This window comes from Nocardioides cavernae (assembly GCF_013410035.1).
Taxonomy (GTDB): domain Bacteria; phylum Actinomycetota; class Actinomycetes; order Propionibacteriales; family Nocardioidaceae; genus Nocardioides; species Nocardioides cavernae_A.
Genome location: NZ_JACCBW010000003.1, coordinates 169,507 through 224,675, shown reverse-complemented (window position 1 = coordinate 224,675; position 55,169 = coordinate 169,507). Strand labels below are relative to the sequence as shown.

The following is a 55,169-nucleotide window of genomic DNA, read 5'->3' as shown; positions in this document are numbered from 1 at the left end:
CGGTCGACCTCGACCCCGGTCTGCTCGCGTGCCCGGAGCACGCGGTCGTGCTGACGGTCGATGTCGTCGGCCTGGCGCAGCAGCGGGCGGACCCGGGCGATGTCGGTGAGCGCACGTGTCGCGGTGCGGTGGTGCTCGGCGACGGCCCGCTCGTCGAGGGTGGGCTCGCCGAGGAGCGAGCCGAGCGCGTCGTGGGAGTCGGCGGCGCGGCGCTCCAGGGCGTCGACCTCCGCACGGGAGCGGACAGCCAGGTCGTGGAGGGGACGCACCGCACCGGCTCGCTGCGCCTCGTCCGCACGACGCCGGCGGCTCGCGTGCTCCTCCGCGCCCGCTGCGAGCTCGTCGCGGGCGCGCCGAGCCGCGGCGTACGTCGCACGGAGGCCGGCGAGCTCGGTGCCGGCGGCGCTGGCGTCGGCGGCACGGACCTCGGCCGCGACGGCGGCCTCGACGAGCACGGTCTGCTCGCTGGACGCGGTCGCAGCGGCGTCCGCCAGCCCGGTGACCCACCCGGGCAGCAGGTCGGGGTCGGAGGACCAGTCCTCGGGGGGCACGTCGCCAGCCACCTCGCTGGTCCGGCTCACCAGGTCGGCCACGGCGCCACGGTGCGACTCCGACGTCCGTCTGAGCTCGACCCGACGCTCGCGGAGCCAGCGTTCGGTGCGGTCGAAGCGACCCGTCTGGAAGACCTGCTGGAGCAGGGCGTGCCGTTCGTCGGACCGGGCACGGAGGAACGCCTGGAACCGCCCCTGCGGCAGGAGCGCGACCTGGCAGAACTGGGGGAGCGTCATCCCGACGAGCCGGGTCACGAGGTGCCCGGTCTCGTCGAGCCGGGTGCTGAGCGGGTGCCACTCGGCGGTGGGCTCGCCGGGACCCCCCGGTCGGCGCTCGGAGATGACCACCCGTGCCTGCTCGGTCGTGGTGCCGGTGCCGCGCTTCTTCGCGCGGGTCCAGGCAGGTGACCGGTCGATGCGGAACCGGCGCCCCGACAAGGTCGCCTCCAGCACGACGCGCGGGGCGACGCCGGGGGCCGCGTGGTCCGAGCGGAGCCGCTTGGCGACGGCCCGGTCGCCGGGGACGTCGCCGTAGAGCGCGAAGCACACGGCGTCGAGGATGCTCGACTTGCCAGCGCCGGTGGGCCCGCTGAGCAGGAACAACCCGGCGTCGGAGAGCGCGTCGAAATCGACGGTGACGGGGTCGGCGAAGGGGCCGAAGGCGGTGACCTCGAGCCGGTGCAGCCTCACGCCGTGGCCTCCCCGTGGTCGCCGACGCCGCCGGGACCGGCGGTGCTGCCGACGAGGACGTCCTGGTCGGGGTCGTGGCAGCAGGCGTCGATCGCTTCCCGGAGCAGCGACGACTCGGCCGCGGTGGCCGCCGAGCCGCGCACGTGGCGTACGAAGTCGAGGGAGATGGCGTGGTCGCTCGTGCCGGCGGCGGGACGGCCGGGGGTGCGGGGGTCGGCGACGGGTGTCGGGAACTGGAGGACCAGGGTGTGCGGGAAACGGCGGCGCAGCTTCTCCATCGCGCGGGCCGGGCGCCGGTCGTCGGTGAGCGTCACCTGGACCCAGTCGTCCTCCCGGTCGGCGAGGGACGGGTCGGTCAGGAGCTCGGCGAGGGTGCCGGCGAGGCGGGTGAGCCGGCGGGGGACCGGGGCGTCGATCCACGTCGCCGAGGTGAGGCCCCGGGCGCCGAGCTCCACGAGCCAGGACCCCTTGACGTGGTCGGCCTCGGAGAACGAGTAGGCCAGCGGCGAGCCGCAGTAGCGCAGACCCTCCGCCAGCACGTGGCGGCCGTGCAGGTGCCCGAGCGCGGTGTAGTCGATGCCGTCGAAGAGCCCCGTCGCCACCCGCGACACGCCCCCGACACTGATGTCGCGCTCGGACTCCGACGGTGTCGCGCCCGCGACGAACGCGTGAGCCATCACCACCGACCGGGTCGTCGCGGGGCGGGCGGCGAGGTCGGCGCGCACGCGGACCATGGCCTCGGCGAGCGCGACCTCGTGGCTGCGGCGAGCGAGCGCCCAGGGCTCGAGCAACGCCGAGGGGTCGAGGTAGGGGAGTGCGTGGATCGCCACGTCCCCGTGCTGGTCGTGCAGCACGACGGGCCTGCCCACGCTCGACGCGTCGGTGCGCACGAACACGCCGGCGGCGTCCATCAGCCGGGAGCCGAAGCCGAGGCGCTGCGCGCTGTCGTGGTTGCCGCTGCTCACCACGACCTGCGCGCGCGAGGCGGCGAGCCGGGCGAACGTCTCGTCGGCCAGCGCGACGGCGTCGACGTGGGGGAGCGCCCGGTCGTAGACGTCGCCGGAGACCACGACGACGTCGACCTCCTCCCGCGCCACCACCTCGAGCAGGTGGTCGACGAACGCACCCTGGTGGCCCAGGAGGTCCTCACGGTGGAAGGACCTCCCCAGGTGCCAGTCAGAGGTGTGGAGGATGCGCACGGGACGACCGTAGGACGTCGCACCGACAGCGTCGGGCCACCACGCCGCCGACCGCTCAGGAGTAGCGGACCGACCGCCCCGGGGAGGTGAACCCCCACAGGTCGATGCCGGCCTCGTCGGCCAGCCGGGCCGCGAGGCTCGTCGGCGCGCCGACGGCCACGATGCTCCCGATGCCGGAGGCCGCGGCCTTCTGGACCAGCTCGAACCCGACGCGTCCGCTGAGCACGAGGCACGCGGCTGCGGGCGGGTCGCCGGCGAGGACCCTCGCGCCGACCACCTTGTCGACCGCGTTGTGCCGTCCCACGTCCTCGCGGACCACGAGCATCGTGCCGTCGGCGTCGGCGAGGCCGGCCGCGTGCACGCCGCCGGTCCGGGCGAACAGCGTCTGCCGCTCGCGCAGCGACTCCGGGAGGCGGCGTACGACCTCCGGTGCGGGCCGGGAGCCGGGCCACGGCGCCGCAGCGCGCGTCGAGAGCGCGTCCGCGACGCTGTCCTTGCCGCACACCCCGCACGCCGACGACCCGGCGGACGCGGCGACGTGGCGGTGGGGGAGGTCTGCGGTGGTCCCGGCGAGGGTGACCGTGACGACGTTGAACTCCTGCTCGGGTGCGAGGTCGGTGTCGGTGCAGTAGGCGACCTGGGCGAGCGCGTCCGCCGTGGCGAGGCCCTCGTTGACGAGCCAGCCGGCCGCCAGCTCGAAGTCGTGCCCGGGGGTGCGCATCGTGACCCAGGCGCGCCGCGCCGGCAGGGCCGCGGTGCGGACACGGATCTCGAGCGGCTCCTCGGTGATCAGCCGGTCCTCGCGCTCGAGCGGGGCCGCGTCCGTGTGCTCCACCACGCGCGTACGGACCGAGGGCCCCGGGCGTCGAGCGCGCTGCGTCGTCACGTCCCGACCCTAGCCAACGACACCTGCGCGCACCGCCCTCGCGGGTGGTCGAGATCACCCCGTCGCGGATGCGGACCGGGCTGCTACCCGCACGTAACATGTAAGAGCCGCAAAGGAGTGGCAACGTCTTACACATTCGCTCACCACGTGAGGGCCACACGCCCTCGGAAGGATTGATCTCCGATGAACCCGCAGCTGCACCTCGCCCTCAGCCTCGTCGACGCGCGAGCGCGCTCGACCGAGGACCGAGCCCTCCTGCGCAACATCGAGATCGCCCGTCGTGAGGAGCGTCGCGCCCGCCGCGCTGAGCGTCGCGTCACCCGCTGACCCAGTGCGGCGCGCGTCCGACCCCACGTCGGACGTCCGCCCCGAGCCGCGCCCAGCGCGCGCCGCGGTGGTGGAGGCACCCTGTCGGATCCCCCGTCCGGCAGGGTGTTCCTGATTTGCGGGGGAGCGGTCCGGGGGACCGTCCGGCCTCTGGCATCGTGGAGGCCATGAGCGACCAGACCCCGGACCCGCAGCTGCGCAGCGTCGAGCTCACCCGCATCGGGCCCGCCCGGTTCAAGGCGACCAACGCCCGAGGCGGTGAGACGTTCTTCGGGACCGGGGGAGAGGACCCCGACTTCACGCCCGTCGAGCTGCTGCTCGCCGCGATCGCCGGGTGCAGCGCGCTCGACGTCGAGGCGATCACCCACAAGCGCACGACGAGCACGACGTTCGACGTCCACGCCGAGGGCCGCAAGGTGCGCGACGAGCACGGCAACCACGTCACCGGTTTGCGCGTGGCGTTCGACGTCGCGTTCCCCGACAGCCCTGAGGGCGACGCGGCGCGCGAGCGTCTGCAGTCGGCGATCGAGATGTCGCGCGACCGGCTGTGCTCGGTCTCGCGGACGGTCCAGCTCGGCGAGGAGGTCGTCTACGACCCGGTCAGCCGATCGTGACCTTCTCGATGGTGACGGGCTTGTTGGGTGCACCGCCACCGGCCGGGTTGCTGTTGTCGTTGCCCTCGGCCGCGATCGCGTCGATGACCTTCAGCCCGGCCTCGTCGATCGTGCCGAAGGTCGTGTAGCTCGGCGGGAACTGCGAGTCGCGGAAGACCAGGAAGAACTGCGAGCCGTTGGTGTCCGCTCCGGCGTTGGCCATCGCGAGGGTGCCGGCCGGGTAGGTCTCGTCGCCGGTCAGCTCGTCGCCGAAGGAGTAGCCCGGCCCGCCCGAGGAGGTGCCGGTCGGGTCGCCGCACTGCAGGATGCCGAAGCCGTCCTGGTCGCCGATCCGCGGGCACGGGGTGTCGTCGTAGAAGCCCTGCTCGGCGAGCGAGACGAACGAGTTCACGGTGCAGGGGGCGTCCGCGCGGTCCAGCGTCAGGCCGATGTCGCCGAAGCTGATCGTCATGGTGGCGGTCACGGTGCCCTCGGACTCGGCGTCGGCGGGCGGCGGGTCGACCTCGCGCGCGGCCTCCTGGCCGTCCTCGGGGTACTCGCAGGTCACGGTGGCCGCCGGCGAGTCGGTGGTCTCGGTGGCGTCGGAGGCCGTGTCACCCCCGTCGCTCTCGTTGCCGCACCCGGCGAGGGCGAGCACGGACAGGCAGGCGGCCACGGCGGCCAGTCGCTTCAGCATGGCGCCGAGGATAGCCAGCGCCGCCTCACATCTCCTCGTGGGTGTCCGGGTCGCCGCCGAAGAGGCGCCCGTCCGGCTCGGCGAGCCCGGAGATCGCCGCCATCTCCTGGTCGGTGAGCTCGAACCCGAAGACGTCGAGGTTCTGCGCCTGCCGCGCCGGGTCGCCCGACTTGGGGATCGGCAGTGACCCGAGCTGGACGTGCCAGCGGAGGATGACCTGGCCCGGCGTGACGCCGTACGCCTCGGCGGGCGCCGTCACGGCGTCCTCGTCGAGGGGGGCCCGGCGCTTGCCCATCGGGCTCCACGCCTCCGTACGGATCCCGAGGCGCTCGTGGACCGCGCGCAGCGCCTCCTGCGGGAAGCGGGGGTGCAGCTCGACCTGATTGACCGCTGGGGTGACCCCGGTGTCGTCGATGATCCGGGTGAGGTGCTCCTCGGTGAAGTTCGAGACGCCGATGGAGCGGACCAGGCCGTCCTTCTGCAGCTGGACCAGCGCGCGCCACGCCTCGACGTAGTGACCCTGGCTCGGGTTGGGCCAGTGAATGAGGTGGAGGTCCGTGTGCTCGAGGCCGAGACGGTCGAGGGACGCGCGCACCGACGCGATGGCGTCGTCGTAGCGGTGGTGGCGGCCGGGGATCTTGCTCGCCACGAGCACCTCGTCGCGGGGCAGGCCGGAGCGGCGGAGCGCCTCACCGACCTCGAACTCGTTCTCGTAGTTCACCGCCGTGTCCACCAGGCGGTAGCCCGCCTCGAGGGCACCGAGGATCGAGGTGGTGCCGGCCTCGCCGCGCAGGGGATAGGTGCCGAAGCCGATCGCGGGGATCGTGGTGCCGTCGTTGAGGTCGTAGGTCGGGATCTGGGCCATGGACCCAACGTAGGGCCCCCGCCAAGCACCGGGGACCGTGTCCACAGCCCGTGGTGGGCGGGGTCAGCGGTCGAGGCGCAGCTCCTGGGCGTCGATCATGGACGAGGCGCGGGCGAGGGCTCCGGTGCTGTACGCCCCGATGGCCCGCTCCTCGTGGAGGGCCTCGCGCATCAGCGAGATGAACTCACGGTGCAGGAGCAGCCGCTGCGCCTGCTGCGTCAGCGCCTCGGGGGTGCCGCCGGCGCGGTGCTCCTCGACCCGCTCGAGCCAGGCGAGCTGCTGCTCGGCCAGGTCGCGGTCGATCGGCTGCCCGTCGATGACGATCTGGTCGAGGGGGCCCAGGGCGGCTGCGGCCGTGGTGGTGATGTCGCCGAAGAGCTCGGCCACCTCGGCACGCTCGCGGTCGGGGTCGACCCCGGAGACGCCGAGCCTGCGGATCAGCAGCGGCAGCGTGCCGCCGTACACGAGGAGCGAGACGACCGCGACGACGAACGCGACGGTGACGAGCAGCGTGCGCTCCTCGACCTCGGGCGGGATCGTGAGGGCGGCCGCGAGGGTGACGACGCCCCGCATGCCCGCCCACGACAGCACGGCCCCGCCGCGGGCCGTCACCGGCTCGCTCGCCTGGTAGGCCACGTCGGCGCGACCGCGCGCCACGCGCCGCCGGAACTGCGACATCCGCTGCTGCCCGCGCGGGCTGTCGATGCGCGGACCGCCCTGGTCGGCCATCGAGTCCACGCGGTCGCTGATCTGGTCGAGCCGCCTGCGCATGGCGTCGAGCCTCGGCTGCTGACGACGCTCGCCGAGGATCTCCACGCCGACGAACCCGACGCGCAGCACCAGGAGGAGCGCGAGCACGAGGGCTGCGATGCCGAGCACCTCCTGCGGCGTGCTCGAGGAGTCGTCGAGGTCGCGCAGCAGCGACTCCAGCTGCAGGCCCATCAGGAGGAAGACGCCGTTCTCCACGAGGAACTGCAGGGTGAGCCAGTTGGTGCGCTCGGTGAGACGTTCGCGGGCGCTGAACCGCCGTGCCCCGTGGTGGCCCGCGACGAGGCCCGCGACGACGACGGCGACCACGCCGGAGGCCTCGGCCTCCTCGGCGGGGAGGAAGGCGAGGAACGGGACGATGAAGCTGACCGCCGTCGTGAGGACGGGGTCGTCGAGCCGGCTCCTCAGCCACACGGTGGCGTGCCCGACGACGTACCCGACGAGCGCCGCCAGCGCCACCGCGCGGACGAAGTCGAGGACCGCGTCGCCGAGGCTGAAGCCGGCCGTGATCGCGAGCAGGGCGGTGCGCAGCACGACGAGGGCCGACGCGTCGTTGAGCAGGCTCTCGCCCTCCAGCACGGTCATCAGCCGGTGGGGGAGTCCGAGCCGCTTGCCGATCGCGGTCGCGGCGACGGCGTCGGTGGGGCTGACGACCGCGCCCAGCGCGACTCCGGCGGCGAACGAGACCTCCGGCACGACCAGGTGCACGACCGCGCCGACGGCGAGGGCCGACACGACGACCAGCGTGACGGAGAGCCAGGTGATCATGCCGAAGCTGCGTCTCAGGTCGATGACCGGCACCTGCACCGCCGTGGCGTACAGCAGCGGTGGCAGCGCACCGAGCAGGATCCAGTCGGGCTCGAGCTCGAACTCCGGCGTGGCGGGGACCAGGCTGAAGACGATGCCGACGACGAGCAGGACCAGGGGAGTCGCGATCCCGGTCCGGCGGGACAGCACGGCGGCCACGACGATGGCCGTGAGCGCCGCGATGGCCAGGGTGAGCAGGTGCACGCCCGCAAGGGTAGGACGGCGTCAGCCGACGCGCGCCCGCCCGCCGAGCGCGTCGAGGGCCGACTGCAGCCCGGCGCGCGCGTCGTCGCACAGGCGCGCCACCGACCGCGCGGCCAGCCGGTCGGCGAGCCGGGGGAGGCGGCGGTAGCGGTACGAGGTCGTGTACTCCACGACGGTCGTGCCGCCGTGGCTGCGCAGCTCGATGAGGTCGTGGGCGGCCACCAGGTCGCTCTCACCGACCCACTCGATGACGGCGTCTGGCTCGAGCCGCGTCACCGTGTAGCGCATCGGCACGGTACGGCCGGCGAACGCCACCTCGCACTCGTAGACCGAGCCGGTGCCGCCGTCGCCCTCGACGCGCCGTGCGCCGGACGCCCGCGGGTCCCAGGCGTTGACGGAGGTGAAGTCGGCGAGGAAGGCGTACACCGCGGATGACGGCGCGTCCGCGGCGACCGTGCGTACGAAGGTCAGCATCCGGTCCGGTACCCAGGCGGCCGCGATGGCACGCGCCGCGCGCTAGTGTGAGGCGCATGCCGCGCTTCGTGCTGCATGACCACCGCAAGCCCTCGCCGCACTTCGACCTGCGCCTCGAGGAGGACGGGGTGCTGCGCAGCTGGGCGGTGCCCAAGGGCCTTCCGCAGGACTCCGCGCACGACCGGCTCGCGATCGCCGTGGCGGACCACGACCTGGAGCACGTCGACCACGAGGACGAGCACAAGACGGTCGCCGACACCGGCACGTGGGACGAGCACGACCGCGACGAGCGACGTCTGGTGTTCTCGCTGCACGGCCGCGAGGGCGTACGCCGTTATGCGTTGATCCAGACCGGCGGCACCCAGTGGTTGCTCCACCTGACCAAGGAGCAGGGGAGCACGTGAGGCAGCCCCAGCCGGGATCCGGTCATCAGATAATGACATAATGTCAGTTATCGGCGACATTCTCACGTGTGCCAGTGGGTTTGAGCCCCGCGTCGCGGCGACGTCACGAAGCCACTGAAGGACGGTGGAGTCCTGAGGTCACGACGTGGCCTCCCGGCTCCACCATCCAATTGCTACGCCGGCGCCCGCGCGTCCCGGAACGGCGTCAGCGCCAGCCCCACGGTGACCGTCGCGAACACGCCGACCGCGACGAACCACACCGCCCAGCGCACGCCGTCGGCGATGTCGGACTGCAGCCCGCGGGCCGTCAGGCCGGTTCGGGGCGGAGGCTCCTCGTGGTCGATGCGGCTGAGTGCGAACGCCGACCAGAGATAGGTGAGCGAGTCGAGCACCACGGCGAGCGGCGCCCCGACCGCACTCACCAGCAGCCCGCCCAGCGCGGGACCGGTCGTCGAGGCGACGGCGTCGGCGCCGTCGATGCGCGCGTGCGCGGGCTGCAGGTCGGACCGGGGCACGAGCCGGGGCGCCGTCGAGGGTGAGCACCACCAGCGCCTGCAGCGCGAACAACGTCACGTACGTGCCCAGGCCGGAGACCGCCGCCGCGCGCCAGTAGAGCGTGAACGAGCGCGAGATCACCCCAGGCGCCGGAGCTGGTAGGTGCCGGCCGTCGAGGCGACGACCTCGCCCTGCACGTCGGTCAGCGTGGCCTCGAGCCCGAACTCCCCCTTGCCGGTCGCCAGGGCGTCGGCGCGCACCCGCGTCACCTCGTCCGGCGACAGCGTGGTCGTCGCCCGGACGACCCCGACGGCCGGCCGGCGGAACCGGATCGTCGACTCCTTGACCAGCGGCACGTACCCCGCGAGCTCGCCCTCGAGGTCGAAGGTCCGCAGGCACAGCACGCCGCCGAGCATCTCGGCGAGGCTGAACAACGACCCGGCGTAGGTGACGCCGAAGTGGTTCACGTTGGGTTCGGGAGGGAGCTCGGCGGTGGCGAGTCCCGCCCGGACCTCCACGACTCGGATGCCCATGGCCTCCAGGATCGGGACGGATCCGAGGCCCACGGCTTCCTCCACTCTCAACGTATAGGCCATCAGGGGGCTTGCCGCAAGGCCCCCGCGCTGCCCCACACTGCACGGCGTGATGCCGCAGGACGCCCCCACAGACACCCCCACAGACACCCACCCGTTCGCCCTTCCCGACGCCCTCGCAGCCAAGGCCGCGCCCGACCTCATCGATGCCGACCGCGCCCACTTCGCGGCGATCGGCGTGAGCCTGGGCCACGCCGTCGCCGAGCTCGAGCAGGCGCTCGCCGACGCCCGGCGCACCACTGCGCGCCACGGCACGGCGGCGCTCGAGCGGGACCAGGAGGTGCACCGCCTGTCCTCGCGGCTGCGCGCACTGCGCAGGTACGACCTCGACCTCTGCCTCGGCCGGATCGTGCCCGCCGACGGCACGGAGCCGACGTACGTCGGTCGCTTCGGCCTCGCCGGCCCCGACGGCCGCCGGCTCCTCGTCGACTGGCGCTCCCCCGCCGCCGAGCCGTTCTTCGCCGCCACGCACGCCCACCCCCAGGGCCTCGTCAGCCGCCGCCGCTACCGGTGGGCGAACGGTCGTGTCGTGGACTACTGGGACGAGGCGTTCACCGACGAGGGCCTGGGCCACACGGCGGCGCTCGACGACCAGTCGGCGTTCCTCGCGACCCTGGGCGGCAGCCGTACGCCCCGCATGCGCGACGTGCTCGGCACGATCCAGGCCGACCAGGACGCCATCGTCCGTGCCGGCTCGCGCGGCGCCCTCGTCGTGGACGGCGGTCCCGGCACGGGCAAGACGGTCGTGGCGCTGCACCGCACGGCGTACCTCCTCTACGCCGACCCCCGGCTCGGGCACCGCCGGGGCGGGGTGCTGTTCGTCGGGCCCCACGAGCCCTACCTCGCCTACGTCGCCGACGTGCTCCCGAGCCTCGGCGAGGAGGGTGTCCGGACGTGCACGGTCCGCGACCTGGTGCCCGAGTCCCCCGCCGCCGTCCCCGAGCCCGACGACCGTGTCGCCGCGCTCAAGTCGGACCTGCGGATGGTCGCCGCCATCGAGCCCGCGGTGGCGCTCTACGAGGAGCCGCCGACCGAGGCGTACGTCGTCGAGACCCCGTGGGCCGACGTCCGGATCACCGCGGCGGAGTGGGCCGAGGCGTTCGACGCCGCGGATCCCGGCACGCCGCACAACCTCGCCCGCGACGACGTGTGGGACGAGGTCGTGACGATCCTCGTGGACAAGGCCGTCGACGTGCTTGAGGAGCCCACCGGCGACGAGGTCCGGCGGTTCCTGGACCGGCACGCGGGCCTGCGCGACGCGTTCGACCGCGCCTGGCCGCTGATCGAGCACACGGACCTCGTGGGCGACCTCTGGACCGTCCCCGCCTACCTCCGGCGCTGCGCTCCGTGGCTGGAGGCCGACGAGGTGCGTGCGCTGCGCCGCGACGACCCCGGCGCCTGGACGTACGCCGACCTGCCGCTGCTCGACGCCGCGCGACTGCGCCTCGGGGACCCGGAGGCCTCGCGACGCAGGAGGCAGGCAGCAGCCGCGGAGGCACGCGAGCGGGCCAGGATGGACGAGGTCGTCGACGACCTGCGGACCACGGCCCGCGAGAGCGGCGCCGACGAGTTCGGCGACGGCCTCGTCTCGATGCTCGTCCACGACGACCTCCGCACGGCGCTCGTCGACGACGGTGCGCTGCCGACGCACGACGTCGACGTGCTGGCGGGACCCTTCGCCCACGTCGTGGTCGACGAGGCGCAGGAGCTCACCGACGCCGAGTGGCAGATGCTGCTGCGCCGCTGCCCCTCCCGCAGCCTGACCGTCGTCGGCGACCGCGCGCAGGCTCGCCGCGGGTTCGCCGAGCCGTGGACCGAGCGGCTCGCCCGCATCGGCCTGCCCGACGCCACGGTGGCTCCCCTGACGATCAACTACCGCACGCCGGCGGAGGTGATGGCCGAGGCGGCGCCCGTGATCCGCGCCGCCGTGCCCGGTGCCAACGTCCCGACATCGGTCCGCGAGAGCGGGGTCCCGGTGCTCCACTCCCCCGCGACCCGGCTCGAGGAGGTCGTCGACGAGTGGCTCGCGACGCACCCCGAGGGCACCGGGGCCGTCGTCACCGCGGACGTGCGGAGGCTGCCCGGGCGCTGGCACCCCCGGGTGCGGTCGCTCACCCCGGAGCTCGCCAAGGGCCTGGAGTTCGACCTCGTCGTCCTCGTGGACCCCGACGACCTGGGCGCAGGGGTCGCCGGAGCCGTCGACCGCTACGTCGCGATGACGCGCGCCACCGAGCGGCTGGTGGTGCTCAGGTCATGACGGCCTCGTGGTCACGGCCGTGCTGCGAGGGCGTCCCGCAGAGCGCTGACGTCCTCGGGCGAGACCCGGCAGCACCCGCCGACGAGCCGGCCACCGCCCTCCACCCACGCGGCGACGTCGGCCGCGTCGAACGCCGAGCGGCCCTCCCACTCCCGCGTGACGGCGTTCCAGCCCTGACCCGAGTTGGGGTACACGACGACGGCGCCGTGCCGGCCGGCGAGCGGCACGGCGGCCCCGGCGTCGCTCGGAGTCGTGCAGTTGACGCCCACGGCCAGCACCTCGGCGACGTCGGCCGCCATGGCGAACGCGTCCTCGAGGGGCTCGCCCGCGCGCGTACGGCCGCCCGCGGCCGACAGCGAGAGCCAGGCCGGCACGCCGGTGCCGTCGAGCTCGGCGAGCACCGCCTCGACCTCGGCCAGGCAGGGCACGGTCTCGACGGCGAGCACGTCGGCGCCGTCTCCCACGGTGGAGGCCAGGACGTCGAGCCGTGGCCGGTGGAAGGCGCGCAGGCCCGCGACGTCGAGGTCGTAGTCGCCGCGGTACTCCGACCCGTCGGCCAGCACCGCGCCGTAGGGGCCCACCGAGGCGGCGACCCAGCCGCCCGGCGCGGTGTCGTCGCGCGCCTCGGCGGCGACGGCCACGCTGCGCCGCAGGAGCCGCTCGACCTCGCCCCGCTCGACCCCTTCGGACGCGAAGCCCTGGAAGGACACCTGGTAGGACGCGGTGATCGCGACCTCCGCACCTGCGGCGAAGAACTCGCGGTGCGCGGCGCCGATCGCGTCGGGGTCGTCGCGCAGCAGGCGCGCCGACCAGAGGTCGCTCGACAGGTCGTGGCCGTGTCGCTCGAGCAGGGTCGCGAGGCCGCCGTCGAGGACGACGGGACGCCGGGCGATGGTGTCGGCGAGGCTGCCGCGGAGGCTGTCACGGGTCACGGCACGAGTCTGGCACCCGAGGGGTGTGCCCGCCGCTTGGTCTCGTCGGCGACGATCGCCGCGTGCCCGAAGGCCACACCATCCACCGTCTCGCCCGCCGCCACGCCCGGCTGCTGGGCGGTGAGCGCGTGTCCGCCGACAGCCCGCAGGGACGGTTCGAGGACGGCGCCGCGCTGCTCGACGGGCGCGTCCTGACCCGCACCGACGCGTGGGGCAAGCACCTCTTCCACCAGTACGACGACCTCTGGCTGCACGTGCACCTCGGCCTCTACGGCACGTTCCGCGACGGCGCCCTGCCCGCACCGCTCCCCCGCGGCGCCCTGCGTCTGCGGCTCCAGGGCGCCGGTCACTGGCTCGAGCTGCGTGGCCCCACCGCGTGCGAGGTGATGACCGACGGGGAGCGGAAGGCGGTGCTCGCCAGGCTCGGTCCCGACCCGCTGCGTCGTCGCCCCGACCGGGAGGCGTTCGTGGCGCGCGTGCTGCGCAGCCGGGCCCCCGTCGCCACCCTCCTGATGGACCAGTCCGTCGTCGCCGGGGTCGGCAACGTCTACCGCGCCGAGGTGCTGTTCCGGCAGCGGCTCGAGCCGTACCGTCCCGGACGCGACCACGACGCCGCCGTGCTGCACGCGCTCTGGGACGACCTCGTCGTGCTGCTGCGCGCCGGCGTCCGCGCGGGTCGCATCGTCACCACGCGGCCCGAGGACCGCGAGCGCCCCGCCGGACGGCCGCGGCGCGTGGACGCCCACTACGTGTACGGCCGGGCGGGGCTGCCGTGCCGTGTCTGCGGGACGGCGGTGCTGGACACGATGATCGCCGCCCGGCGCCTGTTCTGGTGCCCGGTCTGCCAGGCCTGAGCACAGGTTCCCAGCCGGGATCGACCTCAGGCCCCGACGTAGGCAGCGAGGTGCTTGCCGGTGAGCGTCGGCTCCTGCGCGGCGACCATGTCGGCCGGGGTGCCCTCGAAGACGATGGTGCCGCCCTCGTGCCCGGCACCGGGGCCGATGTCGATGATCCAGTCCGCGTGCGCCATGACCGCCTGGTGGTGCTCGATGACGATGACGGACTTGCCCGCGTCGACGAGCCGGTCGAGCAGGCCGAGCAGGTTCTCCACGTCGGCGAGGTGGAGGCCGGTCGTCGGCTCGTCGAGGATGTAGACGTCGCCCTTCTCCCCCATCTGCACCGCGAGCTTGATGCGCTGCCGCTCGCCGCCGGACAGCGTGCTGAGCGGCTGGCCGAGCGTGATGTAGCCCAGGCCGACGTCGGCGAGGCGGTCCAGGATCTTGAGCGCTGCCGGGATCTTCGCCTCGCCCGCGCCGAAGTGCTCGCGGGCGTCGGTCACCGACATCTCGTGCACCTCGGCGATGTCCTTGCCGCCGAGGGTGTGCTCGAGCACCTCCGCCTTGAACCGGCGGCCCTCGCACTCCTCGCAGGGTGACTCGACGGTGGCCATCGGGCCGAGCTCGGTGAAGATCACCCCGGCGCCGTTGCAGGTGGGGCAGGCGCCCTCGGAGTTGGAGCTGAACAGCGCGGGCTTCACGCCGTTGGCCTTCGCGAAGGCCTTGCGGATCGGCTCGAGGAGGCCGGTGTAGGTCGCGGGGTTGCTGCGCCGCGAGCCCTTGATCGCACCCTGGTCGATCACGATGACGTCCTCGCGGCCGGCCAGCGAGCCGTGGATGAGCGAGCTCTTCCCGGAGCCCGCGACTCCGGTGACCACGGTCAGCAGGCCGAGCGGCACGTCGACGTCGACGTCCTTGAGGTTGTGCGTGCTCGCGCCGCGCACCTCCATCGTCCCGGTGGCCTCGCGCACGGCGTCCTTGAGCCGGGCGCGGTCGTCGAGGTGCGTGCCGGTGATGGTCCCGCTCGCGCGGAGGCCCTCGACGTCGCCCTCGAAGCAGATCTGCCCACCGGCGGCGCCGGCCGCGGGGCCGATGTCGACGACGTGGTCGGCGATCTCGATCGTCTCGGGCTTGTGCTCCACCACCAGGACGGTGTTGCCCTTGTCGCGCAGCTGCCGCAGGAGGTTGTTCATCCGCTCGATGTCGTGCGGGTGCAGGCCGATGGTGGGCTCGTCGAAGACGTAGGTGACGTCGGTCAGCGACGACCCGAGGTGGCGGATCATCTTCGTGCGCTGGGCCTCGCCGCCGGACAGGGTGCCCGCAGGACGGTCCAGGGAGAGGTAGCCGAGCCCGATCTCGGAGAAGGAGTCGAGCAGGTGCTGGAGCCCCTTGAGCAACGGCGCGACGGACGGCTCGTCGAGGTCGCGGACCCACTCGGCGAGGTCGCTGATCTGCATCGCGCACAGGTCGGCGATGGACTTGCCGTTGATCTTCGACCTCCGGGCCTCGGGGGTCAGCCGGGTCCCCTCGCAGTCCGGGCAGGTCTGGAAGGTCACCGCCCGGTCCACGAAGCGCCGGATGTGCGGCTGCATCGCCTCGGGGTCCTTGGACAGGATCGACTTCTGGATCTGCGGGATCATCCCGGTGAAGGTGAGGTTGACCCCCTCGACCTTGAGCTTCGTCGGCTCCGACCACAGCATCGTCTCGAGCTGCTTCTTGGTGAACGACTTGATGGGCTTGTCCATCGGCAGGCCCATGCCCTCGAACAGCCGGCCGTACCACCCGTCCATGGAGTAGCCGGGCACCGTCAGCGCACCCTCGGAGAGCGACTTCTCTTCGTCGTAGAGCGCCGTGAGGTCGATGTCGTTGACCTTGCCCATGCCCTCGCAGCGCGGGCACATGCCGCCGAGGTAGACCTCCTGCTTGGCGATGCGCCGCTCGGTGCGGCCACCCTTCTCGGTGGTCATCATCCCGCTCGCCTTGCGGGTCGGGACGTTGAAGGAGTACGCCGTGGGCGGGCCGACGTAGGGGTCCCCGAGGCGGCTGTAGAGGATCCGCAGCATCGCGTTGGCGTCGGTCGCGGTGCCGACGGTCGAGCGCGGGTTGGCGCCCATCCGCTCCTGGTCGACGATGATCGCGGTCGTCAGGCCCTCGAGGTGGTCGACGTCCGGGCGGGCGAGGGAGGGCATGAAGCCCTGCACGAAGGCGCTGTAGGTCTCGTTGATCATCCGCTGGGACTCGGCCGCGATGGTCGCGAACACCAGCGAGCTCTTGCCCGACCCCGAGACGCCGGTGAAGACCGTCAGCCGGCGCTTGGGCAGCTCGACGCTGACGTTCTTCAGGTTGTTCTCCCGGGCTCCCTCGACGCGGATCAGGGCGTGGTCGTCGGCTGGGTGTGTGGTGGTCATGCTGGGCATCTCCCCGGGTGTCCGTGCTGCCTGCTCGATCGCGGCCAATCCTGCCAGTACGACGGGCCCCGGCGCCCCGATGTGACGGCCCCGTCCCTCGGGATGGTGTGGAGGGTTTGTCCACCGTGCGACCGTCGGTGCCATGACCACACACGACGACCAGATCGCGACCGTTGCCGAGATCATGAAGGAGACGCGCATCGCCGTGCTCACCTACACGTCGCTGCAGGGCGCGCTCGTCTCGACGCCGATGGGCACCCAGGACTTCGACGAGCCCGGCACGACCTGGTTCCTCACCGAGCGGAGCTCGGACAAGGTCGCCGCGATCGAGGCGGACCCCCGGGTCAACGTCTCCTACTCAAGCAACGCCGGGTGGGTGTCGTTGTCGGGCACGGCGCGGGTGAGCGAGGACCGCGAGAAGCTGCGTGAGCTGTGGGACGCGTCGGCCGGGGCGTTCATGTCCGGCGGTCCGGACGACCCGGACAACGTGCTGCTCGAGATCGACGGGGCGACGGCCGAGTACTGGGAGTCCCCCGGCAAGGTCAAGGCCGCCATCCAGCTCGCCAAGGGGCTCGTGGGCGACAGCACCCCCGACCTCGGCGACAACGACACCGTCATCCTCTGAGCCGTGCTCGTCGAGGCCCGAGGTCCCGCGCACGCCGACGAGGTGTGGCGCCAGTTCACCGACCCCGACACCTGGTCCACGTGGGCACCGCTCATCCAGCACGTCGACGCCGACGACCCCGCGCTCGTGACGGGCACGACGGGACGCGTGCACGGCCCGGCCGGCGTGGCGGTCGACTTCCGGGTCACCGACCTCGACGCGGACCTGCGCTCGTGGACGTGGTCGGTGGGACGAGGTCCCGCCGCCGTCCGGATGGACCACCACGTGCTCCCGGCGCCGGGCGGCGGGAGCCGGGCCGTGCTGCGGGTCGCCGCTCCGGCCGCGGCCGTCCTCCAGCCCTACCGCGTCCCCGCGGCCGGCGCCCTGCGGCGGCTCGTCGGCAGGACCGGCGGCGGTGACGTCGCCCCGGACGCGGTCGAGGCCTTCGACTTCGCGTTCGCCCCGGCGTACGCCCTCCCCGCGCGCGCGTTCGGCGTCACGCCCGCGACGACCACCGTCGAGCTCGGGCCGCAGTGGCTCTACGTCCGCTACGGGCCGTGGCGGCTGGTCACCCCGCGCAGCAACATCGCCTCCACCGAGGTGACCGGCGGCTTCCGGTGGCACCGCACCGCCGGACCGCCGCACCTGTCGCTGACCGATCGTGGCGTCTCGTTCACCACCAACGGTGAGCGCGCGCTCTGCCTGACCTTCCACGAGCCCGTCCCCGCCATCGACCCGACCGGGGCGATCCGGCACCCCGGGGCGACCCTCGCGGTCGCCGATCCCGAGCGACTGGCGGAGGCCCTCGGCCTCGACGCCTCCTGACCCGCCCGCAGGGGACGCGGGGCGCGGGTCAGGCGCGCGCGACCTCGAGCCCCAGCCACGCCGCGAGCGCGTCGACCTCGGCGTCCACGCGGGCCCGCCGCGACCGCGACCAGTCGCCGTCCTCGTGCACGGCGTCCACGATCAGCACCCCGCCGTCGCGGTCCGCGGTGGCGTCGACCTTCCCGACGAGCTCGTCGCCGTCGAGGACCGGCATCGCCCAGTAGCCCCACCGGCGCGTGGCGGCCGGCTTGTACATCTCCAGCTGGTAGTCGAAGGCGAACAGGTCCTCCATCCGCTTGCGGTCGAACACCAGCCGGTCGAGGGGAGACAGCACGGCCGTGCGCCCCTCGAAGGCATCGAGGTCGGCGAGTCGGTCGGGGTCCACGCGCCACGTGCCGCGTACGCCCTCGACGCGGGCGCCCAGGCCGGTGTCGCGCACCGGGTGGCGCTCGTCCCACGCCTCCAACGCGCGCGGGCGGGCGATGCCGAGGGCGCGGAGCCGGCGCGAGGCGAGGGTGCGGTGCGCCTCGGCGACGGGCACGGCCGGGTCGCCGGGGTGGACGCGCGAGGCCAGGTCCCAGCGGCGCTCGCGACCCTCGCGGGTGGCGACGGCGACCTCGCCGCGCGACTCCAGGCACTCGAGGAGCTTCATGACGTTCTTGTTGTCGGTCCAGCCGGTCGAGCGCCACGGCACCTCGCAGGTGTCCGGAAGGTCCCGGGCGGCGGTCGGCCCCTCCGCCCGGAGCAGCGCGAGGATCTCGCGACGGCAGGCGTCGTTCGCGGCTACCCAGTCGCGCAGGTCCTCCTGCCACTCCTTCAGCGGCGGCTCACCCGGCCACAGGTCCATGTCGGCGCGGTGCAGCGCGATGTCCTCGCCCGGCAGCAGGTGGGCCCTGTGCTCGACCAGCGCCCCGTCGCCGACCAGCTCTTCGAGGTCCCCGGGGTCGTAGGCCTCCCCCAGCCGGCTCCACAGCGCGAGGTCCGGGTGCTGCGCGACGACGTTGGTCAGGTCGACCTGCAGGAAGCCGAGGTGCCGGATCGTCTCCAGCGCGTCCGCGGGCCTATGCGCGGACAGCAGCTGCGCGCGTACGGCGATGCGCCGGGCCTGCTGCGGCGTGAGTAGGAGGTCGGCGGCCATGGCCGCGATCCTAGGCCCGGTCGAGGCGGGCGGATGGCCCCATCGGGCCCGCGCGATGGGACCACGGCCATGGCCCGAACGGGTCATTCGTGCCCCAGATCGGGCAATCCTGCTCCCGTTCGCGCCATCCGGGCGCGCTCCGGTGCGACCCTCGAGAGCACCCGCAGGAGGGCTGCGGGACGCCGATCGAGTGGGGGCAACACCATGTGGGACACCGTCGAGACCAACGCGGTGCACCTGTCGCACGACCTGCCGTGCAGCGCCTGCGGCCACGGCCGGCACACCTACCTGCCGTGCTCGGACAGCTGCGACTGCGTCCACGGGCGCGACCGGGTGCTCAGCACCCTCTGAGCACCGCGCCCCCGGCAGCGCTCAGCGCTGCGTGACGGGTCCACCCGTCGTACGCCGGCGCACCCGCTGGCGGATCCGGTGCCGGGCCTTGGCGACGACGCCCTGGCGCGGCGGCGGGTCGCCGTGCTCGTCGATCTCGTAGGCCTCCACCTTCGCCAGCCGCGGACGCGCGTGGTCGTCGACCACCTCGCCGGTGACCCACCACATCCGCAGTCCCCGCCCGGCCAGCCGGAGGAAGGCCAGGTTGTTGTCGAACCACGGTCCCTCGGCGTAGGTCCACGTCAGCGGCGCGTCGGGCACCTTGGTCGAGCGGGCCGCGAGCCGTCCGACGGGCCCCGCCACGCCGTACGACAGCACCGCCGTCGCGAACCGCATGTTGCGCGAGAGCGGGTTGCGGATCGGCGAGCAGACCGCCTGCAGCACCGTCGAGGTGAGCCGCGGACCGCCCTTCGCGGGTCGCGCCTCGCTGACGTAGCTGTGGTGCACGTCGCCGGACAGGAACGTCACGGTCGACGGAGCGCGTCCGCGCTCCCCTGCCGCGACCTCCATCGCCTGGTGGGCCACCTGCTGGAAGCTGTGCTGGAACGCACCCCAGTGCTCGAGGTCCACGGTCTGGCGCAGCTTCTCGCCGAGCCGGCCCCCGCGCTCGCCCCACGCTCCGTCCGCGAGGGCCTCGCTGAAGGCCTCGAGGTGGTGGAGACCGCGCGCCAGCAGGAACGGCAGCGAGGTCCCGACCAGGAGGTGGTCGACGTCGCCGCGCAGCTGCTGGTCGAGCCACGCCGACTCGTCCGCGTCCAGCATCGCCCGGTCGTCCGGTTCGAGCCGGCGCGCCGCGCGCGAGTCGACGACCACGAGCCGGGCCTGGGTGTCGAAGTCGCGGGTGTAGCTCCAGCGGTAGGTCTCCGGCTCCTGGTCCACCCGCTCGGCGAACGCGTCGAGCAGCGGTCCGAGGTCGTGCTCCCCGCTCTCGTCGCCCGTGTGGGCGCGGACGGCGGCGTACACCTCGTCCTGCTCACGCGCGGCGGGTGAGAGGTTGCCGAGGTGCTGGTAGACCCAGTACGACGCGAGCCCTGCGACGATGCGGCCGTGCCACCACGACGTGGACTCCATCTCGCGCCGCCACTCCAGCGAGGTGTTCCAGTCGTCGCGGATGTCGTGGTCGTCGAAGATCATCGCGCTCGGGACGGTGGACAGGAGCCAGCGGTTGGCGTGGTCGGACCAGGCCAGCCAGTAGAGGTGGGCGTACTCTTCGTAGTCCTTCAGCTCGGTCCACGGCGGCTGGTCGATGTCGCGGCGCGCCTCGATGAACGCGCGCATCTCGTCGGTCGTCTCGTCGGCGTAGACCTGGTCGCCGAGGAAGAGCACCAGGTCGGGCAGCCGCCCCGGCGCGAGGTCGGGGTCGTCGAGGTCCGCGGGGTCGACCTGGTCGGCGACGCGCAGGGCCCAGGCCCGCAGCGCGTCCACCCCGTGGAGGTTGTTGCCCTTCTCGTCGTGCGACACCGACGTGCGGCACGAGCCGAACGCGAGGTGCAGCGGCCGGCCGGCCTCGAGCGTGGCGATGACGGGCGCGGGGAACGGCGAGTCGGGCTCCGGCCACACCCGCGAGCCGTCGACGTCGACCGTGTAGGCCTCGCTGCTCCCGGGCGCGAGGCCGCCGAGCTCGACGAGCGCGTAGTGGTGGCCGTGGACCAGGAACGTACGCGCGCTGGCCGAGGTCGTGCCGCGGGTGACGGTGACGGTCGCCGCGCTCTCGGTCTCGACCCAGACGGCGGCCGACGTCTCGTCGACGTAGCGCAGGAGCGGTCCGAGTCGCAGCGCGCTCACGGCTGGAGCAGGACCTTGATCGCGCGGCGCTCGTCCATCGCGCGGTAGCCCTCGGCCGACTCCGCCATCGGCAGCGTCAGGTCGAAGACCCGGCCGGGGTCGATCGCGCCGGACAGCACGCGGTCGAGCAGGTCGGGCAGGTAGCGACGCACCGGCGCCATGCCGCCGGCCAGGCCGACGTTCTTCTGGAACATCCGTCGCACCGGGAGCTCGACGCCGTGCGGCACCCCGACGAAGCCGACGGTGGCGCCGGGCCGGGCGACGGCGAACGCGGTCTTCATCGCGCCGTCGGTGCCGACGCACTCGAGCACGGAGTCGGCGCCCACCCCATCGGTGAGGTCGGCGAGGATCGCCTCGCCCTCCTTGCCACGCTCGGCCACGACGTGCGTCGCGCCGAAGGCGCGGGCGATCTCCTGGCGCGGCTCGTGACGCGACATCGCGATGACGCGCTCCGCGCCCATCTGGGCCGCGGCGAGCACGCCGCTGAGGCCGACGGCGCCGTCGCCGACCACGACGGTCGTGTGGCCGGGCTGCACGCCCGCGGCGACGGCCGCGTGCCAGCCGGTGGCCATCACGTCGGTGAGCGCCAGCAGCGAGGGGACGAGGTGGTCGTCGGGCATGCCGTCGGTCGCGACGAGGCTGCCGTCGGCCTGCGTCACGCGGGCGTACTCCCCCTGCCCGCTCTGCGTGATGCCGAGGTTGACGCACGCGGACTGCACCCCCGCGGCGCAGTGGACGCACGTGTTGTCGCAGTGGCAGAACGGGACGATGACGAAGTCGCCGACCTTGGTCGTGGAGACGGCCGAGCCGACCTCCTCGACGATGCCGACGCACTCGTGGCCGATCGTCGAGCCGGCGGTGACGTCGTTCTCCCCGCGGTAGGGCCAGAGGTCGGAGCCGCAGATGCAGCCCGCGACGACCTTGACGATCGCGTCGGTGGGCTCCTCGATCCGCGGGTCGGGGACCTCCTCGAAGCGGATGTCACCGGGGGCGTGGATGGTGGTTGCGCGCATGCTCGGATCCTGCCACGCAGCTCCGAGCCCCCCTCCCCCGTAGGGCGGGTCGGCCCGGACGCGCCGGGCGCGGCCACGACTGGCTTTATCTCATATCTGAGATACCGTGGTCGGCATGGCTGACTACAAGGGCCGCATCGGCAACCTCATCCGCGACGCGCGCAAGCACCGCGGTCTCACCCAGCACCAGCTCGCCGACCTCCTCGGCACGAGCCAGAGTGCGATCAACCGGATCGAGAAGGGCCACCAGAACCTCTCCCTCGAGATGCTGGCGCGCATCGGCGCCGCCCTCGACTCGGAGATCGTCGCGCTCGGTGCCGGGCCCACGCACCTGCGGGTCGACGGGCCGACCACGCTCTCGGGCTCCATCGACGTGAAGACCTCCAAGAACGCCGGCGTCGCGCTGCTGTGCGCCTCGCTGCTCAACAAGGGGCGTACGACGCTGCGCAAGGTCGCGCGGATCGAGGAGGTCAACCGCCTGCTCGAGGTGCTCAACTCGCTGGGCGTGGCGACCCGCTGGCTCAACGCGGACAACGACCTCGAGATCGTCCCGCCGCCGCACCTCGACCTCTCGCAGATCGACGAGGGCGCCGCCCGCCGCACCCGCTCGGTGATCATGTTCCTCGGCCCCCTGCTGCACCGGACCGAGGAGTTCGAGCTCCCCTACGCCGGCGGCTGCAACCTCGGCACCCGCACCGTCGAGCCGCACATGACCGCCCTGAGGCCCTTCGGCCTCGAGGTCAAGGCGACCGACGGCGCCTACCACGCGCGCGTCAACCGGGCGATCGAGCCCGAGCGGCCGATCGTGCTCACCGAGCGCGGCGACACCGTCACCGAGAACGCGCTCATGGCGGCCGCGCTGCACCCCGGCACCACCGTCATCCGCAACGCCTCGTCCAACTACATGGTCCAGGACCTCTGCTTCTACCTGCAGAAGCTCGGCGTCGACGTGCAGGGCATCGGCACGACCACGCTGCGGGTCACCGGCCGCTCCTCGATCGACGTCGACGTCGACTACGCGCCCGCCGAGGACCCGATCGAGGCGATGTCGCTGCTCGCCGCCGCCATCGTGACGAAGTCGTCGATCACCATCCGGCGGGTGCCGATCGAGTTCCTCGAGATCGAGCTGGCCACGCTCGAGGAGATGGGCTTCCGCTACGACCGGTCCGAGGAGTACGACGCCCTCAACGGCGAGACCCGCCTGGTCGACATCACGACGCACCCCTCCGAGCTGCACGCGCCGCTCGACAAGATCCACCCGATGCCGTTCCCGGGGCTCAACATCGACAACCTGCCGTTCTTCGCGGTCATCGCCGCCGTCGCCGACGGGCAGACCCTCCTGCACGACTGGGTCTACGAGAACCGGGCGATCTACTTCACCGAGCTCAACAAGCTCGGCGCCCAGGTCAAGCTCCTCGACCCGCACCGGGTGCTCGTCGAGGGCCCGACGCACTTCTCGGGCGCGGAGATCGTGTGCCCGCCCGCGCTGCGCCCGGCCGTCGTGCTGCTGATCGCGATGCTCGCCTCGAAGGGTCGCAGCGTGCTGCGCTCGACCTACGTCATCCACCGCGGCTACGAGGACCTCGCGGAGCGGCTCAACGAGCTCGGCGCCAACATCGAGACCTTCCGCGACATCTGAGACGCGCAGCCTCGACCGAGGCACGAGGTCGGTGCGTCGGCGCGGCCAGATCGAGTAGACCCGCGACCGAGGAACGAGGTCGCGCACGGTCATACCGAGATCTCACCTCGGCGGTAGAGCCGTCCTGGGATCGGGTCTCGATACGGCTCGCTCGCTCCTCGCTCGCCTGCTCGACCGCCCTCGGGAGACTCAGCCGAAGAGCGTCTCCACCCAGGCGCGCGACACCTTGCCGGTCGACGGCGGGGCCGTCATGTCGGCGGTGATCCGCGGCAGCGGCGCCGTGTGCTGGCCGGCGTTGCGGTGCCAGTCGTTCTCCGCCTCCACCAGCACACCGAGGTCAGCGCGCGAGAGGAACACGCCGTGTCCCTCGGGGCACTGACTGACCGTCGCCTCGCCGAGGGTCTTCTCGTCCATCTCGGCACCACATCGGGGACACGTCAGGCTCTCCATCCCACGACGGTACCGCTGGACCCCATACTTCGACCGTGACCGCGCCGAACAGCCCCAGCACGGGCTACCTCGACTCCCCGACCCCGATCGCCTTCGCCCACCGCGGCGGGGCCTACCACCCCGAGATCGAGGGCCTCGAGAACACGCTCGCGGCCTTCCGGCACGCCGTGGGACTGGGCTACACCTACCTCGAGACGGACGTGCACGTAACCAGCGACGGCGTGCTGCTGGCGTTCCACGACACGGTCCTGGACCGGGTGACCGACCGCACCGGCGACATCGCCACCTCGACGTACGCCGAGGTGCAGGGCGCGCTGATCGGTGGCAGCGAGCCGGTGCCGACCCTCGCGCAGCTGTTCGACGCCTTCCCCGACGCCCGGTTCAACATCGACCTCAAGTCCCACGGTGCCGTCGACGCCCTGGCGGCGTTCGTCGAGGAGCGCGAGGCGTGGGACCGCGTGCTGGTGGGCTCGTTCTCGCGGCGTCGGATGATCGCGTTCCGCCGGCGCACCGCAGGTCGCGTCGCGACGTCCGCCCACCCGCTCGAGGTGGTGGCCTTCGTCCTCTCCCCCTCGGCACGCCTCGCGCGGCTGCTGACCCGCGGGCGACCGGTCGCGCTGCAGGTCCCCCACCGGCAGGGGCCGGTGCTCGTCGTGTCGCGAGGGCTGGTGCGACGCGCGCGGGCGGCGGGGGTGCAGGTCCACGTGTGGACGATCGACGATCCGATCGAGATGAACACCCTCCTCGACCGTGGTGTCGACGGCATCATGACCGATCGCACGGACATACTCAGGGACGTGCTCCGCTCCCGCGGACAGTGGCACGGCCCGACCGGGTCGTCCGAGGACCCCACGAAGGGTGAGGCATGAGCGACGTGACCAGCCCGATCGCCAACCTGGCACCGTTGGACCAGGCACGCGAGCAGAAGGCCTGGTACTGGTACGACTGGGCCAACAGCGCCTACACGACGACCATCGGCACGGTCTTCTTCGGCCCCTACTTCATCAGCCTGGCGGAGAACGCCGTCGGCGGGGAGGACGGGACGTTCCGCTTCGCCGGGCTCGACCTGCCCCCGGACTCGCTGTTCTTCTGGCTCATCACCGTGTCGACGATCCTGTCGGCGCTGGTCCTCCCGCCGCTGGGGGCGTACGCCGACCGCGTCGCCAACAAGAAGGGGCTGCTCGCCGCACTGGCGTGGACCGGCGCGTTCTTCGCCGCCCTGATCTTCTTCGCCACCGGGGACAACTGGCAGCTCGCCGCCCTCGGCATCGTGCTGGGCAACCTGTTCTTCGGCGCGGCCGGTGTCGTCAACGACTCGATCCTGCCGCTCATCTCGGACGAGGAGAACCGTGACCGCGTCTCGTCGCGCGGCTGGGCGTGGGGCTACCTCGGCGGCGGCCTGCTCCTGGTGATCAACCTCGCGGTCTACCTCGGCCACGACAGCCTCGGCCTCGGGGAGGCGCTCGCCGCCCGGCTGTGCATGCTCTCGGCCGCCGTGTGGTGGGCCGGGTTCACCCTCATCCCGTTCCTGCGGCTGCGCAACCACCCGCCGGTGGACGTCGAGCAGGTGTCCGGCAACGCCGTCGCGCGGAGCTTCGGCCAGCTCGCCGCGACCCTGCGCGACATGCGCAACTACCCCATGGCGCTGACCTTCCTGGTCGCCTACCTGTTCTTCAACGACGGCATCCAGACCGTCATCGCCTCCGCGTCGGTCTACGGCTCCGAGGAGCTCGGTCACTCCCAGACGATCCTCATCGCGACGATCCTCATGGTGCAGTTCGTCGCGTTCGGCGGAGCGCTGCTGTTCGGCCGGCTCGCGGCCCGGCTGGGCGCCAAGCGCACGATCCTGGGCGGTCTGGCGATCTGGTGCGTCATCGTCACCGTCGCCCTCTTCCTGCCCGCCGGCAACGTGCCCTTCTTCCTCGTCCTCGGCGCCGCCATCGGCATCGTGCTCGGTGGCACCCAGGCGCTGGCGCGGTCGTACTTCTCGCTGCTGATCCCCCGCGGCAAGGAGGCGGAGTACTTCAGCTTCTACCACGCGATGGACCGCGGGACGTCGTGGTTCGGGACCGCCACGTTCGGCATCGTCCTGGCCCTCACCGACTCCTACCGGCCCGCGATCTTCGCCCTGATCGCCTTCTTCGTCATCGGCGGCCTGCTGCTGACCCGCGTCGACACCGAGCGCGGCATCCGCGAGGCCGGCAACGACCTCCCGAGCGTCATCTGAGGCCCGCCGCCCCGCATGTGACGAGCATCACCCCTGGGGGTGAGGTTCCTCTCGCCTGAGCGTGGCCCGCCCGGCCGCGAATCCACGGAATTGTGACGGCCCCGCTACCGTTGAAGATCAAAGGAGACGGGCCGCGTCGTCATGAGCGGCGTCACGAAACCACGTCTGGCTCGTTTCCCACTTGACCCGGTACACAACACAACGGGTGTCAGCAACCCAATGGAGGTGGGCACGGTGGCGGAGCGCACACTGCGTGGCGCGAGGCTCGGCGGCCAGAGCTTTGAGGACGAGCGCGGCATCGAGTTCGCGGCTCGTCAGCAGGTCGGATACCGATGCAAGCAGGGCCACGAGTTCGAGGTCACGATGTCGGTCGAGGCCGACATCCCGGCGGTGTGGGAGTGCCCGCGCTGCGGCGCCGAGGCGCTGAGCACGGCGGGCATCCTGCCCGAGGAGAAGGTCGAGAAGCCCGCTCGTACGCACTGGGACATGCTCCTGGAGCGTCGCTCGGAGAAGGAGCTCGAGGACATCCTCAAGGAGCGCCTCGAGCTGCTGCGCGGCGGCGAGATCGGTCCCGCGCACCTGCACCGCGCGAACAAGAAGAAGCGCGTCTCCTGACCGCTTCGACCTGAGGAGCACGACCTACGGGTCGATCACGTCGCCCCGGACCACCGGCCCATCGCCGCCCGGTCCGGGGCGACGCTCATGTCCGGGGCCGGAGCCCGGTCCGAACCCCGGTCCGAATCCGGCACCCCCGCCGAAGCCCGGGCCGAACCCGGCGCCGAACGGTCCGCCCGCCGGGGTGGCGACGAGCCGCTTCTCGACCACCGTCGTGAGCAGCCGCCGGGCGACCGGACGGGTGAACGGCAGGATCAGGAGGATGCCGAGCACGTCGAGGACGAAGCCCGGGCTGAGCATGAGGGTGCCGCCGATCAGGACGAGGGCGCCGTCGGCGATCTCGCGTGCGGGCATCCGACCGTCCTGCAGCGCCTGGCGCAGTGCTCGCCAGGCCCGGCCGCCCTCGCGCTTGATCAGCCAGGCGCCGACCATGCTGTCGAGGACGAGGAGCAGGATCGTCCACCAGGGCCCGACGAGCTGCCCGACCTGGAGGATCGCCCAGATCTCCACGAGCGGCACCACCACGAACGCGGCGGCGAGCACCGGTCGCAGCCACGGCCGGCGACGGCGCGGGGAGGGCGGAGCCGGGTGCGTCATCGGTGTCGCCGGGCCTTGAGGTGGGCGAGGCGCTCGGACAGGCCCCACCGCGTGATCAGTCGGAGGGACTCCGAAGCCACCTGGCCGCTCATCTTGGAGTCGCCGCGCTCGCGTTCGATGAACTCGATCGGCACCTCGGCGACGCGGAGCCCGCGGCTCACGGTGCGGTAGGCGAGGTCGGTCTGGAACACGTACCCAGTAGACCGCACGGCCCCAAGGTCGATGGCCTCCAGCGTGGTCCGGCGGAACAGGCGGAAGCCGGCGGTGGCGTCCTTGACCTTCATGCCGAGCAGCAGCCGGACGTAGAGGTTGCCGCCGCGGGACAGCAGGAGCCGCTGCACGGGCCAGTTCACGACCGACCCGCCGCTGACGTAGCGCGACCCGATGACCAGGTCGGCGGTGCGCAACGCGTCGAGCAGCAGGTGGAGCTGCTCGGGCTGGTGGGACCCGTCGGCGTCCATCTCGCCGATGACGTCGTAGCCCGCCGCGAGGGCGACGTCGAAGCCGTTGAGGTACGCCGCGCCGAGGCCGGCCTTCTCGGTCCGGTGGACGACGGTGACCGCGGGATCGGCGGCGGCGAGCCGGTCGGCGATGGCGCCGGTGCCGTCGGGGCTGTTGTCGTCGACGACCATCACGTCGACGCCCGGCTGGGCCGCCCGCAGACGACCCACGATCCACTCGAGGTTCTCCGACTCGTTGTAGGTCGGGATCACCATGACGCAACGCCCGAGTCCCTCGACGCTCACGTGCTCACACCCTGCTCCATGACGGCGCTGCCGGGGCGGGTGCCCCGTCGGCGACGACCATAGGCGATGAGGACCGTGAGGGTGTGCACGAGGAGGAAGACCAGGGCGAGTCGTCCCGGCCACACCCCGAGCACGACGGCAGGCGTGGTCGTGGTGCTGAGGCCCACCGTCTCGACGAGGACCTCCTGGCCGCGGGCGGGGACCGAGGCGACGACGGTGCCGTCCGGGCGCACGACGCCCGAGATGCCGTTGATCGCGGCGACGACGACCCAGCGGCCGGTCTCGAGCGCCCGGAGCCGGCTGATCTCGAACTGCTGCGCCAGCTGGCCCGTGCGGCTGAACATCGCGTTGCTGGTCTGCACGGTGACCAGCTCGGCGCCGCGCGCGACCTGACCGGCGATGCCCTCGTCGTACGCCACGTCGAAGCAGATCGCGTCGGCGACCCGGATACCGCCCACGCGCAGCGGCTCGAGGCTGGTGCCGCGCACCATGTCGCGGGGCACCTCGGTGAGCCGTCCGTAGGACGACGGCATCCAGCTGACGCCGCGGAAGGGGATGTACTCCCCGTAGGGCACGGGATGGCGCTTGGTGTAGCGGTCGCCGCTGCCGAGGCCCGGCTCGTAGACGATCCCCTGGTTGAGCACCTGCGTCTCGTCGAGCGGGTCGTTCGACATCCCACCGACGATGACCGGCACGCCGATGGCGTCCGAGGCGGAGATGATCCCGGCGTGGATCTCGGTGTCGAGGAACGGGTCGACGGCCGTGGAGTTCTCCGGCCACACGACGAAGTCCGGCTGCGGCTCGTCGCCCGCCTCGACCGCGTCCGCGAGCTCGCGGGTGAGCCGGACGTGGTTGGCGGTGACCTCACGGTGGACGGCGGGGACGTTGAGGCCGGTGCCGGGCACGTCCCCCTGCACCGCGGCGACCGTGGCCGTCCCGGACTCCTCGACGGGGACCTGGACCAGCACGGGCGCGACCGTCACGACGGCCAGCGCGGCGACGACCGCGTACGCCCGGCGCGTCGGCGTGCGGACCTGCAGCAGCAGCCACGCGAGGGTCGTGCCGGTGAGGGCGACGAGGAGGCTGGCCCCGACCATCCCGACCCAGGGGATCGCGTCGGCCCAGGGTGTGTCGGCGGTGGCGTACGCAAGGCGGCCGAACGGCATGCCGCTGAAGGGGAAGCCGCTGCGCAGCGTCTCGATCCCGACCCACCACAGGGCCGCCAGGACCGGCCAGGCGCGCGATCGCAGGCTCCAGGACAGACCGATGCCCAGCGGCACGAAGAAGGCCGCCTCGAGGGCGCACATGGCGATCCAGGCGTCGGTGCCCACCGCGCGCATCCAGACCATCACCGCGTAGACGAACGCGATGCCGAACAGCAGGCTCGGGAGCCAGGCCCGCCGCGGGGCGAGCCCGCGCACCGAGAGCACGAGCGCGGCGATCGCCGGGGGCATCAGCCACGCGATGCCGACCGGCTCGAACGCCGCCGCCAGCACGAGCCCGCCGACGAGGGCGAGGAGGCAGCGGAGCGGCACGCCCGAACGGTAGCCGACACCAGGTCGGCCGGCGGGGGCGCCTGCAGCGGAGCGGGAGGAACGCGGAGGCTTCGGACCAACGCACGACCGCCTGGCTGACGATCGCGCGGAGTTGTCTAACGCCCCGGGGTTCCTCCCGCATCCGGCCCCCGCGGAGCACTCACGACGAGTCGACCGACGGAGGGCATCGCTGGCTTCGCGTACCTCACGTCAGTCTCCCCACTGCCGATCGTGCCGACCGCGGGCTGCACAGGCGGACCACGGAACCCTCCCTCCCCCGGGGTGTGGTGTCAACACGCGCCTGACCTGCACGGACGCGGGAATTCGCAGGTCAGCGGGGTGCGCGTCCCGGGAGGAACACGGAGGATTTCTGACCCGCTGCGGCGTGTCGCGCGGGACACGCCGCAGCCGGGCGTCGCTGTTTCAGGAAGCGGGAGGTACGACAACGGTCCCGGTCGCCGTGGTGGCGACGACCGGCGGGTCGAGCACCTGCGCGGCACCGGGGGCCTCGGGGGTGGGCGCGCCCCGGCCGACGACGTGGACGGCGAAGTCCATCACCCGGCTGCGGGTGCCCTCGCGCACCAGCGTCGCGCTGATCTCGAGGACGTCGCCGGCGCGCACGGGCGCCTTGAACTGGACGTCGGAGTAGGACGCGAAGAGCCCCTCGTCACCGTCGAGGACGATGCACATCTCCGTCGCGACGTCCCCGAAGAGGCCGAGGCTGTAGGCGCCGTCCACCAGGTTGCCGGCGTAGTGGGCGTGGGAGTAGGGGACGTAGCGGCGGTGCGTGACCCTCGTGCCGACCCGGTCGGGGGTGTCGCTCATGAGGCGCTCCTGTTCGTGAGTCGGTGGACGATGAAGGACGCGACCTCGCCGGGGGTCGTGCCGCGGCTGAAGACCCGGTCGACACCGAGCTCGTCGGCCATCGTCTCGTCGAAGCGCGGTCCGCCGACGACCAGCAGCGGTCGCTTCGCTGCGGGGTACGCCTCGCGGAAGGCGGCGGACATCTCGCGGGTGTTGAGCAGGTGCGCGTCGCGCTGGGTGACGACCTGCGAGACGAGGACCGCGTCGGCCTTCTCCTCGCGGGCGGCCTCGACGAGCTGGGGCACGGAAACCTGCGCGCCGAGGTTCACGACCTTGAGCTCGCGGTAGTACTCCAGGCCCTTCTCCCCCGCGAAGCCCTTGATGTTGAGGATCGCGTCGATGCCGACGGTGTGCGCGTCGGTGCCGATGCACCCGCCGACCACCACCAGGCGGCGACGCATCGAACGCTTGATCGCCGCGTTGGCTTCCTTGGGCGTCAGCAGCGGGTAGTCGCGCTCCACGACCTCCACCGTGCTGGGGTCGACCAGGTGGTTCACCCGGCCGTAGACGACGAAGAAGGTGAACCCCTCCCCCATCGGCTTGGCGTGGACGACCAGGGCCGGGTCCATGCCCATCTTGTTGGCCAGCTGGACCGCGGCGCCCTCGGCGACCTTCGAGTGCTCGATCGGCAGGGTGAAGGACAGCTGCACCATCCCGTCGCCGGTGGTGTCGCCGTAGGGCCGGATCAGACCGGTCATCGCTGGTCTCCCTCGAGGATCTCGGTCGCGGGGTTGTAGTAGCCGGCGGCCTTCGCCGCGACGCCCTCGAGCCCCTTGCCCTTGTCGGCGGGACGCTTCATCAGGCCGAAGGTGCCGTCGGCGATCGCCGACAGCAGGGGCGGCTCGCCGGGCACGCTGCGGTCGGCCTTGATCTGCTCGAGGAGGCCGACGGCCTCGCCGAGCACCTCGCGGGCCCGGGTGGCGATGAAGCCGTCGGGCGCCGGGTGGAAGTCCTCGCGCAGGTTGCCCGCGGCGTTCATGACGTAGCGGACGTTCTGCAGCGCGAGGTCGCGGTCGGAGATCCACGGCGTCACGACGGCCTCGGTCATCATCCCGACGAGCAGGATGCCCTGCCCGGTCATCGCGCCGACGAGGTTGAAGAAGCCGTCGAGGAGGTAGCCCTTGAAGATGTCTCCGGTCATGTGGCGCGTCGGCGGCATCCACTTGAGCGGCGCGTCCGGGAACAGCTCTCGCGCCAGCATCGCGTGGGCGAGCTCGAGGCGGAACGAGTCGGGCACCTCGGGGTCGATCTCGAACGCGTGACCGAGGCCGAGCTGCCAGTCCTCGAGCCCGGCCTCCTTGGCGAAGTACTCGTTGAGCAGCTGGCTCGTCGTCACCGTGTGCGCGGCCTCGACGGCGTCCGCGGTGGTGAGGTAGTTGTCCTCGCCGGTGTTGATGATGATGCCGGCACGGGCGTGGACCTGGCGGCTGAAGCGCTGGTCCACGAAGGTGCGGACCGGGTTGATGTCGCGGAACAGGATGCCGTACATCGAGTCGTTCAGCATCATGTCGAGGCGCTCGAGGCCGGCCAGTGCCGCGATCTCCGGCATGCACAGCCCGGAGGCGTAGTTGGTGAGCCGGACGTAGCGACCGAGCTCCTTCGACGTCTCGTCGAGCGCCGCGCGCATCAGGCGGAAGTTCTCCTGCGTGGCGTAGGTCCCGGCGAAGCCCTCGCGGGTGGCGCCCTCGGGCACGAAGTCCAGCAGGGACTGGCCGGTCGAGCGGATCACCGCGATGACGTCGGCGCCCTCCCGGGCGGCGGCCTGCGCCTGCGGGATGTCCTCGTGGATGTCGCCGGTGGCGACGATGAGGTAGATCCAGGGCTTGCTGGGGGCGTCGCCGACCTTGGCGATCATCCGCTCGCGGGCGCCCCGCTGTCGGTCGATCCGCGTGATGCCGGCCGCGACCGCCCTGCGGGAGGCCGTACGCGCCCGGGTCGCGTCCTTGCCTTCGGGGACGCGGAAGGTGACGGACCCGGCTGCGGCCTTCTGCGCGAGCACCAGCAGGTCGTCGCCCTCGCCGCGGGCCAGGGCGTCCCACACGGGGAGGCTGACCCCGTGCTCGAGGCCGACGTCGGCGCGGACCGCGTCGGCGAGGCGGTTGACCCACGGCGTGCCGTCCGGGTCGGCTCCCCCGAGGCCCGCGAGACGCAGCGTGGCGCGCTCGACGGACACGGTCGTGTGGCGGGTGGCGAGGTCGACGATCGGCTTGCCGACCTGCCGGGCGAGGGTGCGCGCGCGGCGTACGTCGGCGCGGTCGATGCCGAGCTGGCTGCGCGGGGTCCTGCTGGTCGCCGCCATCACAGCCTCCGCTCGAACAGGGCGCGGACGCCGGCGTCGGCGCGCAGCAGCTCCATCGCGTACGCCGCGTGACCGGGGACGTACCCGTTGCCGACGAGCATCCGCACGTCGGCGGCCAGGCCCTCGGCCCCGAGCGCCGCCGCGCTGAAGCTGGTGGCCATCGAGAAGAAGATGACGGTGCCGCCCTCGGCGGTGGCGAGGATCGCGCCGCCCTCGCATCCGGGGACGTCGACGCAGACCACGGTGACGTCGGCGGGGCCACCGGCGGCGGTCACGGCGTCGCGCAGGCCGATCGGGTCGCGCGCGTCGGAGATGGTGACCTCGTCGGCGATGCCCGCGCGGGCGAGCAGGTCGCGCTCGGCCTCGTGCGGCACGACGCCGATGGTGCGGGCGGCGCCGGCGGCGCGAGCGGCGGCCAGGCTCAGGGACCCGGACTTGCCGGCACCCCCGATGACGGCCACGGTCGGCGCCTGGCCGCGCGCGGCGTACTCCTCGACGACGCGTGCGGTGAGGGCGGGGGCGCCGCACACGTCCATCACGCTGAGCGACAGGGCCGGGTCGAGGTCGTCGGGGATGACCGCGGCGATCGAGCGGCCGAAGAGCACGGCGTACCCGTCGCACGGGACCTGCTCGCCGCGACCGTCCCACCCGGCCAGGCCGTCCTCGATGACGAGGGGGGTCAGGGTGAGGCTGACGAGCGTGGCGACGCGGTCGCCGACGGACAGCCCGAGCGGTGACTCGGGGCCGACCTCCTCGACGGTGCCCACGAGCATGCCGCCCGAGCCGGTGACCGGGTTCTGCATCTTGCCGCGGGTGGCGACGATGTCGAGGACCTCGGCGCGGACCCCCGCTCCGTCGGTCTCGCCGTACTTCGTGTGCGCGCGCTCGAGCTGGCGGAAGGACGCGGCGTCGAGGTTGAGTCGCTCGACCCGCACCCGCACCTCGTCGGGCCACAGGTCGCGACGCGTGTCGAGGCGCTGGGCCGCCTGCGGCAGGACCGCCTGGTCGTCGAGGACGCGGTGGAGACCGGTCGGGTCGCCGGTGCGGATGTCCGTGGGGGTGCTCATGCGGGTCATCCTTCTATGTTGCCGCTGATCTGCAGTAAATATTGCGGCGCGCCATTGGACTAGCCGCACGTTCTCCACGTACTCTCCCAGATGTGTCGCCGCACACACAACCGGCGCGCCGCACCTGTCGCAGCACCAGCTCAGTACTCAGGAGAACCCATGAGCATCGAGACCGCCGTCCCGTCGGACCTGGCTCTCGCCACCGGACAGCCCTACCCCTACCAGCGGGTCGAGCTCGTCGAGCCCGACTGGACCCGCTTCCCGGGCTGGCGCGACGTCACGGCCGCCGACTGGGCCTCGGTCCAGTGGCAGCGCGCCCACTGCATCAAGAACGTCAAGCAGCTGCGCGAGCTCATGGGTGACCTGCTCGACGAGCGGTTCTACGCCGACCTCGAGCGCGACCAGGCCGAGCGCGCGACGATGTCGATGCTCGTCCCGCCGCAGATGATGAACACCATGGTGCCGACGTTGACGTCGTCGGCAGCGGGCTCGTTCACCGAGGCGTTCTACGCCGACCCCGTGCGCCACTACATGGTCCCGGTCTTCAGCGACCGGCGCACCGACTGGCCCTCGCACCCGCACGCCGCCCGCGACTCGCTCCACGAGCACGACATGTGGGCCACCGAGGGCCTCACCCACCGCTACCCCACCAAGGTGCTCGCCGAGCTGCTGCCGACCTGCCCGCAGTACTGCGGCCACTGCACCCGGATGGACCTGGTCGGCAACTCGACGCCGGTCATCGACAAGCTCAAGTTCGCCGGCAAGCCCAACGACCGCCTCGGCGACATGATCGCCTACCTCCAGCGCACCCCGTCGGTGCGCGACGTCGTGGTCTCCGGCGGCGACGTCGCCAACATGCCGTGGCCCCGGCTCGAGGCGTTCCTGATGTCGGTGCTCGAAGTCGAGAACATCCGCGACATCCGCCTGGCCACCAAGGCGCTCATCGGCCTGCCGCAGCACTGGCTGCAGCCCGACGTCGTCGAGGGCGTCGCCCGCGTCGCCGCGGTGGCCCGCTCGCGCGGGGTGTCCCTCGCGATGCACACCCACGCCAACCACGCGAACTCGGTGACCCCGATCGTCGCCGAGGCGTCGCGCGCGATGCTCGACGCCGGCCTGCGCGACGTGCGCAACCAGGGCGTCCTCCTCAACGGCGTGAACGCCGACCCGCACGCCCTGCTCGACCTGTGCTTCCGCCTGCTCGACGGCGCGCAGATCATGCCCTACTACTTCTACATGTGCGACATGATCCCGTTCTCGGAGCACTGGCGGGTCTCGCTCGCCGACGCGCAGCGCCTCCAGCACCACATCATGGGCTACCTGCCGGGCTTCGCGACGCCGCGCATCGTGTGCGACGTGCCCTTCGTGGGCAAGCGCTGGGTCCACCAGAACGCCGACTACGACACCGAGCACGGCATCTCCTTCTGGACCAAGAACTACCGCACGTCGATCGAGGCCGACGACGCCGAGGCCCTCTCGCGCTACTACGAGTACTACGACCCGATCCACACGCTCCCCGAGTCCGGCCAGCAGTGGTGGGAGCAGCACGGGCGCCTCGACGAGGCCTCGCTCAAGGCCGCCGAGATGGCCGAGGCGTCGCGGCGTACGGCGGCCCTCCAGGCGTACTGAGGGGCTGCGGGGGCCGAAATCCGCGCGCTCGTGCCTACGTCCGTCAGTGATCCCCGGTCAGCCGGGGATCACTGACGTTGTCGGCCTTTGCAACCCCTGACAACGTCAGCGAGAGCCTGACAACCCCTGTCCCGGGACGAGCAGGTCGACCGCAGGGCGTCCACAGGGCCGTCGTACGCGCGCTTCTCCCCACGTCACTGGAGACTGTGGTGCGGGGCGGCGGGCTGCGGGTCACGATCCACGCATGGATCACCAGCTGAGAGCGCTCATCGACCGGCATGGCGTCTTCACTCGCAAGGACGCGATGGCGCTCGGCTACCACGATCGCGCCATCGCGCTGCTCGTCCGTGGCGGCGACTGGGTCCGGGTGCGTCGGGGGGCGTACGTCCTCGGCGACGGCTGGGCCGGACTGGGCAGCAACGAGCGGTACGCCGTCCTGTGCCGCGCGGTCGTACGTCAGGCGCGTACGGAGGTGGTCCTGAGCCACCTGAGCGCTGCCAGCGAGCACGGCACACCTCTCTGGGATTGCGACCTGTCGACCGTCCACGTCACGCGACCCGACGAGCGGGCGGGCCGCGCCGAGGCCGGGGTCGTCCAGCACCGTGGCGTCATCGTCCGGGGACCGGACGGTGAGAACTCGGTGGAAGGTGACCTGGAGCTGCGGAACGGGCTGTGGGTGATGAGCGCGACCCGAACCGCGCTCGAGCTCACGACGATCCTCGATGTCGAGCACGCGCTGGTCGAGATCGACCACCTGCTGCACCAGGGACACACGACCCTCGAGAAGCTCTGGAGGCGCTACGAGTCGATGTCCTGCTGGCCGCGCACGCTGACCACGGACCTCGTGCTCCGACTTGCCGACGGACGTTCCGAGTCCGTCGGCGAGACGCGAACCCGCCACCTGTGCTGGACCCAGCACCTTCCGGCGCCGATACCGAACCACCCCATCCTGGACGAGCGGGGCGTCGAGATCGCCAGAGTCGACCTGGCGTGGCCGGAGCTGGGTGTCTTCCTCGAGTTCGACGGCAAGGTGAAGTACGTGGAGCACCGGCGCGCCGGTGAGTCCGTCGTCGACTGCGTGCTACGCGAGAAGCAGCGCGAGTCCCTCATCGTCGAGCTCACCGGCTGGCGCTGCATCCGCATCGTCTGGGCCGACCTCTACAAGCCTGCGGAGACGGCCGACCGCATCCGCCACCTCTTCCGTGGTGCCGCTGCCTGAAGTTGTCAGGCTCTCGCTGACGTTGTGGGCCTTTGCAACACCTGACAACGTCAGTGATCCCCGGTCAGCCGGGGATCACTGAGCAGGGGGCCCGCCGAGCCCCGGACCGCCGGCGGTCAGTCGAGCGGGCGGTTCTCGTACGGCGTCGAGAGCACGATGGTCGTACGGGTGGACACGCTCGCGGACGCCCGGATCCGCGCCAGCAGCTCCTCGAGGGCGAGCGGGGTCGCCACGCGGATCTTGAGGATGTAGGACTCCTCGCCCGCGACCGACCAGCACGACTCGATCTCCTTGATCCCGACGAGCCGCTCGGGGTAGTCGTCGGGCTGCGAGGGGTCGATCGGCGTGATCGAGATGAAGGCCGTCAGCGGCCGGCCGAGCTGGTCGTGGTCGACCGTCGCGCCGTAGCCGGTGATCAGACCGCGCTGCTCGAGACGCTTCACCCGCTGGTGCACCGCCGAGGTCGACAGGTCCGTCGCCTTGCCGAGATCGGTGAAGGACATCCGGCCGTCCGCGGCCAGCAGGGAGAGGATCTGGCGGTCCTTGGACTCCACCTCGGAAGAACTCACGTGGGCACCCTAGTCCGAACCGGACAGCGCCTGCACGAGTCTCACCGCCGACGAGCCGAGACCCCACCTCTCGTCGAGGGCGAGGACGGCGTCGTGGTCCGCGGGCGTACGCGGGCGGGTCAGGTCGGGCGTGCCGAGGTCGAGGTCGCGACGCACGGCGACCACGCGCGGTGCGACCGCGAGGTAGTCGGCCGCCGCCTTGATCTTGCCCCGCGGACCGGGCCCCATGTCGGAGTCGGGGTCCGCGGCGGCCTCGACGACCGCGTCGATCGTCCCGAAGCGGTTGAGCAGCGTCGCCGCCGTCTTGTCCCCCACCCCGGCCACGCCCGGCAGGCCGTCGGAGGCGTCCCCGCGCAGGGTCGCGAGGTCGGCGTACTGGTGTGCGTCGACGCCGTACTTGGCCCGCACCCAGGCGTTGTCGACCCGCTCGTGCTTGCTCACCCCGCGCGCGACGTAGAGCACCCGGACCGCGGCGTCGTCGTCGACGAGCTGGAAGAGGTCACGGTCGCCGGTGACGATGTCGACGGCCATCCCGGCGTCCGTGGCCAGGGTGCCGATGACGTCGTCGGCCTCCATCTCCGGGTGCCCGACGACGGGGATGCCGTAGGCCTCCAGCACGGACAGGATGACCGGGACCTGCGCCTCGAGCGGGTCGGGCACCTCCTCGACGTCCGGGCGCGGACCGGGGACGGCCCGCACGACCCGGTGCGCCTTGTACGACGGGATCAGGTCCACCCGCCACTGCGGGCGCCAGTCGTCGTCCCAGCAGCACGCGAGGTGCGTCGGGTCGTACTCCCCCACCAGACGGCTGATGAAGTCCATCAGCCCGCGCACGGCGTTGACGGGGGTGCCGTCCGGCGCCCTGACCGAGTCGGGCACGCCGAAGAACGCCCGGAAGTAGAGGGAGGCGGTGTCGAGCAGCAGCAGTCGCCCGTCGGAGGAGGTCATGCGCTCAGCCTTTCACTCGGCGAGGACGGAGTACGCGATCACGCCCCGCTTGAGCAGCCTGGCCGTCGCGCGGGCCGTCTCGCGCAGGTCGCTGTCACCGGCGGCGTCGGCCACCTGTCCGCAGAGATCGAGCAGCTGTTTCATCCAGCGCACGAAGTCGCCGGCCGACAGTCCCGTCACCATGAGGACGTCGTCGAGGTCGTCGCCCTCGGCCCACCGCCACGCAGCCCACGCGAAGCCGATGTCGGGCTCGCGGAGGAAGTCGAGCTTGTGGTCGCGCTCGAGGGCGTCGAGCTGGCCCCACAGGCGGACGACCTCGGCGAGGACGGGGCGTACGCCGCCGCCGGGCATCTTGGGTGAGGACGCGTCGTCGGCGCGGCGGGCCTCGAAGACCAGCGCCGACAGCACGGCCGCCAGCTCGGACGGGGCGAGCTCGTCGAAGAGCCCGGCCCGGATCGCCTCGGCGGCCACGAGGTCCATGTCGGAGTAGATGCGGCGCAGGTGCACGCCCTTGTCGGTGACCTTGTCGCCCTCGAGGTAGCCGAGCGCCGTCAGCACGTCGCAGACCCGGTCGAAGGTGCGGGCGACGGTGTTGGTCCGGTTCTCCACCCGCCGCTTGAGGGTCTCGGTATCCCGCTCGAGCTTGAAGTAGCGCTCGGCCCACCGCGAGTGGTCCTCGCGCTCGGGGCACTGGTGGCACGGGTGCGCCTTCAGCTCCGCGCGCAGCCGGCCGATCTCGCGGTCCGCCGGGCTGTCGCTGAAGGAGTCGCGCTGCTGCGCGCGTCGAGACGCCGGCGCGTCGAACGAGTCGGCCCGCGAGCGCAGCGCGTTCGCCAGCTCGCGCCGCTGGGCGGGATTGCGTCCGTTGAACGACTTCGGGATCCGCAGGCGTCCGATCGACTCCACCGGCACCGGGAAGTCCATCATGGCCAGCCGTCGCGCCTGGCGGTCCGCGGTCACGACGTAGGGGCGGGGCTCCTCGCCCGAGGCCCCGGGATCGATGACGACGGCGAGACCGCTGAACTTGCCGGCCGGCACCTGGATGACGTCGCCGGGACGCAGCTTGCCGAGCGAGGCGGCGGCCTCGCCCCGGCGGTCCTGCCGGCGCTCGCGGGCGGCGCCCTTCTCGAGGTCGGAGATCCGGCGGCGGAGGGCGGCGTACTCCATGAAGTCGCCGACGTGGCACTGCGCGGCGTCGCGGTAGCCGTCGAGCGCCTCCTCCGCCTTGTGCACCTGACGGGCGAGCCCCACGACGGCCTTGTCGGCCTGGAACTGCGCGAAGGACTGTTCGAGCAGCTCGCGCGAGCGGGAGCGGCCGAACTGGTGCACCAGGTTGACCGCCATGTTGTAGGACGGGCGGAAGGACGAGCGGAGCGGATAGGTACGCGTGGAGGCGAGGCCGGCGACCTCGCCCGGGTTCATCCCGGGCTGGTAGAGCACGACGCCGTGCCCCTCGATGTCGAGACCGCGACGCCCCGCACGCCCGGTCAGCTGGGTGTACTCCCCCGGTGTCAGGTCGGCGTGCGACTCCCCGTTCCACTTCGACAGCTTCTCGATGACGACCGTCCGGGCCGGCATGTTGATGCCGAGCGCGAGGGTCTCGGTGGCGAAGACGACCTTGACCAGGCCCTCCTGGAACAGCTCCTCGACCACCTGCTTGAACGCGGGCAGCAGCCCCGCGTGGTGGGCGGCGATGCCACGGGTCAGCCCGTCGAGGAACTCGTGGTAGCCCAGGACGTGCAGGTCCTCCTCCGGCAGCGTCCGCGACGCCGCCTCGACGCGCGCGAAGATCTCGTCGCGCTCGGCGGCGGTGGTGAGCCGGGTGTTGGCCTGGACGAGCTGGGTCACCGCGGCGTCGCAGCCGGCCCGGCTGAAGATGAAGACGATCGCCGGCAGCAGGCCCTCGCGGTCGAGGCGCTCGACGACGTCGACCCGGCTGGGGATCCAGACGCGACGGCCGTTGCCGACCGCGCGCGGGTTCTTCGAGGACCCGGGCTTGCCCTTGCGCGGCGAGCGACGGTCGCGCATGAGTCGCGTGCTGGCCCAGTCGTCGCGTGCGATCCGGGTGAGCTCCTCGTTGACCGGGGCGCCCTCCTTGACGAAGCCCGCGCTCGCGTCGACGTCGGAGGAGGCGAAGAGGTCGAGCAGCCGCCGGCCGACCATGACGTGCTGGAACAGCGGGACGGGCCGCTTCTCCTCGAGCACCGTGGTGGTCTCGCCGCGGACGGTGGCCAGCCACTCACCGAACTCCTCGGCGTTGGAGACGGTCGCCGACAGCGACACCAGGGTCACCGACTCGGGCAGGTGGATGATCACCTCCTCCCACACCGCCCCCCGCATCCGGTCGGCGAGGTAGTGCACCTCGTCCATCACGACGTAGCCGAGGCCGAGCAGGGTCCGGGAGCCGGCGTACAGCATGTTGCGCAGCACCTCGGTCGTCATCACGACGACGGGGGCCTCGCCGTTGACGACGTTGTCGCCGGTCAGCAGGCCGACGTTCTCGGCGCCGTAGCGCTTCACGAGGTCGTGGTACTTCTGGTTCGACAGCGCCTTGATCGGCGTCGTGTAGAACGCCTTGCGGCCGGTCTGCAGCGCCAGGTGGATGGCGAACTCGCCGACGATCGTCTTGCCGGAGCCGGTCGGCGCGGCGACGAGGACGCCGCGCCCGCGCTCGATCTCCTGGCACGCGCGCACCTGGAAGTCGTCGAGCTCGAAGCCGTGGAGGCCGGCGAAGTCCTTGAGCATGGGGTACGGCTTCTCCCGCTGGAACGCTGCGTAGCGCTCGGCGGGCGACGGTGTGGACATGTCTGCTGACTCCTCGTGGGGGCGGTCGCCGCTCATGCGATCACGTCCAGTGCCCCGGGCACGCACTCGACCGTGAGGGGCAGTGGGCCGAAGCGCTCGCCGTCGGCGTACGACACGATGCCGGGCGCCGCGACGGTGACCGAGCGGACCCGGCGGTGGACGTACTCCGCGACGCCGTCGATGCGGCCGGTGAACAGGCGGGGGTAGGAGCGGACCAGCTTGGGCTTGCTCATCCGCGTGATCACCACGACGTCGAGCAGGCCGTCGTCGAGCAGGGCGCCCTCGGTGATCCGCAGCCCGCCACCGAAGGACGGCCCGTTGCCGACCGCGACCAGCATCGCCTCGTGCTCGACCGTCTCCGTCGCGGACCCGTCGTCGAGCTGCAGGACGTAGGGCAGGGGCCGGAACGTGCGCAGCTCGGCGAGGGTGGCGAGGTTGTAGCGCATCTGGCCGCGCGGCCACGTCATCGCGTTGGCGCGCTCGTTGACGATCGCGTCGAAGCCGGCCGCCATCACGGTGACGAAGTAGCGGTCGCCGCTGCGGGCCAGGTCGATCCGGCGGCGGCGCGAGGCGATGACGCGGTCGGCCGCGGCGACGGGGTCGGTGCGGGGCAGCCCGAGGTAGCGGGCCACGTCGTTGCCGGTGCCGCTCGGGATGAGGCCGAGCGGTACGCCCGTGCCGGCGACCGCCTGCGCGCCGAGGTGGACGAGCCCGTCGCCGCCGCAGACGACGAGCGCCTCCACGCCGTCGGCGACGCAGCCGCGCGCCAGGTCGAAGGCCTCGTCCGCGTCGCGTCCCTGGAGGTTGCGCACCACGAAGCCGCTCTCCCGCAGCCGGGCCAGCGCCACGTCGCGGTGCCGGGCGCCCCTGCCCCGACCGGACGTCGGGTTGGTCAGCAGGGCGATCTCTCGGCCACGCACCGGGTGGCCCGGTGCTTGCGGGTCGTGCATGGCGCGACCCTATCCCGCACCCTCACGCCGGACGGGCGGACACGAGCCCCGTCGACACGTCAGCGGCCGAGCCGCAGCAGCACGGCGTACCGCTCCGCGTGCGCGCCCACCGCGCGGGCCAGTCGCCCCACGACGTCGAGGACCAGCTCGGGCCCGAACGCGGTGCCCGGGACGGCGAGCGCGAGGCGACCGTCGACCTCGCCGATGACGACCTGGCCGTGGCGCCAGGCCTGGTGCACCCGCAGCCGGGTGGCGTCGTCGACGACGGGCGCGGGGTAGGCCTCGTCGACCGCGAGGAGGTCGCAAGCGAGCACCTGGTCGGTGGTGCCGCCGTCGGCGGTGAGCCGCCCGGCCACCCGGTGGCCGACCGGCAGCCCGTCCTCGGCGCGCCAGACGACGTCGGAGGTGCCGAGCCACTCCGGCAGGTCGAACGGGTCGACGTCGATCAGCGTGGCCGGCATGGTCCCACCCTGTCAGACCGCGCGGCGCCGGCCGGGTCGGGGTCTGGTCAGATCCGGGACGCCTCGTCGGGCCCCGGGCCGCCCTCGCGGTTGCGTGCGCGGCGGCGGTCGTTGATCCGCGCGATGGCCTCCGAGGCGAAGAAGAGCACCACCATGGGCACCGCCATGAGCGTCATCGTGAACGGGTCGGCCGAGGGCGTCGCCACGGCCGCGAAGACGAACGTGCCGATGATGATCCACGGCCGGTAGGCCTTGAGGTGGGCGCCCTTCACGACGCCGGCGAAGTTGAGCAGCACGACGAACACGGGGATGTTGAAGGCCAGGCCGAACACGAACAGGGTCCGGGTGAAGAACTGCAGGTAGCCGTTGAAGTCGATCAGGTTGGTGACGCCGTCGGGGTTGAACCCGATCAGGACCTCCAGCGCCAGCGGCAGCGTGACGTAGCCGAGGACGACACCGCCGAGGAACAGCGGACCCGCGATGGCGACGAAGATGCGGCTCATCTTCCGCTCCTGCGGATAGAGCCCGGGGAGCACGAACGCCCAGATCTGGTAGAGCCAGTAGGGCGCCGTGACGATCGCGGAGGCGAACCCGCACAGCGTCAGCCACAGCAGCAGCCCCGCGCCGGCGCCACTCGTCGTCGCCTCGGTCGTGCCCTCGGGCAGCTTGTCACGCGCCTGCTCGTAGGGTCCGTAGACCAGCTCGAGCAGCTCGTGGCGGAAGACCAGCGCGACCGCGAGCACGACCACGAACGCCAGCAGGCACCGCAGCAGCCGCGCGCGGAACTCCCGGAAGTGGTCCGAGAGGGCCATCCGGCCGTCGGGGCCGACGTCGTGGTGCGGCCGGCCCTTGAACAGGCCGACGAGACCGGCGATCCTCACGCTAGTCGTGGCTCGTCTCGAGCGGGATCAGGCGGTGGTGTCGTCGCGGCGCTCGCGGAGCACCTCGCCGGAGGTCTCGCTGCGCGCCTCGTCGTGCGCCTCGCGGCGGGCCTCGTCGCGGGCCTCGATCTCGCGCTGGGCCTCGGTCGTCTCGGACGCGGCCTTCTCGTCGTCACGCAGACCCTTGGTCTCGCTCTTGAAGATGCGCAGCGCCTGACCGGAGCTGCGGGCGAGGTCGGGGAGCTTCGCGGCACCGAACACGAGGATGACGATCGCGAGGATCACGAGCCACTCAGCACCCTGCGGCATGCCGATCATCGGGTTGATCATGGAAACACTCCGTCATCGTGGGTTGGGGCGGTCCTGCGAGGTTCGCCTAGGAGTCTACGTGGTCGCCCTCGTAGAGCCTGAGCGCCGCCCGCGCCGAGTCCGTGAACGCCCTGGCGTAGTGCGGCGGCGACAGGATCGTCGCGTGGGGCGCCAGGCGCAGGAGCAGCGACTGGATCCACTGCTCGCTCGCGACCTCGAGGTCGACGTCCACGGTGCCGTCGGGACCGGGGCGCTGGTCGGTCACGTCGTAGTACTCGACGACCCAGCGCGCCTGCGGTGCGAGCCGCAGGGTGACGGTCGTCGTCTCGGCGTCGGTGAACCAGCCCCCCGTCAGGTCACGGGCGCGGGCGCCGGGGTCGGCCACGGGGGTGTCGAGCTCGGTGGCGGCGAGGATCCGGTCGACGCGGAAGGCGCGGTCGCCCTGGGCGGTGTGGCACCACGCGTCGAGGTAGACGAGGTCCTCGACACGGGCGAGCCCGCGGGGGTCGACGACGCGACGAGACTCCTGGTCGCGGGAGGGCACGTGGTAGGTGATCTCGACCTGGTGGCCGTGCGCGAGCGCGGACTCGAGGACCGGGACGACCGCGCTGGTCTCGAGACGGGTCGGCGCGACGTGCAGGCGCAGCAGGCCCTCGCCGTCCTGTCCGGCCGCCTCCTCCAGCTTGGTCAGGGTGCGCGCGATCACCTCACGGGCCTCCGACGGCGCCGCCTCGACCATCGTGCGCAGCGCCACCACCAGCGACGTCGCCTCGGCCGGCGAGAACCGCACGGGGCGGGCGAGGTAGTCGGCGTTGTCGACGCGGATGATCCGGTCGCCCTCCAGCGCCTCGAGGTCCACCTCGATGAGGTCGCCCGGCAGGCCCGGGGAGACGCCGGTCATGAACAGCAGCCGCAGGTCCCGCTCGATCTGGTCGGCGTCGGTGCCGAAGTGTGCGGCCGCGTCGTCGAGCCTCACCTCGCCGTGGGCGAGGAGGTAGGGCACGAGCGCCAGGAGCCGGGCGACCTGGTCGGGGGCGGTGTCGCCTGCCTGCGCGGTCATCGGGCCTCCTCCGCGGGCACGGCCGACGCGGCGACGGCGCGCAGGCGGGCCACCACGTCCTCGCGCAGGGACTGCGGACCGTCGACGACGGCGTCGGCACCGTTGGTGAGCACCTCGTCGGAGATCTCGTGGACGGGCCCCTCGACGACGACGAGGTCCCAGCCCGGCGCGTCGTCGAGGGCGGTGACGGACTCGGCGCGCCGGCGCAGGCCGACCCCGGTGCCCTGGCGTACGCGGATCTCGGCGCGCACCGAGGGGTAGGACGGCGACAGGCGCCGGGCGACCGCGCGCACGTCCGTGCCCGCGGGGACCTCGTAGGCCCCGGACTTCCCGCTCGCGCGGACCGGGCCGACGATCCGCGACAGGCGGAAGACCCGCTCGGCGCCGCGGTCGACGTCGAACCCGACGACGTACCAGCGACCGGACGAGCGGGCGAGCCCCCACGGCTGGACCTTGCGCGTGGTGGGCTGGGTCTCGGAGGCCCGCTGGTAGGGGAAGGTCACCTGGCGGCGCTTGCCGACGGCGTCCCACAGGGGCTCGAACGCCGGCTCGTCGGCCGTGATCGCCGGGGCGACGACCTCGAGCCGGGTCGGGTCGATCTCCACGCCCTGGCCCTTCAGCTTGGCCAGCGCCCGGCCGGTGGCCTTCGCGAGGGTGGCCTGCTGCCACACCTGGGCGGCCAGCCCGAGCACGGCGGCCTCGTCGGACTCGAAGCGGATCTCGGGCAGCGAGGTCTGCTCGGTGGGGATGCGGTAGCCGATCTCGTCGTCGAAGAACGCGTCCGCGCTGCCGACCTCGATCACGGCCCCGATCTGCCGCAGGGCGTCCTTGTCGCGCTCGAAGGCACGCTCGAACGCCTCGTCACCGGCCGCGCCGCGCGGGTGCTCGGGGTAGATCGCGTCCCGGATCGCGTCCTTGCCGATGAAGCGCTTGGCGCCGAGCAGGAGGATGTGCAGGTTCATCAGCCGCTCGGCCCGAGGCTGCGCCATCCCCCTGCTCCCGTCGTCCGTCCGGACCGCGTGCTACTTGGCGGCGAGGATGTCGACGACGAAGAAGAGCGTGTCGGTGCCCTTGATGCCGGCGCCCTCGTTGCCCTTCTCGCCGTAGCCCTTGGCCGGCGGGATCTCGAGGATCACGCGCGAGCCGACGGTGCGGCCCACGAGTCGCTCGTCCCAGCCCGCGATGACCTGACCGACGCCGATGGGGAACTCGGCGGGCTCGCCGCTGTAGGACTCGTCGAAGGGCTTGTCGGCCTCGTAGACCTGGCCGAGGTAGTTGACGGTCAGCGTCTGGCCGGACTTCACCTTCGCGCCGTCGCCCTTGACCAGGGTCGTGGCGATGAGCTCGCCGCTCGGCTCGTGGGCGGTGGAGAAGTCGAAGCCGGTGATCACGCCGTCCTTCTCGACCAGCGTCGGCGCCCACCCGGCCGGCTTCTTGTCCTCGCCCTGCGGGCCGTCGAGCGGCGGCACGGTCTCGGAGCGGTCCATGATGTCGACGATGGCGAGGACGGAGTCCTTGTTGCCGATGCCGATGCTCGGGTTGCCCGACTCGCCGTAGGCCTTCTCCGCCGAGGTCAGCATGACGACGCGGTCGCCGACCTTGTGCCCGATCAGTGCCTCGCGCAGGAACGGCAGGATCTCCTCGGTCACCTCGACCGACTGCGGCGCCTCGTCGTAGGTCGTCTGGGCTTCCTTCTCGGTGAAGCCGTTGCCGATCCACCAGTGCGTGGACACGGTGTCCCCGTCGGCCACGGTCTCGCCGTCGCCCTCCACGAGCACCTCGGTCTCGGTCTTCGAGCCGTCGAGGCGGCCGTCGAAGGTGACCTTGGGCTCCTTGCCCTGCTTGCCCTCGATGGTCACCGAGCTGAGCGGCGCACCACCCTCGGAGTCGGACTCGCTCGACGCGGAGCCGCACGCGGCGAGGCCGAGCATGCTGACGGCCAGGACACCGCTGAGGACTCGACGGCGGGCAGCGGAACGTACACGGGACACAGGTTCAACCTCATCGGTGGGGACAGCGTTGCCGGGTCACCCTATCCAGCCGACCCCACCGAGTGGGGACGACACCGCTCACATGCCGTCGATGAGGCGCTGCACCCGCTCGTCGTAGGCCTTGAACGGGTCCTTGCACAGGACCGTGCGCTGCGCTTGGTCGTTGAGCTTGAGGTGGACCCAGTCGACGGTGAAGTCGCGGCGGCGCTCCTGCGCGCGCCGGATGAACTCGCCGCGCAGCCGGGCGCGGGTGTCCTGGGGCGGCACGCTCTTGGCCTCGAAGATCTTGAGGTCCGACGTCACCCGCGCCACCGCACCACGCTTCTCGAGCAGGTAGTAGAGCCCGCGACCGCGGTGGATGTCGTGGTAGGCGAGGTCGAGCTGCGCGATGCGCGCGTCGCCGAGGGAGAGCCCGTGCTTGGCGCGGTAGCGCTCGATGAGCTTGAGCTTGATCACCCAGTCGATCTCGCGGTCGACCAGGCCGAGGTCGTCGGACTCGACGGCCTTCAGCCCGCGCTCCCACAGGTCGAGCGCCCGCTCGATGGTCGGGGTGGAGATCTGGCGGCGGTCGACGAAGTCGCGGGCCTTGGAGAGGTACTCCCCCTGGATCTCCAGCGCGCTCGCCTCGCGACCGTTGGCGAGGCGGACCTTGCGGCGCCCGCTCGGGTCGTGGCTGATCTCGCGGATCGCGCGGATCGGGTTCTCCATGGTGAGGTCACGCATCACCACGCCCTCCTCGATCATCCGCAGCACGAGGTCGCACGACGCCACCTTGAGCATCGTGGTGGTCTCGCTCATGTTGGAGTCGCCGACGATGACGTGCAGGCGGCGGAACCGCTCCGCGTCCGCGTGCGGCTCGTCGCGCGTGTTGATGATCGGCCGGCTGCGCGTCGTGGCGCTGCTGACGCCCTCCCAGATGTGCTCGGCGCGCTGGCTCACGCTGTACGACGCCCCGCGCGGCGTCATCACGACCTTGCCCGCGCCGACGACGATCTGGCGGGTCACCAGGAACGGGATCAGGATGTCCGCGAGCCGGCTGAACTCGCCGGCGCGGCCCACGAGGTAGTTCTCGTGGCACCCGTAGGAGTTGCCGGCCGAGTCGGTGTTGTTCTTGAACAGGTAGATGTCCCCGGCGATGCCCTCCTCGTGCAGGCGCGCCTCGGCGTCGAGCAGCAGTCCCTCGAGGATCCGCTCCCCCGCCTTGTCGTGGGTGACCAGCTCGACGATGTCGTCGCACTCGGGCGTGGCGTACTCGGGGTGGCTGCCGACGTCGAGGTAGAGCCGGGCGCCGTTGCGGAGGAAGACGTTGGACGAGCGGCCCCAGCTGACGACCTTGCGGAAGAGGTAGCGGGCGACCTCGTCGGGACTCAACCGGCGCTGCCCCTTGAACGTGCACGTGACGCCGTACTCGTTCTCGATCCCGAAGATCCGCCGGTCCATGGATCCACCCTAGTCTCGCCCTGGGCGGACAGACGTGGATCGTGGCCTTGACGGTGCGGCCCTGCTCGGGTGAGCGTGCCTGCATGGGACCCCGCCACCTCGTCGCGACCGCACTGGTCGAGCCCAGCGTCGTGGCGGACGTCGAGCTGCGCGTGATGACCGACGACCTGTGGCTGTGGCCGGTCCGCACCGCCCCCGTGGTCGTCGACGGCCCGCGCCTGGAGTTCCAGCTGCGGCGGCGGCTCGTCGAGCAGCGTCGTGGAGCCTGGGACGACGCGGCCACGTGGACGCCCGTCTGGATCGGGTTCGGCGATGCGTGGCACGAGTTCGGCCCGGACGGCAACGTACGACCGACCGGCCCCCTCCCCTGGGCGGCGCACGAGCGGCTCTGGCACGCGCTGGACGAGTTCGGCCCGCTCGTCCGCTTCCGCCGACGCCTCGCCGGCATCCCCACCGTGCCGACGTCCGACTGGCCGGGGCTCAACCTCCGCTGACGCACGCGCGGGTTGTGCCGACCGCCTAGGTTGCGGGCATGGATCCGATCGCGAACGCCCCGACGCCGCCACCCGTGTCCTGGCCGACCGAGGTCGCCATGGCCGTGCTCAGCGGGGTCGTGACGGCCCGGTGGCCCTCGCAGCGCTGGTCGCGCGGGGCGCAGTGGGCGATGCACGGCGGGCTCGGCGCGTTGGCCGCTGCTGGCACGGGACTGTTCGTGAGCAACCCGGAGCGCTTCTCGAGAGCCTCCTCCCCCCAGGAGCCGTCCGTCACCCCCTCGACCGCGCCCTCGACCGCCCGGTCCACGGCCCGCGCCCTCGGCGCGGCCGCCGCCGTCGGTCTCGCCGTCGCGGGGGTGAGCCGCGGCGGCCAGGCCGCGGACGCCTGGGTCGAGCGTCGCCTCACGGCGAGGGGCGTACGCCGTCCCCGCCTGTGGATCGGTGTCGCCGCGGCCGGCCTGTCGCTCGGGATGAGCGCGATCGACCGGAGACGCCCGCGTCAGGACGTCGATGCCGCGTTGGGCGCGGCTTCCCGCACGTCGACCGGCGGGGGCGCACCGCCCGTCACGTAGCGCAGGTGCCACGCGAGCATCAGGACGGTGCACGTGAGGTTGAAGCCGTGGAGGAACCAGACCGGTCCCACCGGCAGGCTGACCACGTAGACCGAGTTCACGACGTTGCCCACCGTGGCGAGCACGAGCTGGCCGCGGCTGTAGGAGTCGAGGTCGCGCGTGCGGGCCGCCTTGACGAGCATGGGCAGGTAGCTGAGGACGAACAGCGCCGTCGAGAAGGTGCCGGCGATCAGCGCTGCGTCCACGGGGTGGTCGTTCGTGGTCATGCCCGGACGCTAGGAGCGGGCGGCCGCGCCACGCGTCGGTGAGGACCCCCCATCTGCGCCCCACCCCGCACGGAGCGGGGTGCGGGTGGGGAGGTCGAGGGTCCCGGGGTGGGTGACGCGGCCGGCCCGCACGCGGGGCGGCTCCCGATGCGGGACCCCACGAGCGCGGTCCAGCCTGTGGACGTCCGGTCTCGAGCAGCGGGGCCGGAGTCCCAGGAGACCGTCATGAACCAGCCACTGGCCCAGCAGCTCGCCGGCCTCTACGTCGCGGAGCGCCTCGCACGCGCGGAGTGCGGCAGGCGCAGTCGGCTCGCCGCACGCGACGCCTCGTCCGGTTCGCCGAGGACGCCCACGGGCCGGTCCGGCGACCCGGCCGACACCTAGCCGCGCGGCTGGTCCGGGTCGGCCGGCGGAGCGACGGGGGGCGCCACGGGGGGCGCCACGGGGGGCGCGACCGGGGGCTCGGCAGCCGGCTCGCCGCTGACCGGGTCCTCGAGGGGTGCGACGGCGCCGCTGACCTGGTCGGTCGGGTCGGACGGGTCGTCGACACCGCCCTGGTGCCGGCCGACTCCCCCGTTGGCGTCGACAGCGTCGCTCCCGGTCCCGGCGTCGGTCCCGGCGTCCGACGGGGCCGTGCCACGGTCCCCGAGGACCTCGGCGAGCCGCGCCTCACGCAGGCGCAGGAACTTCCTCGGCTGGGTGCGGGTGCGGTCGAGCGCGGCGACCTCGAGGTCGCCTGCGGGGATCACCCGGTCGTCGGACTCGCTGTGGCCGAGCGCGGCGACGGCGACGCGCAGGGCGTCCTCCAGCGACGCCCCGGCCACGAAGTGCTCGGCGAGGTGGGACGCGACCACGTCCGCAGCGCCGCCCATGACCGCGTAGCCGTGCTCGTCGGCGACCTGGCCGTCGTAGGTGAGCCGGTAGAGCTGGTCGTCGGCGGCCGAGTCACCGATCTCCGCGACGAAGATCTCCACCTCGTAGGGCTTCTCGCCCCCGGAGGAGAAGATCGTGCCGAGGGTCTGGGCGTAGGCGTTGGCCAGGCCGCGGCCGGTGACGTCGCGACGGTCGTAGGCGTAGCCGCGCATGTCGGCCAGGCGCACCCCGGCGATCCGGAGGTTCTCGAACTCGTTGTAGCGGCCCACCGCCGCGAAGGCGATCCGGTCGTAGATCTCGCTCACCTTGTGCAGCGCCTGCGACGGGTTCTCCGAGACGAACAGCACCCCGTCGGCGTACTGGACCGCGACCACGGACCGGCCCCGGGCGATGCCCTTGCGGGCGAAGTCGGCCCGGTCCTTCATCAGCTGCTCGGGCGAGACGTAGAACGGCATGCTCATCTGGCTGGACTCTCCGCGTTGTCGTCGATCGGGTCGATCAGGTCAGGGGTGCGGCAGGACCGTCGGGCCGCTGCATGCGGGAGGCGATCATGCGGTCGGCGATCACGGACACCTCCGCGTCGGGCAGCCGCCGGCCGCCGTCGGCGGTGATCACGTGGACGACCGGGAAGATCCGCCGGGTGAGGTCGGGACCGCCCGTGGCGGAGTCGTCGTCGGCGGCGTCGTAGAGCGCCTGCACGACGGCCGTCACCGTCCCCTCGGCGTCGAGGTCCTCGCGGTAGAGCTTCTTGAGCGAGCCGCGGGCGAAGAGCGAGCCGGAGCCGACGGAGTGGAACGCCGTCTCCTCGTAGCGTCCCCCGGTCACGTCGTAGCTGAAGATGCGGCCCTGGCCGGCGACGAGGTCGTAGCCCGCGAACAGCGGCACGACCGCGAGACCCTGCATGGCGAGTCCGAGGTTGGCGCGGATGAGCGCGGAGAGACGGTTGGCCTTGCCGTCCATCGACAGCGTGGTGCCCTCGATCTTCTCGTAGTGCTCGAGCTCGGTCTGGAACAGCCGCACCATCTCGACCGCGAGGCCCGCGGTGCCGGCGATCCCGACGACGGAGAACTCGTCGGCGGGGAAGACCTTCTCGATGTCACGCTGGGCGATGATGTTGCCCATCGTCGCGCGACGGTCGCCCGCCATCACCACGCCACCGGCGAAGGTCGCGGCGACGATGGTCGTGCCGTGCGGCGCGAGGTCACCGGCGGCACCGGCGGGGACGGCACGGCTCGACGGCAGCAGGTCGGGCGCCTCGACGCCGAGGAAGTCGGCGAAGCTCGACGTCCCCGGGGCCATGAACGAGGCGGGCAGGCGAGAGTCGGCCATGCGGCTCACTGGCCACCCTTCTGGATGAAGGACTTCACGAAGTCCTCCGCGTTGGTCTCGAGGACCTCGTCGATCTCGTCGAGGATCGCGTCGACGTCCTCATCGATCATCTCCTTGCGCTCGGCGACGTCGGTCTCCACGACCTCCTCGGTCGCCGTCTCCTCCTGCGAGGACTTGCGCGGCTGCTTCTGCTCCTGGGCCATGGGACGACCCTATCCACTCCCACCGACGCCACAAGGCGTTGGCGGTCGGGGGGCGGCGCGTCGCCGCGCCGCCGGGTCAGCGCGTGATCGCCGCGACCAGCGCCTGGGCGGTGTCGCTGCGGTCGATGAGCTCGCCGACGTGGACGCGCGTGCCGCGCAGGGGGTCGATCGTCGGCACCCGCTGGAGGGACTCCCGGCCGGGGAGGTCGAAGATCACGGAGTCCCAGGACGCGGCGGCCACCGCCCCGGCGTACTTGTCGAGACAGCGCCCGCGGAAGTACGCCCGGGTGTCCGTCGGGGGCTCGTGCATCGCCGCCTCGACGGTGGCGTCGTCGAGCAGCCGCCGGATCCGGCCGGCACCGGCCAGCCGGTGGTAGAGCCCCTTGTCGGGGCGTACGTCGGCGTACTGCAGGTCGATGAGGTGCAGCTTGGCGTCGTCCCAGTCGAGGCTGTCGCGGTCGCGGTACTGCTCGAGCAGCTTGAGCTTGGCGACCCAGTCGAGCTCGGTGGCGCACTCCATCGGGTCGCGCTCGAGGCGGGTCAGCACCGACTCCCAGCGGGCCAGGACGTCGACGGTCTGCTCGTCGGCATCGGCGCCGTAGCGGTCCTCGACGTACTTGCGGGCGAGCTCGAGGTACTCCAGCTGGAGCTGGACGGCGGTGAGGCGCCGGCCGTCGCGCAGCGTGACCAGGTGCCTCAGGGTCGGGTCGTGCGAGACGTCGCGCAGCGCCTTCACCGCCCCCTCGACGCTGAGGTCGCGGTCGATGAAGCCGTCCTCGATCATCGCGAGGACCAGTGCGGTGGTGCCGGACTTGAGGTAGATCGAGATCTCGGCGAGGTTGGCGTCGCCGAGGATGACGTGGAGGCGCCGGTAGACCGCGGGGTCGGCGTGCGGCTCGTCGCGGGTGTTGATGATCGGCCGCTTGAGCGTCGTCTCGAGACCGACCTCGACTTCGAAGTAGTCGGCGCGCTGGCTGATCTGGAAGCCGCGCTCGGGGGTGGTGTCGCGACCGTCCTGCCCGATCCCCACCCGCCCGGCGCCCGTGACGACCTGGCGGGACACGAAGAAGGGCGTGAGGTGGCGGACGATGTCGGCGAACTGCGTCGAGCGCCGCATGAGGTAGTTCTCGTGGGCGCCGTAGGAGGCGCCCTTGTTGTCGGTGTTGTTCTTGTAGAGCACGATCGGCGTGCTCCCCGGGACCTGCGCGGCCATCCGCGAGGCGTCGAGCATGACCTGCTCCCCCGCCTTCTCCCAGCGCACCACGTCGAGCGGCGTGGTCACCTCGGGCGAGGAGTACTCCGGGTGGGCGTGGTCGACGTAGAGCCGGGCGCCGTTGGTGAGGATGACGTTGGCCAGCCCGAGGTCCTCGTCGGTGAGCTGGGTGGGGTCGGCCACCTGGCGGGCCATGTCGAAGCCACGCGCGTCCCGCAGCGGGGACTCCTCCTCGAAGTCCCAGCGGGCCCGCCGGGCCCGGGCGGTCGAGCTCGCGTAGGCGTTGACGATCTGCGAGGACGCGACCATCGGGTTGGCCGACGGCTGTCCCTGGACCGAGATGCCGTACTCGACCTCCGTGCCCATCACGCGGCGTACGCTCATGACATGAGCCTACGGGTGTGGGACGAGCGGGTGGTGCCGCGCCTGACCGACCTGAGCCTGCGGGGGCACGAGGTGGGCGAGATGCGCGAGGTCGCCTGCGCCGGGCTCACCGGCCGCGTCCTCGAGATCGGGTTCGGCAGCGGCCTCAACGTCCGGTGGTACCCGCCTGGCGTGACGTCGGTGACGGCGATCGAGCCCTCCGACCTCGGCTGGGAGATCTCACGGCGTCGACGTGCCCGCACCACGCTGCCGATCGATCGCGCGGGGCTGGACGGGCAGCGGCTGGACCTGCCCGACGACTCCCACGACAGCGCCCTCGTCACGTTCAGCCTCTGCACCATCCCCGACCCCGTGCTCGCGCTCCGCGAGGCACGGCGGGTGGTGCGCCACGGCGGGCGGCTGCACGTCCTCGAGCACGGGCTGGCGCCCGACGAGGGCGTACGCCGCTGGCAGCGCCGGATGGAGCCGCTGCAGCGCGCCGTCGCCGGCGGCTGCCACCTCACGCGGGACGTGCCCGCGATGGTGTCCGAGGCCGGGTGGCAGGTCACCGAGCTGCAGCAGGAGTACCTGCCCGGCCCCGCGGTCTCGCGACCGTGGGTGTTCGGCACCCGGCTGGTCGCGGTCCGGGACTAGGTCCGGGTCCGGGTCGTGCGGTCAGCGGCCGCGGCGCAGGAACCCCAGCAGGAAGATGACCACGACGATGATGACGATGATGATCAGGATGCTTCGCATCGGGCCAACCTAGCGGTCCCCGGCCCCGGCCGGGCCCTCCCCGCGGGTGAGCGGCTCAGGACTGGCGCGACTGCCAGGCGTGGGCGAGGTTGACGCCCACGATCCCGGCCAGGGTGACCAGCAGCGCCAGGAACTCGCCGTTGACGCCCAGCGCGATGCTGATCGGGATGAACGCGACGAGCGAGACGATGCCGAGCGCGAGCTGGCGGGCCCCGCCGCCCGCCACCGCCGCCGTACGCCCGCGCTGGAGGGCGACCTGGTCGGCCACCCGACGGTCCACGGCGCGCTCGATGCGCTCCGCGAACCCCTCCACGAGCTCGGCGTCGTAGCGTGCGCCGAGCTCGCGACGCGTCGCCAGCGCGGCCTCGATGTCGCCGTGCCCGAGCTCCTCCTCGCGCGTCACGTGCACCTCAGAGGTACTGACCGGTGTTGGCGACCGTGTCGATCGAGCGGCCCGGCTCGGTGCCCTGCTTGCCGGTGATCAGCGTGCGGATGAAGACGATCCGCTCGCCCTTCTTGCCCGAGATCCGCGCCCAGTCGTCGGGGTTGGTCGTGTTGGGCAGGTCCTCGTTCTCCTTGAACTCGTCCACGCACGCCTGGAGCATGTGCTGGACCCGCAGGCCGCGCTGGGCGGGGTTGAGGTCGCTGTCGAGGAAGTCCTTGATCGCCATCTTCTTCGCCCGGTCGACGATGTTCTGGATCATCGCGCCAGAGTTGAAGTCCTTGAAGTAGAGGACCTCCTTGTCGCCGTTGGCGTAGGTGACCTCGAGGAAGCGGTTCTCCTCCGACTCGGTGTACATCCGCTCGACGGTGGCGCGGATCATCGCGTCGACGGTCGCAGCGCGGTCCTGCCCGAACTCGGCCAGGTCGTCGGCGTGCAGCGGCAGCGTCGGGGTGAGGTACTTGGAGAAGATGTCGCGGGCCGACTCGGCGTCCGGCCGCTCGATCTTGATCTTCACGTCCAGCCGGCCCGGGCGCAGGATGGCCGGGTCGATCATGTCCTCGCGGTTGGAGGCGCCGATCACGAGGACGTTCTCCAGCGCCTCGACGCCGTCGATCTCGCT

Annotated in this window: 57 protein-coding genes and 1 pseudogene (2 of these 58 only partly in view); 18 read left to right on the top strand and 40 right to left on the bottom strand. The window is 72.3% G+C overall.

The window, feature by feature from the left end; all coding sequences use genetic code 11:
* The 3 genes in view from F4692_RS16055 to F4692_RS16045 are tightly spaced (at most 55 nt apart) and all read right to left on the bottom strand, a layout consistent with a single transcriptional unit that may run on beyond the window.
* On the bottom strand, positions 1–1,241 hold the start of the coding sequence (locus tag F4692_RS16055; RefSeq protein ID WP_179620717.1) for an AAA family ATPase. It extends 1,750 nt beyond the left edge of the window; the window shows 1,241 of its 2,991 coding nt (coding positions 1–1,241); the start codon lies at positions 1,239–1,241; the stop codon falls past the left edge of the window.
* Complete coding sequence (locus F4692_RS21865; RefSeq protein WP_179620716.1) at positions 1,238–2,440, bottom strand: exonuclease SbcCD subunit D; 1,203 nt, start codon at positions 2,438–2,440, stop codon at positions 1,238–1,240. The genes F4692_RS16055 and F4692_RS21865 overlap by 4 nt, the downstream gene beginning before the upstream one ends.
* A gap of 55 nt (positions 2,441–2,495) precedes the next feature.
* Positions 2,496–3,326 carry a formate dehydrogenase accessory sulfurtransferase FdhD gene (locus F4692_RS16045; protein ID WP_179620715.1) on the bottom strand — a complete coding sequence of 277 codons (831 nt, stop codon included), beginning with the start codon at positions 3,324–3,326 and terminating at the stop codon, positions 2,496–2,498.
* Between the two features lie 183 nt (positions 3,327–3,509).
* On the opposite strand from F4692_RS16045, the gene F4692_RS16040 reads away from it, so the two are divergent.
* Positions 3,510–3,653, top strand: a complete 144-nt coding sequence (locus F4692_RS16040; RefSeq protein ID WP_179620714.1) for a hypothetical protein — start codon at positions 3,510–3,512, stop codon at positions 3,651–3,653.
* A 167-nt stretch (positions 3,654–3,820) separates the two neighbouring features.
* The gene (locus F4692_RS16035; protein WP_179620713.1) at positions 3,821–4,267 is read left to right on the top strand and encodes an OsmC family protein; all 447 of its coding nucleotides are present in this window, start codon (positions 3,821–3,823) and stop codon (positions 4,265–4,267) included.
* Here the strand turns inward: F4692_RS16035 and F4692_RS16030 are convergent.
* The 4 genes from F4692_RS16030 to F4692_RS16015 form a co-directional block, all read right to left on the bottom strand.
* Positions 4,254–4,943: a peptidylprolyl isomerase gene (locus F4692_RS16030; protein WP_179620712.1), complete on the bottom strand. Its 690-nt coding sequence runs from the start codon at positions 4,941–4,943 to the stop codon at positions 4,254–4,256. The two genes, F4692_RS16035 and F4692_RS16030, sit on opposite strands and share 14 nt — an antisense overlap.
* Positions 4,944–4,968: 25 nt before the next feature.
* Positions 4,969–5,808, bottom strand: a complete 840-nt coding sequence (locus F4692_RS16025) for an aldo/keto reductase (RefSeq protein WP_179620711.1) — start codon at positions 5,806–5,808, stop codon at positions 4,969–4,971.
* Positions 5,809–5,871: 63 nt separating this feature from the next.
* Positions 5,872–7,587, bottom strand: a complete 1,716-nt coding sequence (locus F4692_RS16020; RefSeq protein WP_179620710.1) for a cation:proton antiporter — start codon at positions 7,585–7,587, stop codon at positions 5,872–5,874.
* Positions 7,588–7,608: 21 nt separating this feature from the next.
* Entirely contained in the window at positions 7,609–8,061 is a 453-nt protein-coding gene (locus tag F4692_RS16015) for an SRPBCC family protein (RefSeq protein ID WP_179620709.1), read from the bottom strand.
* Between the two features lie 56 nt (positions 8,062–8,117).
* Between F4692_RS16015 and F4692_RS16010 the strand changes: the two genes are divergently transcribed.
* Entirely contained in the window at positions 8,118–8,465 is a 348-nt protein-coding gene (locus F4692_RS16010) for a DNA polymerase ligase N-terminal domain-containing protein (RefSeq protein ID WP_179620708.1), read from the top strand.
* 173 nt (positions 8,466–8,638) lie between these two features.
* Here F4692_RS16010 and F4692_RS16005 read toward each other — a convergent pair.
* Both F4692_RS16005 and F4692_RS16000 read right to left on the bottom strand, forming a co-directional pair.
* Positions 8,639–8,983 (bottom strand): annotated as a pseudogene (locus tag F4692_RS16005) (MFS transporter); the annotation flags it as partial.
* Positions 8,984–9,097: 114 nt separating this feature from the next.
* The gene (locus F4692_RS16000) at positions 9,098–9,556 is read right to left on the bottom strand and encodes a PaaI family thioesterase (RefSeq protein WP_179620706.1); all 459 of its coding nucleotides are present in this window, start codon (positions 9,554–9,556) and stop codon (positions 9,098–9,100) included.
* A gap of 49 nt (positions 9,557–9,605) precedes the next feature.
* On the opposite strand from F4692_RS16000, the gene helR reads away from it, so the two are divergent.
* Positions 9,606–11,810 (top strand): RNA polymerase recycling motor ATPase HelR, encoded by a 2,205-nt coding sequence (gene helR, locus F4692_RS15995; protein ID WP_179620827.1) that lies wholly within the window; start codon positions 9,606–9,608, stop codon positions 11,808–11,810.
* Positions 11,811–11,821: 11 nt separating this feature from the next.
* Here helR and mmuM read toward each other — a convergent pair whose 3' ends face one another.
* A complete protein-coding gene (gene mmuM, locus F4692_RS15990) occupies positions 11,822–12,742 on the bottom strand; it encodes a homocysteine S-methyltransferase (protein ID WP_179620705.1) in 921 nt (306 codons plus the stop codon).
* Positions 12,743–12,804: 62 nt separating this feature from the next.
* Between mmuM and F4692_RS15985 the strand changes: the two genes are divergently transcribed.
* Positions 12,805–13,596: an Fpg/Nei family DNA glycosylase gene (locus F4692_RS15985; protein ID WP_179620704.1), complete on the top strand. Its 792-nt coding sequence runs from the start codon at positions 12,805–12,807 to the stop codon at positions 13,594–13,596.
* Positions 13,597–13,622: 26 nt separating this feature from the next.
* Here the strand turns inward: F4692_RS15985 and F4692_RS15980 are convergent, their stop codons facing one another.
* The gene (locus tag F4692_RS15980; RefSeq protein ID WP_218858648.1) at positions 13,623–15,986 is read right to left on the bottom strand and encodes an ATP-binding cassette domain-containing protein; all 2,364 of its coding nucleotides are present in this window, start codon (positions 15,984–15,986) and stop codon (positions 13,623–13,625) included.
* A gap of 142 nt (positions 15,987–16,128) precedes the next feature.
* Here F4692_RS15980 and F4692_RS15975 point away from each other — a divergent pair, with 142 nt between their 5' ends.
* A complete protein-coding gene (locus F4692_RS15975) occupies positions 16,129–16,611 on the top strand; it encodes a pyridoxamine 5'-phosphate oxidase family protein (protein ID WP_179620702.1) in 483 nt (160 codons plus the stop codon).
* A gap of 3 nt (positions 16,612–16,614) precedes the next feature.
* Positions 16,615–17,415: an SRPBCC family protein gene (locus tag F4692_RS15970; protein ID WP_179620701.1), complete on the top strand. Its 801-nt coding sequence runs from the start codon at positions 16,615–16,617 to the stop codon at positions 17,413–17,415.
* A 28-nt stretch (positions 17,416–17,443) separates the two neighbouring features.
* Here the strand turns inward: F4692_RS15970 and F4692_RS15965 are convergent, their stop codons facing one another.
* Complete coding sequence (locus F4692_RS15965; RefSeq protein ID WP_179620700.1) at positions 17,444–18,553, bottom strand: DNA glycosylase AlkZ-like family protein; 1,110 nt, start codon at positions 18,551–18,553, stop codon at positions 17,444–17,446.
* 204 nt (positions 18,554–18,757) lie between these two features.
* Here F4692_RS15965 and F4692_RS15960 point away from each other — a divergent pair, with 204 nt between their 5' ends.
* Entirely contained in the window at positions 18,758–18,904 is a 147-nt protein-coding gene (locus tag F4692_RS15960) for a hypothetical protein (protein WP_179620699.1), read from the top strand.
* Positions 18,905–18,925: 21 nt separating this feature from the next.
* Here the strand turns inward: F4692_RS15960 and F4692_RS15955 are convergent, their stop codons facing one another.
* A complete protein-coding gene (locus F4692_RS15955) occupies positions 18,926–20,728 on the bottom strand; it encodes an alkaline phosphatase D family protein (protein WP_179620698.1) in 1,803 nt (600 codons plus the stop codon).
* Complete coding sequence (locus tag F4692_RS15950) at positions 20,725–21,741, bottom strand: zinc-dependent alcohol dehydrogenase family protein (RefSeq protein WP_179620697.1); 1,017 nt, start codon at positions 21,739–21,741, stop codon at positions 20,725–20,727. Before F4692_RS15950 ends, F4692_RS15955 begins: the two co-directional genes overlap by 4 nt.
* Positions 21,742–21,856: 115 nt before the next feature.
* Between F4692_RS15950 and F4692_RS15945 the strand changes: the two genes are divergently transcribed.
* Positions 21,857–23,380: a helix-turn-helix domain-containing protein gene (locus F4692_RS15945; protein WP_179620696.1), complete on the top strand. Its 1,524-nt coding sequence runs from the start codon at positions 21,857–21,859 to the stop codon at positions 23,378–23,380.
* Between the two features lie 189 nt (positions 23,381–23,569).
* Here F4692_RS15945 and F4692_RS15940 read toward each other — a convergent pair whose 3' ends face one another.
* Complete coding sequence (locus tag F4692_RS15940; protein WP_257029957.1) at positions 23,570–23,830, bottom strand: zf-TFIIB domain-containing protein; 261 nt, start codon at positions 23,828–23,830, stop codon at positions 23,570–23,572.
* Positions 23,831–23,865: 35 nt separating this feature from the next.
* Between F4692_RS15940 and F4692_RS15935 the strand changes: the two genes are divergently transcribed.
* From F4692_RS15935 to F4692_RS15925, 3 genes are all read left to right on the top strand, one after another.
* Positions 23,866–24,699, top strand: coding sequence for a glycerophosphodiester phosphodiesterase family protein (locus F4692_RS15935; RefSeq protein ID WP_179620694.1), 834 nt, complete (start codon positions 23,866–23,868; stop codon positions 24,697–24,699).
* On the top strand, positions 24,696–26,057 hold the full coding sequence (locus F4692_RS15930; protein ID WP_179620693.1) for an MFS transporter: 1,362 nt from the start codon (positions 24,696–24,698) through the stop codon (positions 26,055–26,057). The genes F4692_RS15935 and F4692_RS15930 overlap by 4 nt, the downstream gene beginning before the upstream one ends.
* A gap of 234 nt (positions 26,058–26,291) precedes the next feature.
* Positions 26,292–26,672 carry an RNA polymerase-binding protein RbpA gene (locus F4692_RS15925; protein WP_179620692.1) on the top strand — a complete coding sequence of 127 codons (381 nt, stop codon included), beginning with the start codon at positions 26,292–26,294 and terminating at the stop codon, positions 26,670–26,672.
* A gap of 24 nt (positions 26,673–26,696) precedes the next feature.
* Here the strand turns inward: F4692_RS15925 and F4692_RS15920 are convergent, their stop codons facing one another.
* From F4692_RS15920 to kdd, 7 genes are all read right to left on the bottom strand, one after another.
* A complete protein-coding gene (locus tag F4692_RS15920) occupies positions 26,697–27,269 on the bottom strand; it encodes an FxsA family protein (RefSeq protein ID WP_179620691.1) in 573 nt (190 codons plus the stop codon).
* A complete protein-coding gene (locus F4692_RS15915; RefSeq protein ID WP_179620826.1) occupies positions 27,266–27,985 on the bottom strand; it encodes a polyprenol monophosphomannose synthase in 720 nt (239 codons plus the stop codon). Before F4692_RS15915 ends, F4692_RS15920 begins: the two co-directional genes overlap by 4 nt.
* 26 nt (positions 27,986–28,011) lie before the next feature.
* On the bottom strand, positions 28,012–29,550 hold the full coding sequence (lnt, locus tag F4692_RS15910; RefSeq protein WP_179620690.1) for an apolipoprotein N-acyltransferase: 1,539 nt from the start codon (positions 29,548–29,550) through the stop codon (positions 28,012–28,014).
* A gap of 423 nt (positions 29,551–29,973) precedes the next feature.
* Complete coding sequence (gene kal, locus F4692_RS15905) at positions 29,974–30,375, bottom strand: 3-aminobutyryl-CoA ammonia lyase (RefSeq protein WP_179620689.1); 402 nt, start codon at positions 30,373–30,375, stop codon at positions 29,974–29,976.
* On the bottom strand, positions 30,372–31,112 hold the full coding sequence (gene kamE, locus F4692_RS15900) for a lysine 5,6-aminomutase subunit beta (protein ID WP_179620688.1): 741 nt from the start codon (positions 31,110–31,112) through the stop codon (positions 30,372–30,374). Before kamE ends, kal begins: the two co-directional genes overlap by 4 nt.
* Positions 31,109–32,713: a lysine 5,6-aminomutase subunit alpha gene (gene kamD / locus F4692_RS15895; RefSeq protein ID WP_179620687.1), complete on the bottom strand. Its 1,605-nt coding sequence runs from the start codon at positions 32,711–32,713 to the stop codon at positions 31,109–31,111. Before kamD ends, kamE begins: the two co-directional genes overlap by 4 nt.
* Positions 32,713–33,780, bottom strand: coding sequence for an L-erythro-3,5-diaminohexanoate dehydrogenase (gene kdd, locus F4692_RS15890; protein WP_179620686.1), 1,068 nt, complete (start codon positions 33,778–33,780; stop codon positions 32,713–32,715). Before kdd ends, kamD begins: the two co-directional genes overlap by 1 nt.
* Positions 33,781–33,939: 159 nt before the next feature.
* Here kdd and F4692_RS15885 point away from each other — a divergent pair, with 159 nt between their 5' ends.
* Positions 33,940–35,406 carry a KamA family radical SAM protein gene (locus tag F4692_RS15885; RefSeq protein ID WP_179620685.1) on the top strand — a complete coding sequence of 489 codons (1,467 nt, stop codon included), beginning with the start codon at positions 33,940–33,942 and terminating at the stop codon, positions 35,404–35,406.
* Between the two features lie 244 nt (positions 35,407–35,650).
* Entirely contained in the window at positions 35,651–36,625 is a 975-nt protein-coding gene (locus F4692_RS15880; protein ID WP_179620684.1) for a type IV toxin-antitoxin system AbiEi family antitoxin domain-containing protein, read from the top strand.
* A gap of 116 nt (positions 36,626–36,741) precedes the next feature.
* On the opposite strand, the gene F4692_RS21620 is transcribed toward F4692_RS15880, so the two are convergent.
* From F4692_RS21620 to pafA, 11 genes are all read right to left on the bottom strand, one after another.
* Positions 36,742–37,194 (bottom strand): Lrp/AsnC family transcriptional regulator, encoded by a 453-nt coding sequence (locus F4692_RS21620; protein ID WP_179620683.1) that lies wholly within the window; start codon positions 37,192–37,194, stop codon positions 36,742–36,744.
* Positions 37,195–37,203: 9 nt separating this feature from the next.
* Positions 37,204–38,142 carry a 5'-3' exonuclease gene (locus tag F4692_RS15870; protein ID WP_179620682.1) on the bottom strand — a complete coding sequence of 313 codons (939 nt, stop codon included), beginning with the start codon at positions 38,140–38,142 and terminating at the stop codon, positions 37,204–37,206.
* A 12-nt stretch (positions 38,143–38,154) separates the two neighbouring features.
* On the bottom strand, positions 38,155–40,947 hold the full coding sequence (locus tag F4692_RS15865) for a DEAD/DEAH box helicase (protein ID WP_179620681.1): 2,793 nt from the start codon (positions 40,945–40,947) through the stop codon (positions 38,155–38,157).
* Between the two features lie 32 nt (positions 40,948–40,979).
* Positions 40,980–41,897, bottom strand: coding sequence for a diacylglycerol kinase family protein (locus F4692_RS15860; RefSeq protein ID WP_179620680.1), 918 nt, complete (start codon positions 41,895–41,897; stop codon positions 40,980–40,982).
* Positions 41,898–41,956: 59 nt separating this feature from the next.
* On the bottom strand, positions 41,957–42,358 hold the full coding sequence (locus tag F4692_RS15855) for a hypothetical protein (protein ID WP_179620679.1): 402 nt from the start codon (positions 42,356–42,358) through the stop codon (positions 41,957–41,959).
* 47 nt (positions 42,359–42,405) lie between these two features.
* The gene (tatC, locus tag F4692_RS15850; RefSeq protein ID WP_179620678.1) at positions 42,406–43,239 is read right to left on the bottom strand and encodes a twin-arginine translocase subunit TatC; all 834 of its coding nucleotides are present in this window, start codon (positions 43,237–43,239) and stop codon (positions 42,406–42,408) included.
* A 27-nt stretch (positions 43,240–43,266) separates the two neighbouring features.
* Positions 43,267–43,569, bottom strand: coding sequence for a Sec-independent protein translocase subunit TatA (gene tatA / locus F4692_RS15845; RefSeq protein WP_179620677.1), 303 nt, complete (start codon positions 43,567–43,569; stop codon positions 43,267–43,269).
* Between the two features lie 46 nt (positions 43,570–43,615).
* Positions 43,616–44,608: a helix-turn-helix transcriptional regulator gene (locus F4692_RS15840; RefSeq protein WP_179620676.1), complete on the bottom strand. Its 993-nt coding sequence runs from the start codon at positions 44,606–44,608 to the stop codon at positions 43,616–43,618.
* Positions 44,605–45,597 (bottom strand): helix-turn-helix transcriptional regulator, encoded by a 993-nt coding sequence (locus F4692_RS15835; protein WP_179620675.1) that lies wholly within the window; start codon positions 45,595–45,597, stop codon positions 44,605–44,607. The genes F4692_RS15840 and F4692_RS15835 overlap by 4 nt, the downstream gene beginning before the upstream one ends.
* A gap of 33 nt (positions 45,598–45,630) precedes the next feature.
* Complete coding sequence (locus F4692_RS21860; RefSeq protein ID WP_179620674.1) at positions 45,631–46,599, bottom strand: FKBP-type peptidyl-prolyl cis-trans isomerase; 969 nt, start codon at positions 46,597–46,599, stop codon at positions 45,631–45,633.
* 78 nt (positions 46,600–46,677) lie between these two features.
* Positions 46,678–48,039, bottom strand: a complete 1,362-nt coding sequence (gene pafA / locus F4692_RS15825; RefSeq protein ID WP_179620673.1) for a Pup--protein ligase — start codon at positions 48,037–48,039, stop codon at positions 46,678–46,680.
* Between the two features lie 83 nt (positions 48,040–48,122).
* Between pafA and F4692_RS15820 the strand changes: the two genes are divergently transcribed.
* Complete coding sequence (locus F4692_RS15820) at positions 48,123–48,533, top strand: hypothetical protein (RefSeq protein WP_179620672.1); 411 nt, start codon at positions 48,123–48,125, stop codon at positions 48,531–48,533.
* Positions 48,534–48,571: 38 nt separating this feature from the next.
* The gene (locus F4692_RS15815) at positions 48,572–49,105 is read left to right on the top strand and encodes a hypothetical protein (protein ID WP_179620671.1); all 534 of its coding nucleotides are present in this window, start codon (positions 48,572–48,574) and stop codon (positions 49,103–49,105) included.
* Here F4692_RS15815 and F4692_RS15810 read toward each other — a convergent pair.
* Entirely contained in the window at positions 49,033–49,371 is a 339-nt protein-coding gene (locus F4692_RS15810; protein WP_179620670.1) for a hypothetical protein, read from the bottom strand. The genes F4692_RS15815 and F4692_RS15810 overlap by 73 nt on opposite strands.
* Positions 49,372–49,596: 225 nt before the next feature.
* Between F4692_RS15810 and F4692_RS15805 the strand changes: the two genes are divergently transcribed.
* Entirely contained in the window at positions 49,597–49,755 is a 159-nt protein-coding gene (locus F4692_RS15805; RefSeq protein ID WP_179620669.1) for a hypothetical protein, read from the top strand.
* On the opposite strand, the gene prcA is transcribed toward F4692_RS15805, so the two are convergent.
* The 4 genes from prcA to dop form a co-directional block, all read right to left on the bottom strand.
* A complete protein-coding gene (gene prcA, locus F4692_RS15800) occupies positions 49,752–50,705 on the bottom strand; it encodes a proteasome subunit alpha (RefSeq protein ID WP_257029956.1) in 954 nt (317 codons plus the stop codon). The two genes, F4692_RS15805 and prcA, sit on opposite strands and share 4 nt — an antisense overlap.
* A 37-nt stretch (positions 50,706–50,742) precedes the next feature.
* On the bottom strand, positions 50,743–51,573 hold the full coding sequence (gene prcB / locus F4692_RS15795; RefSeq protein ID WP_179620668.1) for a proteasome subunit beta: 831 nt from the start codon (positions 51,571–51,573) through the stop codon (positions 50,743–50,745).
* Between the two features lie 5 nt (positions 51,574–51,578).
* On the bottom strand, positions 51,579–51,776 hold the full coding sequence (locus F4692_RS15790) for a ubiquitin-like protein Pup (RefSeq protein WP_172261243.1): 198 nt from the start codon (positions 51,774–51,776) through the stop codon (positions 51,579–51,581).
* A gap of 76 nt (positions 51,777–51,852) precedes the next feature.
* On the bottom strand, positions 51,853–53,373 hold the full coding sequence (dop, locus tag F4692_RS15785) for a depupylase/deamidase Dop (protein WP_179620667.1): 1,521 nt from the start codon (positions 53,371–53,373) through the stop codon (positions 51,853–51,855).
* Between the two features lie 3 nt (positions 53,374–53,376).
* Here dop and F4692_RS15780 point away from each other — a divergent pair, with 3 nt between their 5' ends.
* Entirely contained in the window at positions 53,377–54,006 is a 630-nt protein-coding gene (locus tag F4692_RS15780; protein WP_179620666.1) for a class I SAM-dependent methyltransferase, read from the top strand.
* Positions 54,007–54,160: 154 nt separating this feature from the next.
* Here the strand turns inward: F4692_RS15780 and F4692_RS15775 are convergent, their stop codons facing one another.
* Together F4692_RS15775 and arc are read right to left on the bottom strand one after the other, a co-directional pair.
* Positions 54,161–54,508: a hypothetical protein gene (locus F4692_RS15775; RefSeq protein ID WP_179620665.1), complete on the bottom strand. Its 348-nt coding sequence runs from the start codon at positions 54,506–54,508 to the stop codon at positions 54,161–54,163.
* A gap of 7 nt (positions 54,509–54,515) precedes the next feature.
* Positions 54,516–55,169 carry the end of a proteasome ATPase gene (gene arc / locus F4692_RS15770; RefSeq protein WP_179620664.1) on the bottom strand. The gene runs 1,092 nt beyond the window's last position, so 654 of the gene's 1,746 nt are visible here — the last part of the coding sequence; the start codon falls outside the window, past its right edge; the stop codon is at positions 54,516–54,518.

Excerpts from the sequence above, each read along its gene's own strand:
- F4692_RS16040 (WP_179620714.1), top strand. The coding sequence starts at position 3,510 with ATGAACCCGCAGCTGCACCTCGCCCTCAGCCTCGTCGACGCGCGAGCG.
- F4692_RS16035 (WP_179620713.1), top strand. The coding sequence starts at position 3,821 with ATGAGCGACCAGACCCCGGACCCGCAGCTGCGCAGCGTCGAGCTCACC.
- F4692_RS16030 (WP_179620712.1), bottom strand. The coding sequence starts at position 4,943 with ATGCTGAAGCGACTGGCCGCCGTGGCCGCCTGCCTGTCCGTGCTCGCC.
- F4692_RS16025 (WP_179620711.1), bottom strand. The coding sequence starts at position 5,808 with ATGGCCCAGATCCCGACCTACGACCTCAACGACGGCACCACGATCCCC.
- F4692_RS16015 (WP_179620709.1), bottom strand. The coding sequence starts at position 8,061 with ATGCTGACCTTCGTACGCACGGTCGCCGCGGACGCGCCGTCATCCGCG.
- F4692_RS16010 (WP_179620708.1), top strand. The coding sequence starts at position 8,118 with ATGCCGCGCTTCGTGCTGCATGACCACCGCAAGCCCTCGCCGCACTTC.
- F4692_RS16000 (WP_179620706.1), bottom strand. The coding sequence starts at position 9,556 with ATGGCCTATACGTTGAGAGTGGAGGAAGCCGTGGGCCTCGGATCCGTC.
- helR (WP_179620827.1), top strand. The coding sequence starts at position 9,606 with ATGCCGCAGGACGCCCCCACAGACACCCCCACAGACACCCACCCGTTC.
- F4692_RS15980 (WP_218858648.1), bottom strand. The coding sequence starts at position 15,986 with ATGACCACCACACACCCAGCCGACGACCACGCCCTGATCCGCGTCGAG.
- F4692_RS15975 (WP_179620702.1), top strand. The coding sequence starts at position 16,129 with ATGACCACACACGACGACCAGATCGCGACCGTTGCCGAGATCATGAAG.
- F4692_RS15965 (WP_179620700.1), bottom strand. The coding sequence starts at position 18,553 with ATGGCCGCCGACCTCCTACTCACGCCGCAGCAGGCCCGGCGCATCGCC.
- F4692_RS15960 (WP_179620699.1), top strand. The coding sequence starts at position 18,758 with ATGTGGGACACCGTCGAGACCAACGCGGTGCACCTGTCGCACGACCTG.
- F4692_RS15950 (WP_179620697.1), bottom strand. The coding sequence starts at position 21,741 with ATGCGCGCAACCACCATCCACGCCCCCGGTGACATCCGCTTCGAGGAG.
- F4692_RS15945 (WP_179620696.1), top strand. The coding sequence starts at position 21,857 with ATGGCTGACTACAAGGGCCGCATCGGCAACCTCATCCGCGACGCGCGC.
- F4692_RS15940 (WP_257029957.1), bottom strand. The coding sequence starts at position 23,830 with ATGGAGAGCCTGACGTGTCCCCGATGTGGTGCCGAGATGGACGAGAAG.
- F4692_RS15930 (WP_179620693.1), top strand. The coding sequence starts at position 24,696 with ATGAGCGACGTGACCAGCCCGATCGCCAACCTGGCACCGTTGGACCAG.
- F4692_RS15920 (WP_179620691.1), bottom strand. The coding sequence starts at position 27,269 with ATGACGCACCCGGCTCCGCCCTCCCCGCGCCGTCGCCGGCCGTGGCTG.
- F4692_RS15915 (WP_179620826.1), bottom strand. The coding sequence starts at position 27,985 with ATGGTGATCCCGACCTACAACGAGTCGGAGAACCTCGAGTGGATCGTG.
- kal (WP_179620689.1), bottom strand. The coding sequence starts at position 30,375 with ATGAGCGACACCCCCGACCGGGTCGGCACGAGGGTCACGCACCGCCGC.
- kamE (WP_179620688.1), bottom strand. The coding sequence starts at position 31,112 with ATGACCGGTCTGATCCGGCCCTACGGCGACACCACCGGCGACGGGATG.
- kamD (WP_179620687.1), bottom strand. The coding sequence starts at position 32,713 with ATGGCGGCGACCAGCAGGACCCCGCGCAGCCAGCTCGGCATCGACCGC.
- kdd (WP_179620686.1), bottom strand. The coding sequence starts at position 33,780 with ATGAGCACCCCCACGGACATCCGCACCGGCGACCCGACCGGTCTCCAC.
- F4692_RS15885 (WP_179620685.1), top strand. The coding sequence starts at position 33,940 with ATGAGCATCGAGACCGCCGTCCCGTCGGACCTGGCTCTCGCCACCGGA.
- F4692_RS15880 (WP_179620684.1), top strand. The coding sequence starts at position 35,651 with ATGGATCACCAGCTGAGAGCGCTCATCGACCGGCATGGCGTCTTCACT.
- F4692_RS15870 (WP_179620682.1), bottom strand. The coding sequence starts at position 38,142 with ATGACCTCCTCCGACGGGCGACTGCTGCTGCTCGACACCGCCTCCCTC.
- F4692_RS15865 (WP_179620681.1), bottom strand. The coding sequence starts at position 40,947 with ATGTCCACACCGTCGCCCGCCGAGCGCTACGCAGCGTTCCAGCGGGAG.
- F4692_RS15860 (WP_179620680.1), bottom strand. The coding sequence starts at position 41,897 with ATGCACGACCCGCAAGCACCGGGCCACCCGGTGCGTGGCCGAGAGATC.
- F4692_RS15855 (WP_179620679.1), bottom strand. The coding sequence starts at position 42,358 with ATGCCGGCCACGCTGATCGACGTCGACCCGTTCGACCTGCCGGAGTGG.
- tatA (WP_179620677.1), bottom strand. The coding sequence starts at position 43,569 with ATGATCAACCCGATGATCGGCATGCCGCAGGGTGCTGAGTGGCTCGTG.
- F4692_RS15840 (WP_179620676.1), bottom strand. The coding sequence starts at position 44,608 with ATGACCGCGCAGGCAGGCGACACCGCCCCCGACCAGGTCGCCCGGCTC.
- F4692_RS15835 (WP_179620675.1), bottom strand. The coding sequence starts at position 45,597 with ATGGCGCAGCCTCGGGCCGAGCGGCTGATGAACCTGCACATCCTCCTG.
- pafA (WP_179620673.1), bottom strand. The coding sequence starts at position 48,039 with ATGGACCGGCGGATCTTCGGGATCGAGAACGAGTACGGCGTCACGTGC.
- F4692_RS15820 (WP_179620672.1), top strand. The coding sequence starts at position 48,123 with ATGGGACCCCGCCACCTCGTCGCGACCGCACTGGTCGAGCCCAGCGTC.
- F4692_RS15815 (WP_179620671.1), top strand. The coding sequence starts at position 48,572 with ATGGATCCGATCGCGAACGCCCCGACGCCGCCACCCGTGTCCTGGCCG.
- F4692_RS15810 (WP_179620670.1), bottom strand. The coding sequence starts at position 49,371 with ATGACCACGAACGACCACCCCGTGGACGCAGCGCTGATCGCCGGCACC.
- F4692_RS15805 (WP_179620669.1), top strand. The coding sequence starts at position 49,597 with ATGAACCAGCCACTGGCCCAGCAGCTCGCCGGCCTCTACGTCGCGGAG.
- prcA (WP_257029956.1), bottom strand. The coding sequence starts at position 50,705 with ATGAGCATGCCGTTCTACGTCTCGCCCGAGCAGCTGATGAAGGACCGG.
- prcB (WP_179620668.1), bottom strand. The coding sequence starts at position 51,573 with ATGGCCGACTCTCGCCTGCCCGCCTCGTTCATGGCCCCGGGGACGTCG.
- F4692_RS15790 (WP_172261243.1), bottom strand. The coding sequence starts at position 51,776 with ATGGCCCAGGAGCAGAAGCAGCCGCGCAAGTCCTCGCAGGAGGAGACG.
- dop (WP_179620667.1), bottom strand. The coding sequence starts at position 53,373 with ATGAGCGTACGCCGCGTGATGGGCACGGAGGTCGAGTACGGCATCTCG.
- F4692_RS15780 (WP_179620666.1), top strand. The coding sequence starts at position 53,377 with ATGAGCCTACGGGTGTGGGACGAGCGGGTGGTGCCGCGCCTGACCGAC.